Annotated in this window: 44 protein-coding genes (2 of these 44 running past the window's edge); 19 read left to right on the forward strand and 25 right to left on the reverse strand. The window is 38.4% G+C overall.

Annotated elements, in window-relative coordinates:
* From BM143_RS09250 to alaS, 4 genes are all read right to left on the reverse strand, one after another.
* On the reverse strand, positions 1-1,898 hold the 5' portion of the coding sequence (locus BM143_RS09250) for a peptidase associated and DUF5686 domain-containing protein (protein WP_090024217.1). It extends 517 nt beyond the left edge of the window; the window shows 1,898 of its 2,415 coding nt (coding positions 1-1,898); its start codon is at positions 1,896-1,898; the stop codon falls past the left edge of the window.
* Positions 1,899-2,028: 130 nt separating this feature from the next.
* Positions 2,029-3,843, reverse strand: a complete 1,815-nt coding sequence (locus BM143_RS09255) for a cytochrome-c peroxidase (RefSeq protein WP_090024218.1) — start codon at positions 3,841-3,843, stop codon at positions 2,029-2,031.
* A gap of 64 nt (positions 3,844-3,907) precedes the next feature.
* Positions 3,908-5,386 (reverse strand): hypothetical protein, encoded by a 1,479-nt coding sequence (locus BM143_RS09260; RefSeq protein ID WP_090024219.1) that lies wholly within the window; start codon positions 5,384-5,386, stop codon positions 3,908-3,910.
* A 197-nt stretch (positions 5,387-5,583) separates the two neighbouring features.
* Positions 5,584-8,187: an alanine--tRNA ligase gene (gene alaS, locus BM143_RS09265; protein ID WP_090024220.1), complete on the reverse strand. Its 2,604-nt coding sequence runs from the start codon at positions 8,185-8,187 to the stop codon at positions 5,584-5,586.
* 725 nt (positions 8,188-8,912) lie between these two features.
* Between alaS and BM143_RS09270 the strand changes: the two genes are divergently transcribed.
* From BM143_RS09270 to msrB, 4 genes are all read left to right on the forward strand, one after another.
* Positions 8,913-9,467, forward strand: a complete 555-nt coding sequence (locus BM143_RS09270; RefSeq protein WP_034726546.1) for a sigma-70 family RNA polymerase sigma factor — start codon at positions 8,913-8,915, stop codon at positions 9,465-9,467.
* A gap of 13 nt (positions 9,468-9,480) precedes the next feature.
* Entirely contained in the window at positions 9,481-9,753 is a 273-nt protein-coding gene (locus BM143_RS09275; protein WP_090024221.1) for a hypothetical protein, read from the forward strand.
* A gap of 80 nt (positions 9,754-9,833) precedes the next feature.
* Entirely contained in the window at positions 9,834-10,283 is a 450-nt protein-coding gene (locus BM143_RS09280) for a DUF417 family protein (protein ID WP_090024222.1), read from the forward strand.
* Positions 10,284-10,300: 17 nt separating this feature from the next.
* On the forward strand, positions 10,301-11,404 hold the full coding sequence (msrB, locus tag BM143_RS09285) for a peptide-methionine (R)-S-oxide reductase MsrB (RefSeq protein ID WP_090024459.1): 1,104 nt from the start codon (positions 10,301-10,303) through the stop codon (positions 11,402-11,404).
* A gap of 281 nt (positions 11,405-11,685) precedes the next feature.
* Here the strand turns inward: msrB and BM143_RS09290 are convergent, their stop codons facing one another.
* From BM143_RS09290 to BM143_RS09300, 3 genes are all read right to left on the reverse strand, one after another.
* Entirely contained in the window at positions 11,686-12,342 is a 657-nt protein-coding gene (locus BM143_RS09290; protein WP_090024460.1) for a hypothetical protein, read from the reverse strand.
* 174 nt (positions 12,343-12,516) lie between these two features.
* The gene (locus tag BM143_RS09295; protein WP_090024223.1) at positions 12,517-13,362 is read right to left on the reverse strand and encodes an ABC transporter permease; all 846 of its coding nucleotides are present in this window, start codon (positions 13,360-13,362) and stop codon (positions 12,517-12,519) included.
* Positions 13,355-14,266 carry an ABC transporter ATP-binding protein gene (locus tag BM143_RS09300; RefSeq protein WP_090024224.1) on the reverse strand — a complete coding sequence of 304 codons (912 nt, stop codon included), beginning with the start codon at positions 14,264-14,266 and terminating at the stop codon, positions 13,355-13,357. Before BM143_RS09300 ends, BM143_RS09295 begins: the two co-directional genes overlap by 8 nt.
* A 194-nt stretch (positions 14,267-14,460) precedes the next feature.
* Here BM143_RS09300 and BM143_RS09305 point away from each other — a divergent pair, with 194 nt between their 5' ends.
* The 6 genes from BM143_RS09305 (at position 14,461) to BM143_RS09330 (ending at position 21,134) form a co-directional block, all read left to right on the forward strand.
* A complete protein-coding gene (locus BM143_RS09305) occupies positions 14,461-15,453 on the forward strand; it encodes an alpha/beta hydrolase (protein ID WP_167375267.1) in 993 nt (330 codons plus the stop codon).
* Between the two features lie 333 nt (positions 15,454-15,786).
* The gene (locus tag BM143_RS09310; protein WP_090024226.1) at positions 15,787-17,151 is read left to right on the forward strand and encodes an AAA family ATPase; all 1,365 of its coding nucleotides are present in this window, start codon (positions 15,787-15,789) and stop codon (positions 17,149-17,151) included.
* Between the two features lie 270 nt (positions 17,152-17,421).
* The gene (locus BM143_RS09315; RefSeq protein WP_090024227.1) at positions 17,422-18,528 is read left to right on the forward strand and encodes an NAD(P)/FAD-dependent oxidoreductase; all 1,107 of its coding nucleotides are present in this window, start codon (positions 17,422-17,424) and stop codon (positions 18,526-18,528) included.
* A gap of 138 nt (positions 18,529-18,666) precedes the next feature.
* A complete protein-coding gene (locus BM143_RS09320; RefSeq protein ID WP_090024228.1) occupies positions 18,667-18,972 on the forward strand; it encodes a hypothetical protein in 306 nt (101 codons plus the stop codon).
* Positions 18,973-19,238: 266 nt separating this feature from the next.
* The gene (gene prfB, locus BM143_RS09325) at positions 19,239-20,351 is read left to right on the forward strand and encodes a peptide chain release factor 2 (RefSeq protein WP_090024229.1); all 1,113 of its coding nucleotides are present in this window, start codon (positions 19,239-19,241) and stop codon (positions 20,349-20,351) included.
* An 87-nt stretch (positions 20,352-20,438) separates the two neighbouring features.
* Positions 20,439-21,134: a DedA family protein gene (locus BM143_RS09330; protein ID WP_034726522.1), complete on the forward strand. Its 696-nt coding sequence runs from the start codon at positions 20,439-20,441 to the stop codon at positions 21,132-21,134.
* 42 nt (positions 21,135-21,176) lie between these two features.
* On the opposite strand, the gene BM143_RS09335 is transcribed toward BM143_RS09330, so the two are convergent.
* Positions 21,177-22,046, reverse strand: a complete 870-nt coding sequence (locus BM143_RS09335) for an alpha/beta hydrolase (protein WP_090024230.1) — start codon at positions 22,044-22,046, stop codon at positions 21,177-21,179.
* 276 nt (positions 22,047-22,322) lie between these two features.
* On the reverse strand, positions 22,323-23,711 hold the full coding sequence (locus BM143_RS09340) for a serine hydrolase domain-containing protein (protein WP_090024231.1): 1,389 nt from the start codon (positions 23,709-23,711) through the stop codon (positions 22,323-22,325).
* Between the two features lie 162 nt (positions 23,712-23,873).
* On the opposite strand from BM143_RS09340, the gene BM143_RS09345 reads away from it, so the two are divergent.
* Positions 23,874-24,773, forward strand: a complete 900-nt coding sequence (locus BM143_RS09345; RefSeq protein WP_034726515.1) for a DUF808 domain-containing protein — start codon at positions 23,874-23,876, stop codon at positions 24,771-24,773.
* 69 nt (positions 24,774-24,842) lie between these two features.
* Here BM143_RS09345 and BM143_RS09350 read toward each other — a convergent pair whose 3' ends face one another.
* The 6 genes from BM143_RS09350 to proS form a co-directional block, all read right to left on the reverse strand.
* Positions 24,843-25,853 (reverse strand): hypothetical protein, encoded by a 1,011-nt coding sequence (locus BM143_RS09350; protein WP_090024232.1) that lies wholly within the window; start codon positions 25,851-25,853, stop codon positions 24,843-24,845.
* 159 nt (positions 25,854-26,012) lie between these two features.
* The gene (gene dnaJ, locus BM143_RS09355) at positions 26,013-27,134 is read right to left on the reverse strand and encodes a molecular chaperone DnaJ (RefSeq protein ID WP_034726513.1); all 1,122 of its coding nucleotides are present in this window, start codon (positions 27,132-27,134) and stop codon (positions 26,013-26,015) included.
* Between the two features lie 81 nt (positions 27,135-27,215).
* Positions 27,216-27,752 (reverse strand): nucleotide exchange factor GrpE, encoded by a 537-nt coding sequence (locus tag BM143_RS09360; RefSeq protein WP_090024233.1) that lies wholly within the window; start codon positions 27,750-27,752, stop codon positions 27,216-27,218.
* Positions 27,753-28,164: 412 nt separating this feature from the next.
* Positions 28,165-29,496, reverse strand: a complete 1,332-nt coding sequence (locus tag BM143_RS09365) for an Nramp family divalent metal transporter (RefSeq protein ID WP_090024234.1) — start codon at positions 29,494-29,496, stop codon at positions 28,165-28,167.
* Positions 29,497-29,610: 114 nt separating this feature from the next.
* Positions 29,611-30,912, reverse strand: coding sequence for an OmpA family protein (locus BM143_RS09370; protein WP_090024235.1), 1,302 nt, complete (start codon positions 30,910-30,912; stop codon positions 29,611-29,613).
* A gap of 119 nt (positions 30,913-31,031) precedes the next feature.
* Positions 31,032-32,507 carry a proline--tRNA ligase gene (gene proS / locus BM143_RS09375; RefSeq protein ID WP_090024236.1) on the reverse strand — a complete coding sequence of 492 codons (1,476 nt, stop codon included), beginning with the start codon at positions 32,505-32,507 and terminating at the stop codon, positions 31,032-31,034.
* 144 nt (positions 32,508-32,651) lie between these two features.
* Between proS and BM143_RS24130 the strand changes: the two genes are divergently transcribed.
* Positions 32,652-33,776, forward strand: coding sequence for a prolyl-tRNA synthetase (locus BM143_RS24130; RefSeq protein ID WP_090024237.1), 1,125 nt, complete (start codon positions 32,652-32,654; stop codon positions 33,774-33,776).
* Between the two features lie 53 nt (positions 33,777-33,829).
* The gene (locus BM143_RS09385; RefSeq protein WP_228430741.1) at positions 33,830-35,209 is read left to right on the forward strand and encodes an OmpP1/FadL family transporter; all 1,380 of its coding nucleotides are present in this window, start codon (positions 33,830-33,832) and stop codon (positions 35,207-35,209) included.
* 73 nt (positions 35,210-35,282) lie between these two features.
* On the opposite strand, the gene BM143_RS09390 is transcribed toward BM143_RS09385, so the two are convergent.
* The 4 genes from BM143_RS09390 to BM143_RS09405 all read right to left on the reverse strand — a co-directional run bounded on the left by BM143_RS09390 (position 35,283) and on the right by BM143_RS09405 (position 41,456).
* Positions 35,283-36,935 (reverse strand): RagB/SusD family nutrient uptake outer membrane protein, encoded by a 1,653-nt coding sequence (locus tag BM143_RS09390; protein WP_090024239.1) that lies wholly within the window; start codon positions 36,933-36,935, stop codon positions 35,283-35,285.
* Positions 36,936-36,948: 13 nt separating this feature from the next.
* Positions 36,949-39,696: a SusC/RagA family TonB-linked outer membrane protein gene (locus tag BM143_RS09395; RefSeq protein WP_090024240.1), complete on the reverse strand. Its 2,748-nt coding sequence runs from the start codon at positions 39,694-39,696 to the stop codon at positions 36,949-36,951.
* Between the two features lie 324 nt (positions 39,697-40,020).
* Positions 40,021-40,731, reverse strand: a complete 711-nt coding sequence (locus BM143_RS09400; RefSeq protein WP_228430743.1) for a ZIP family metal transporter — start codon at positions 40,729-40,731, stop codon at positions 40,021-40,023.
* A complete protein-coding gene (locus tag BM143_RS09405; RefSeq protein ID WP_090024241.1) occupies positions 40,728-41,456 on the reverse strand; it encodes a class I SAM-dependent DNA methyltransferase in 729 nt (242 codons plus the stop codon). Before BM143_RS09405 ends, BM143_RS09400 begins: the two co-directional genes overlap by 4 nt.
* A gap of 135 nt (positions 41,457-41,591) precedes the next feature.
* Between BM143_RS09405 and BM143_RS09410 the strand changes: the two genes are divergently transcribed.
* Positions 41,592-42,755, forward strand: a complete 1,164-nt coding sequence (locus BM143_RS09410; RefSeq protein ID WP_090024242.1) for a THUMP domain-containing class I SAM-dependent RNA methyltransferase — start codon at positions 41,592-41,594, stop codon at positions 42,753-42,755.
* A 201-nt stretch (positions 42,756-42,956) separates the two neighbouring features.
* Positions 42,957-43,352, forward strand: a complete 396-nt coding sequence (locus tag BM143_RS09415) for a branched-chain amino acid ABC transporter substrate-binding protein (RefSeq protein WP_090024243.1) — start codon at positions 42,957-42,959, stop codon at positions 43,350-43,352.
* Positions 43,353-43,640: 288 nt separating this feature from the next.
* Here BM143_RS09415 and BM143_RS09420 read toward each other — a convergent pair whose 3' ends face one another.
* Entirely contained in the window at positions 43,641-44,564 is a 924-nt protein-coding gene (locus tag BM143_RS09420) for a hypothetical protein (protein ID WP_090024244.1), read from the reverse strand.
* Between the two features lie 434 nt (positions 44,565-44,998).
* On the opposite strand from BM143_RS09420, the gene BM143_RS09425 reads away from it, so the two are divergent.
* The gene (locus BM143_RS09425) at positions 44,999-45,961 is read left to right on the forward strand and encodes an endo-beta-N-acetylglucosaminidase H (protein ID WP_090024245.1); all 963 of its coding nucleotides are present in this window, start codon (positions 44,999-45,001) and stop codon (positions 45,959-45,961) included.
* Positions 45,962-46,099: 138 nt separating this feature from the next.
* On the opposite strand, the gene BM143_RS09430 is transcribed toward BM143_RS09425, so the two are convergent.
* Together BM143_RS09430 and BM143_RS09435 are read right to left on the reverse strand one after the other, a co-directional pair.
* The gene (locus tag BM143_RS09430) at positions 46,100-46,906 is read right to left on the reverse strand and encodes a helix-turn-helix domain-containing protein (RefSeq protein ID WP_090024246.1); all 807 of its coding nucleotides are present in this window, start codon (positions 46,904-46,906) and stop codon (positions 46,100-46,102) included.
* A gap of 39 nt (positions 46,907-46,945) precedes the next feature.
* The gene (locus BM143_RS09435) at positions 46,946-47,959 is read right to left on the reverse strand and encodes an SDR family NAD(P)-dependent oxidoreductase (protein WP_090024247.1); all 1,014 of its coding nucleotides are present in this window, start codon (positions 47,957-47,959) and stop codon (positions 46,946-46,948) included.
* A gap of 189 nt (positions 47,960-48,148) precedes the next feature.
* Here BM143_RS09435 and BM143_RS09440 point away from each other — a divergent pair, with 189 nt between their 5' ends.
* A complete protein-coding gene (locus BM143_RS09440) occupies positions 48,149-49,153 on the forward strand; it encodes a glycosyltransferase family 2 protein (protein WP_090024248.1) in 1,005 nt (334 codons plus the stop codon).
* A gap of 570 nt (positions 49,154-49,723) precedes the next feature.
* On the opposite strand, the gene BM143_RS09445 is transcribed toward BM143_RS09440, so the two are convergent.
* Positions 49,724-50,950, reverse strand: a complete 1,227-nt coding sequence (locus tag BM143_RS09445) for an aminotransferase class I/II-fold pyridoxal phosphate-dependent enzyme (protein WP_034726484.1) — start codon at positions 50,948-50,950, stop codon at positions 49,724-49,726.
* Positions 50,951-51,109: 159 nt separating this feature from the next.
* Here BM143_RS09445 and BM143_RS09450 point away from each other — a divergent pair, with 159 nt between their 5' ends.
* Positions 51,110-51,568, forward strand: coding sequence for an Lrp/AsnC family transcriptional regulator (locus BM143_RS09450; RefSeq protein ID WP_090024249.1), 459 nt, complete (start codon positions 51,110-51,112; stop codon positions 51,566-51,568).
* Positions 51,569-51,687: 119 nt separating this feature from the next.
* Here BM143_RS09450 and BM143_RS09455 read toward each other — a convergent pair whose 3' ends face one another.
* Both BM143_RS09455 and BM143_RS09460 read right to left on the reverse strand, forming a co-directional pair.
* On the reverse strand, positions 51,688-52,713 hold the full coding sequence (locus BM143_RS09455) for a bestrophin family protein (protein WP_090024250.1): 1,026 nt from the start codon (positions 52,711-52,713) through the stop codon (positions 51,688-51,690).
* 129 nt (positions 52,714-52,842) lie between these two features.
* Positions 52,843-54,915, reverse strand: a complete 2,073-nt coding sequence (locus BM143_RS09460; protein WP_090024251.1) for an alpha-ketoacid dehydrogenase subunit alpha/beta — start codon at positions 54,913-54,915, stop codon at positions 52,843-52,845.
* A 531-nt stretch (positions 54,916-55,446) separates the two neighbouring features.
* Between BM143_RS09460 and dnaE the strand changes: the two genes are divergently transcribed.
* On the forward strand, positions 55,447-57,671 hold the beginning of the coding sequence (dnaE, locus tag BM143_RS09465; RefSeq protein ID WP_090024252.1) for a DNA polymerase III subunit alpha. 2,443 nt of this gene lie beyond the right edge of the window; the window shows 2,225 of its 4,668 coding nt (coding positions 1-2,225); it begins with the start codon at positions 55,447-55,449; the stop codon falls past the right edge of the window.

The following is a 57,671-nucleotide window of genomic DNA, read 5'->3' on the forward strand; positions in this document are numbered from 1 at the left end:
AAATCTCCATCCAAAACTTTGTAGCTCTGCTCGTAATTGAAATACAGCTCAGGATATTTCTGATCGATGATCGATTTTCCCTGAGGCGTCATGATATTCGTGGAGTTAGGGGAATATTTTAGAGTAAATAAGGTATTAAAATTATCAAATTCACCGCCTTTTCCTCTGAATTCGTAATCAAACTTAGCTTCCTCAATATTTCTTTTGGCTGCAAAAACTAATGTCAGTCCATTCGTTACATCATTCAGATAAGAAAGCGAGGCTCCTCTGAAATGATAGTATTTATCGTTGTTGATGTTATTTCCGTAATTCATCATCCGCATCTTAAAATTCCACAGCCTTCTGTAAAATTCTCCCGATGCCGTCACATCATTATAATATTCAATTCTGAAAAATGAATTTTTATCCAGCGTCGTCTTCATATCAAGACCAATTCCGTATTTCCATTGATCATCCTTAAAACCGTAGGCAAAATAATAATCCGGTGAAAAATAAGGATTAAATGTTTCGTTCAGTTTAGCTTTTAAACCAAGTCTGAAGCCTTCATACAAGTTGTAATTCACAATTTCATCTACGGCAAAATCTACAATACCCGCCCTGATTTGCCCATTGATAAGACCTGTCAGGATTTTTGCTTTGTTGTCAATATTATACTTTTTGCCTAAGCTGTCAATCGTTTTGTAAGTGTTTTTTTCCCTTTCTGTAAGAGGATCCGTTCTGTACTGATCCAGAAGATGCCCGTCGGCATTTTTCACCGAAAAAGTATAGCCTTTAAAATCATTACGATTCTCCTCAACCGGCGATTTGAAATCAAAATAGGTAGAAGTCAGGAAAGCATACGTTCCGAAACTGGTCCTGTCTTTCTTCTCAGGATGTTCTTCCGTTTTTTCTTTGTTTTCCTCTTCCATGGCCACTCTGCTCATTCTGAGTTTTACCTTTTCCTGGGACAGAAACCATTTATTATTGTAGAAAACCCAGGTACTTGTGATGATACCGTCGTTTTTGTTCTTGCTGAAATTTTCAATCTTTTGAATCCCGTAGGTCTCGGTGTCTACATAGATGGCACCATTATATTTCCTCCTTTTATCCGGTTTTTTATAATTCACCTCACGGAAACGGATGACAAAAGTTTTTCTGCCGCTTACTTCAATGGTATCCGAAAGGAAAAAGCGGTAAAGTCCTCTGTTTTCCTGCTTGATCTGGTTTGGAACTTTGTCTCTGTTGCTCTGCTGGATGGCGATCATTTCGTAGATCGGCTGTTTGAGGCCGGAAATTCTGTTGTCCAGGATATTGACCTTTTCTCCGTATTGTTTAGAATATAAAAACTCCTGAGCTCTTTCCCACAGGAAGAGTTTACTTTTTGAAAAGATCTGTTTGGCAGAGATGTTATTTAATGAATCCTTTTCCCTTTTTTTCTTGAAAAACTGGGTGTCATTGAAGAACTTATTGAACTGTGTAATACTGTCCTGATCAATGTCCATAGACATTTTTTCATAGGATTTGAACGTGTAGGAATCTAAACTTTTCGGTGAATTGTTTTTAAAAAGCTTGTTTACTTTTTTTAGGATTTCAATCGCTCTGGGATCGCTTCGGTCTTCAATAACGACTTCTTCAATATCAGTAGTTTTTGAAGCCTTTTTCAGCAGAGTAACTTCCATATCCGCTTCTACTGCTGCGGTTTCGTTCTCGTATTTTTCTGCCTGGATATCAATGGTACTGCATGAGGCTTTAAACTCCAATGTGCCCTGGATATCTGTAAATCCCAGCACTTTTCCATCACAGGAAATCTTGGCGTTGGAGATGGGTTTTTGATCATTTTCGTCAATGACCCTGATCTTTGATTGGGCGTAACCAAAGAAAGACATTAACAAATACAGTAAGACTAAAAACCTTTTCATGTAAAAACTAGATCAAAAGTAGTAATATTTCTTGTGTTGAGAAAGTTTTTATGATTTGTTAATACATTGATTTCATCTAAGTTTCAGATAGAAAAATCAAGTAAAAGGAGATTGTAAAAATAAAGACATTTTATTGATCATCCAGTGCACCCATAAAGTCGATGATCTTATCTATTTCCTGATCTGTCAGTTGCAGTGGGCTGTCAGAAAGCGTCTGATGATCTACTTTAAAACCGAAACCTTTTCCTCCGCCTTTATTATAAAAATTCATCACCTCTTTCAGTGTTTTATACCCTCCGTTATGCATGTAGGGAGCGGTTTTGCTGATGTTTCTCAGGGTAGGCGTTTTAAATGAATGCTGTAATGCTGCCACAGTTTCATGGAATTTTCCTCTTCCCAGATCCTGATCAAACATCTTATTCTCTCCATTCACAGCTGTTCCCAATACTTCCTGTTCCGTTTTTTTGAAATTCGGGGGAACGGTTCCGTTAAACAAAGGAATGAAGTGGCACAAAGCACACTGCGCTTTTCCTACAAAAAGATTGAATCCCTGTTTCTGATTTTCCGTCATTGAAGAACGGTTTCCACTCATGTATCGGTCAAAATCAGAATTGAATTTTGCTAAAGAACGGATGTAAGTCGCCAGGACATTCTGAAGCTGCCAGGTCTCAGCTTTCGGGGTTTTATAAATCTTTTTGAATGCCGGAAGATATATCGGATCCTGATTAATTTTACCCAAAATAACATTCAGGTCGCCATGCATTTCTTCTTTGTTGGAGATCACATCTGAACTTTGACCTTCAAGATCATCTTTTCGCATATCCCAGAACTGTCCGTGCTGAAACCCTGCATAATTCAGAGAAGGTGTATTTCGCTGCAGTTCTGCATGGTCAAGTGACATAGATTTGGCAAGCCCGTCTGTGAAAGCTTTTTCTGGATTATGACATGTAGCACAGCTTCTGTTGTTGCTGTTGGACAGAATTTTGTCGTTAAAGAGTTTTTTACCCAAAGCTGCCTTTTCATCAGAGAATGCAAATTCTTTCCCAGGAATAAATGCATTGGGATTGAAAGCATTTTTCGAGAAAAAAGTAGCTGCATTTTTACTTAAAGCAGTGGTGACCTCAATGTCCGGAATGTTTTCCTGTTTTTTAAATTCCAGGAGTAAAGAAGAAATTGTATTCAAATGATCCGGAATGAAATTAACATAGTCAAACGTATTTCTGTCCGTATTTTTTTTCAGGGTAACGATTGCTGAATTGATGGCCTCGTTAATACTTTTCAGGGCCTTATCTTTTGACTGATCCGTAGAAATCTGTTGTAAAGTCAGTTGAACAGCTTCTAAGGAATAGGGCATTTCTTTTAAAAATGTTCCTGATATCGGCGTATCAAAACTTGAAATTCCTAAACTTGAAATCCTGAAAATTTCCTGTCTTGCAGCATCGAAAACCTGATCTTTACTGATGGAAATCGCCTGGAAGTTGGTTTTAATGGTATTGCTTTTATTGATCAGCTTCTTCAGAAACCGGATGGACTCTTCCTTGTTTTCAGGAATGTAAGGGTAAAATAGCTCTTCCAGAACTTGAAGACCTTCCGGTTCCAGTTCGGTATGCTCGTCCATTTCAATTTCAGAAAGGGCAGGACCATTGATAAACCTTGCTGAATTCGGCAGGAAGTATTCAACTGCCCATTCCATTTTTTTATAGGTGATTCTTAGTTCCTCAAATTTTTTCTGGATTGTCTTTTCATCGGTATTCTTTGAGACAACAACGATGAGTTCATGGATCTGTTTTTCAAAAGAAGCATTGTTTTTGGCTATTTCACTTTTTACAGCACTCAGATCCTCAGTGATGGGCTGGTGTTTGTCCGTTTTACACTGAAAAAGAACAAAAAGAACAGTTACAATGGATAATACAGCGAGTAACGGATATTTGAAGAATACTTTCATAGGCATGAAAAAGTATCAACGGAAATTTCCGCTGATACTTTGGTTTTTTATGGGATATTTAAAATTATTTCTCTACGTTTCTGATGATTACGATCTGGCCGCCTTCCTTATTGGTATTCACACCTGCACCGTCAGCATTTTTAAACTTATCCTTCTGCCATGTATGAGAGTGGATGTTTACAGTAAAGGTATTAGGAATTCCGATGATGTCTGAAATATCAACCATCGCTCCATATTCCCATGAACCGAATTTCTGAAGCGTTCCGGATTGGTTATACGCGGTCTGCCATGCTGTATCCAGTCTGTTATGTTTCATATTCAGCCAAGGTTTGTACTGCTTTGTAGCGATATTCAGCTGCCAGATATAAGAATCATGAGCGGCGGCTGTGTAATAAGAATCACCATCTTCCTGGATGTAAACGAAGTTTTCCGTTACACAAAGGTTATCAGGATTGATCAGGTTATGTCCCGGATTGGAATCTCCTTCTGCAACCACTTCCAGTTTTCCTGCCAGCATATTGTTTTCGTTAAGAACAAGCTTGTACACTCTTCCCCACATAGTTAATCCCGGTTTCGGAGTGGCACCGTCCGAAGATTCTCCTGTTGCAGTAAAGTAGATTTCTCTTCCTTTTCCGGCACCTTTTCTGTAATCTACGTCCTCAACTCTTGAAAAGCGGATCGCGTTATTGTCAATATTCTTTTGATTGATCTGTGCTCCGGTTGAATTTTTAGCATTGGAAATCTCTACGAATTCCACATCATAAGAACTTCCTTTCACCATATCGGTTTCCGTGTAGTTGTTGTTGGTTCTCTTTAATGCATATAATTTTCCGTTGTCAAGATCTCCCGGGGTTGTTGAAACATACATGATCAGTTGTCCTGCAGACTGATGCGAGGAAGAATAAGACTGATCTTCACCAATCATGATGTACGTTTTTCCACCTGAAATATCTTTAGGAAGCGGAACTGCATTTTCCATAGAAGCTTTACCCAAAGCAGGTTTTACCCTTGTCTGGTCAGATGCCTGAGAAGCAGAAGCCAACGGATTAAGTGCGTGAACCATACTTTCTTCACCTGATTCACCGGCAGTAAGGAATGCACTGAAACCATGCGTTTCAGGAGTGGCAAGGGTAGCAGAACATAATCTGGTCATACCTCCGATCCCGTTCAGGATGTATTCTCCTTTTACAGGTTTGAATGTTTTATCTAAATAAACTCTTGATACAGACTGGGTAATCTCGTGGTTCGTGATCATTAAATAACCATCTGAGCTTGGGTCTTTCATAATTCCCATACCGTCCGGCTGACCTGCAAACACAAAATTAGGGGTTCCGGAAAGAACATCGGAACTGGAAATCAACGTCGTAATATTCAGATTTTCAAAACCCGTCATTCCATAAACGAAGGCCGGTTCCAGTGAAAAGTTTTCAATTTTAATATTCTGATTGACAGGAGTGGTTTCCTGCCCGTCATTGTCATCGTTACAGCTCTGAAAGGCCATAGCAGCGAAGAATAGAGCTCCGATAGTTTTGTTAATTTTCATAATTACTTTTTTGAATTTCGATTGTAGCAAAACTAAAGGTCTATTGTGAATTATATTTTAAGGGGACGCAACAAATAGTTTAAGTTTGGGTAATGGTTTGTTAAGATAAGATCAATAATTAGAATGGTTATAAATAAAAAAAAACTCCTGATATTTTCAGGAGTTTTTAATGTTTTATGATAAAAGGATGATTAATCCTAAATATTCAAAGCTTTTTGGTAAGCATTTTCCAAACCGTCAAGATTTTTACCTCCTGCTGTTGCAAAGCCCGGATTTCCGCCGCCGCCGCCCTGGATCTCTTTTGCCAGGTCTTTTACGATGGTTCCTGCCTGATATTCTGCTGCCAGATCATCAGAAACTCCGACAGTGATCATTGGTTTCCCGTCTGCGTCAGAAAGAATAATCGTTACAGAACCTGGGATTTCTTTTTTCAGCTGGAATACGATGTCTTTTACAGAACCTGCGTCCAGAGAAGTCTTCTTCACCAATAACTGTTTGTTTCCTTTTTGCTCGTAAGCATTTTTCCATTCACCGATTTCTCCTTTCGCTTTTTCCTTTTTAAGGGCTTCCACTTCAGATTTTAAAGAGGCATTTTCGTCAATCAGTTTTTCAATAGATCTTACCACATCTTTAGATTTCAGCAATTGAGAAAGTTCAAGGATCTGGTTTTCTAAGTTTTTGAAATATTCCTCAGATTGATCTCCGGAAATCGCTTCAATTCTTCTGATTCCTGCTGCTGCAGAACCTTCGGAAGTAATTTTGAAATGACCGATTTCAATGGTATTTTTCACGTGAGTTCCCCCGCAAAGTTCCTTAGAGCTTCCGAACTGGATCATTCTCACACTGTCTCCATATTTTTCACCAAATAAAGCCATAGCTCCTTTTTCCAAAGCCTCTTGAATAGGAATACTTCTGAATTCCTGTAAAGCAATGCTCTCTTTGATCTTGTGGTTTACTTTTTCTTCTACCAGCGCCAGTTCTTCCTCCGTCATTTTATTGAAATGAGAGAAGTCAAAACGAAGATAATCAGGACCTACATAAGAACCTTTCTGCTCTACGTGCGTTCCTAAAACCTCTCTTAATGCTTCATGCAAAAGGTGAGTGACAGAGTGATTCGCCTGAGAGTTTTTTCTGTCGGTTGCATCTACCTTAGCGTAGAAAACAGCGCCTGCATCTTTCGGAAGACCGTTGATCAGAGAAATGATCAGTCCGTTTTCTTTTTTCGTTTCCAAAACTTCGAAGCTTTCAACAGCATTTTCCAGAACCCCTTTGTCTCCTACCTGGCCACCGCCTTCAGGATAGAAAGGAGAGCTGCTCAATACCACCTGGTAAAATTCTCCGTCTTTATTTTCTACTTTTCTGTATCTTGTAATATAGGTTTCAGATTCAATCTGATCGTAGCCTACAAAGTTTTCAGGTTTTGTTTCTAAAGTTACCCAGTCGTATACTTTTTGTGCAGAATCAGCCTTGGAACGAAGCTTCTGCTTTTCCATTTCTACTTTAAATCCTGCTTCATCAATGGTAAGACCTTTTTCCTCTGCAATAATTCTGGTTAAATCATCCGGGAAACCGTACGTATCATATAATTCAAAAACTTCTTCGCTAGGTAATACTTTTGAACCGTCTGCAATCGTCTGCTCAATTAATTTCTCAACTCTGATCAGTCCGTTTTCAATGGTTTTCAGGAATGAATCTTCTTCACTTTTGATCACTTCAGTAACTAATTTTCCTTGCTTTTCCAATTCCGGGAAGAAAGGTCCCATCTGATCTTTAAGTACAGCAACCAATTCAAAAAGGAAAGGTTCTTTCATTCCTAAGAATCGGTAAGAATAAGAAATCGCTCTTCTTAAAATTCTTCTGATCACATAACCCGCACCTCCGTTGGAAGGAAGCTGGCCATCAGCAATGGCAAAAGAAACCGCTCTGATGTGATCTACCACAACACGGATCGCAATATCCTTTTCGTCTTCTAAAATTCCTGTATATTTTTTACCTGAAAGTTCTTCCACCTTAGCGATAAGCGGTGTGAAAACATCAGTATCATAATTGGAAGATTTGCCCTGAAGTGCCATACAAAGACGCTCGAAGCCCATTCCTGTATCCACGTGCTGTGCAGGAAGTTTTTCAAGAGATTTGTCAGCCTTTCTGTTGAATTCCATGAAAACCAGGTTCCATACTTCTACAACCTGTGGGTGATCATTGTTGACAAGATCAAGCCCTGATACTTTAGCTTTTTCTTCCGGTGTTCTAAGGTCGATGTGGATTTCTGAACACGGTCCGCAAGGCCCGCTTTCACCCATTTCCCAGAAATTATCCTTTTTGTTTCCGTTGATAATTCTGTCTTCAGAAATGTGAGATTTCCAGAAATCGTAAGCATCCTGATCTCTTTCAAGATTCTCAGAAGCATCTCCTTCGAAAATAGTTACGTATAAATTTTCTTTCGGAACTCCGAATACTTCAGTCAGTAATTCCCAGGCAAAAGCAATAGCATCTTTTTTGAAATAATCACCAAAAGACCAGTTTCCTAACATTTCAAACATGGTATGGTGGTATGTATCTCTTCCCACATCATCCAGATCATTATGCTTTCCGGAAACTCTAAGACATTTCTGTGTATCGGCAATTCTTGGGGCCGTAGGCGTTTTGTAGCCTAAGAAAAAATCTTTGAACTGTGTCATTCCTGAGTTGGAAAACATAAGGGTAGGGTCGTCTTTCAACACGATAGGTGCTGAAGGAACGATAAGGTGGTCTTTACTTTTAAAATAATCTAAAAATTTTTGACGTATCTCTTGTGATGTCATAGTATTGCTTTGCTTTTAAAACTATCAAATTTTTGATAAGATGCAAATTTAATGTTTTTAAGCGATTTGTAAATAATTTTATGCTATGTTTTGAATGGGGCAGGATGGGTAAAGTTTATTTGTTGTTGATAAAAGTACGGCTGCAAATAATTTCAAGGATCATTTTTGTCATTGCGAGGAGCGAAGCGACGAAGCAATCTCAAGAAAAGAAGCTTAACTATTTTGTATAAACCTTATAGGTTTCAAAAACCTATAAGGTTTGTTGGTTTTAGAGCTATCAGTGACCTTAGGAAAAGCAAAATGTTGTTGAATAAACGCAAAGGATTTAACTGTCATGGTGTTTTTAAGGTGCAATAAAATCAAAGATTTTCTGAAAAGGGGAAATGAAGAGATTGCTTCGTTGTTGCACTCCTCGCAATGACAGCAGTCTACAATTTTATCGGAGATAAAATCCTAGCGCCTTATCAGCATAACGGATGTGAGAAAACTTAGCGCCCTTGCGTTTATCCAACATTTTTGAATGTTATTAAAAAACATACCGAATTCATTCTTTTTATAAGTCTCTCGCAATGTCTTAGTAATAAAAATTTTGCGTGTTCTGTTTTAACTTTTTATATTCGTTTTAATATTAAATAAAGACCTGATCGATTTTATAATTTCAAAGCCTTAATATAATAGTCTGCGCAATGGATAAAATTAGTTTTTATGATATTAAAGAATAAAGAATGACGAAAAATGAAGTGCTGAAAAGCTGGGTAGAGCAGTATTCCGGGCCTCTTTTGAAAAGAGCAGCCTATCTGCTTTCAGATAAAGTGGAAGCGGAAGACATTGTGCAGGATGTTTTTTTAGCCGCAATTTCGTCCTATGATTCTTTTGAAGGAAAAAGCCAGCCGCTGACCTGGCTTACAGCTATTTTAAACAGAAAAGCTGCTGATTTTTACCGGAAAAAGTATAAATCGGATCCCGAGATCAAACTGGATCATTTTTTTGATGAAACCGGTTCCTGGAAAAATGACGGTGTTTTGAATGACTGGAATGTTTCAGAGAAGGAACCCGAACTTTTAGACAATAAAGATTTTAATAAAACCCTTGAGGAATGTATTGAAGATTTGCCCTCCAGATGGAAGATTCCGCTGAAAATGTATTATCTTCAGGAGAAAAAAGCACCGGAAGTGAGTCAGGAATTGAAGATATCTGCGACTAATCTTTGGAAGATCCTTCAAAGATGCAGAATGCAGTTGAGGGAATGTCTTGATAGCAACTGGTTTACCCACTTATAACCGTATCATAAAAATGTTGAGAAAATTTATTCATATTCTGTTCCTCCCATGCAGCAAAGCCACAATGCTGATGGAGAAAAGGAATGCACAGGCCATCTCCCGGAAGGAAGACTGGCAACTTTCCATGCACCTGAAGATCTGTAAATGGTGCCGTGCATATGAACAGAAGCTGAAGATTCTGGATGATATTTTAAGAAGAAAACTTTCTCAGAAAGAAAATACTGAAATTAATGATTCTGATATTCAGGGTTTTAAAAGTAAAGTTTTAAAAAACTTAGATCTTTAGAAAAAATACTGTCAGGATTTTGAAATGTCTCCGACTATACTTTTGAAAACAAATAAAGTATCATTCAAAATCTTAAAGACATGAACGGAACATCAAAACTGAACGTCGAATCCGGAACGTACCAATCGGGATATTATATTTCACTTTTCGGGGCTGCATTGATTTTGCTCTGGATTGGCATATTCAAATTTACACCTACCGAGGCAGCTGCCATTAAACCACTGGTGGAAAACCATTTTCTTACTTTCTTCGTATATAAAACAGCAAGCGTCCAAATGGTGTCAAATGCTATCGGAGCGATAGAAATTATCATTGCATTATTACTGATATTTAGTGTGAAATTTGCATCTCTAAGAAGGTATGCCGGAATCGGGCTGATCATGACATTTCTGGTAACGCTGAGCTATCTTTTCACAACACCCGGAATCTGGAAAATAGTGGATGGTGTTCCTGTCACAGATTTTTTCATCCTGAAAGATTTGATGTTCCTGGGATTCGGGCTAATGATCGTACAAAACAATAAAAAGTAATGGATAAAAAGAAAAAAATGAAAAATATATTTATCGTACTCGGAATTATTCTGGGTATCGCAGTTTTTGCTGCTGGATCAGGGCTTTTTAAAAATGCTAAGTCCAAAAAATTAACAAACGGAAAAGAAAAAGAAAATCAGGAAATTATGGATAATAAAAATGTCAGAGAAATCTATTTTGCAGGCGGATGTTTTTGGGGTACAGAACACTTTTTTCAGCAGATCCGAGGAGTGGTGGGAACTGAAGTAGGCTATGCCAACGGGAATACCCAGAATCCAACATATGAAGAGGTGGTGAGCCATACCACAGGTTTTGCGGAAACGGTAAAAGTAAAATATGATCCTGAACAGGTTGATCTTAAACTGCTGATCGATCTTTATTTTAAAACAATCGATCCTACAACTCTGGACAAACAGGGAAATGACAGAGGAAATCAGTACAGAACCGGTATTTATTTCACCAATAAAGCGGATGAAACTTTAGTGAAAAATGAAGTTCTGAAACTGGCTAAAAACTATTCTCAGCCTGTAGTTGTGGAAACAGTAGCCTTGAAAAACTTCTACAAAGCGGAAGATTATCATCAGGATTATCTGGATAAAAATCCGGGAGGTTACTGTCATATCGAGCCGGGACTTTTTGAAATGGCTAAAAATGCCAACCCGCTTCCCAAAGCAAAATATCAGAAACAGGATAAAAAAGTTTTAAAAGAAAAACTGACTGCAGAACAATATAACGTAACGCAGGAAAACGCAACAGAAAGACCTTTCCAAAATGAATACTGGAACGAAACCCGTGAAGGAATCTATGTAGATATCACCACTGGTGAACCTTTGTTTATTTCAACAGATAAATTTGAATCCGGTTGCGGATGGCCAAGTTTTTCAAAACCGATCACCAAAAAACTGATCGATGAGAAAATGGACAAAACCGCCGGAATGGTAAGAGTGGAAGTAAGAAGTAAAACGGGAGATGCTCACCTGGGGCACGTTTTTACAGATGGTCCTACGGATAAAGGAGGTCTTAGATACTGTATCAACAGTGCTTCACTGAAGTTTATTCCAAAAGCTGAAATGGAGAAAAATGGCTACGGAGATTATATATCTCTGTTGGATAAAAAGTAATATGAAGAGAGACCGCTGAAAGGCGGTCTTTTTTTATGGATAGGAAACAAAAGCAGACATTTAAAACCTTGCTGGAAATCTTTGATTTTCTAGCGTCTTAAAATATTCTCATTTTCGATAAAGCTTTGCGTCCTTGCGATTTTCCAATAAAAAATAAACATAATGAATGGATGTTGAAAATCTCAGCAGATTTCACGGATGACGCAGATTTCTGTACATTATTTACGGACCAAATCTATAAGGTTTCATTGTTATAAAATTACTGGAATAAACTCAAGAGTTTAAATTGAAGAAAGTCTGAAAATTGGTTGCATTTGAAATCTCTCTTTAATACTAAGCATCGAGATATTTACCAGGAATAAAAACCCGAACATGATGTAAAAAGCCTCTTTAGGAAGGCTGATTAAAAACTGCTGAATTTTATCAAATAAATTGAGTTTATAAACTTCATTTACATAAATAACATCATGACAAAGAAAACATTCATATTTAAATTCTTCGATATTTGGATCGATGTAATTAACAGTGGCAAAGAAATGTCCTGTTTTTTCCAAATCATATGCATAGGTCTCTTGCTGAGCGATTGCCATATCATTTAATAAAGATGCAAAATCTCCATAGGTGTTATTTTTATCCAAAATAAATTCAATCCCTGTATTTTTTTTATTCCTTTTTTGAAGATTTTTTACTTCTGAAATATAAATATTTGAATTTTCTTTTCCTTTACCGGGTTCGATTTTTATTTTTTTATAATCCCAGTTTCTCAAAGGTTCAAAAGTGGAAGTAAGGTTGCTTTTATCTTTTGATAGTTTTGCAGGCAGTCCAATATCCATAAGAGAAATATTGATTTCCTCAAATTTTTGATTTCCATAATACCAAAACAGCAGCGGAATCACAACAGCACTGATCAATCCCGGGAAATAATATATTTTTTTCATCCCTGTCATTTTGATAAAATTAATAAAAAATAGAATATTCAATGATCCAATCCTATTTTTAACACTCTCTCCAAAACAAAAAAAAGTGATCCAAAGGACCACTTCATTTATAAATCAATTAAAATCATTCAATCTTTAAATTATTTAATTTTTAAATCATTAAATATTAAGCGTTTACCAATCCCTTTTTCTTAGAATCCAGTAAGAACCGAAAATAAAGATCACAGACCAGATAACGCAGGCAACCATACTTTCTGTAGGATAATGAGCGCTGTACTTCACTCCCATAATTTTCACCATATCCAGTCGCATTAATGGATTAGGGATCAGGTTTGACATACTTTCCAGTGGTAAAAGACTGGTGATAAAAAAGTCATTCTCAAGCACTGCTTTTCTCTGTTCTCCCTGCATTCCTGTTAATCTCTGGTAAGCTTCGATACCTGTTAAAACCTTTTCCGCAATCCAATAGGCAAAGAAACCTAAGAATACAAACATCGATTTTCTCAGCAATACGGAAAGGAACATAAGGAAAGAGAAGAATGTAAAGAGCTTGATAAAATAATTTCCGATGTAGTACACCTCCGCATAGATCTTTGAAGAATCAGTTACCTTAGAATACTGATGTCCCAAAAACATGGTGATAATAAACACAATCAGCGTGGAAACCGTTGTGAAAATCGTGATCGTTAGAAGTTTGGAGCCTATAAATTCTTTTCTGCTCAGACCATCAATCGTGTTTTGTTTAAACATCCTGTTGGTGAATTCCTGCGAAATGGAGAATACAATGATCAGTCCAAGGAAAATCTTAAGCAAAGCGACAATCCATGTTGTAAAGTTCCAGATCTCAGGAAAATTATAAATTCCCTGTTCCTTTAAGTTGATAGTTCCTCCGAAAATATTCAGATCCACCAGTCCAATGAAAAGAAGAGCGATCAGAATGGCAAAATACATGATAGAAAAAACCTTGAACGGTCTGTAGTTCAGATTTTTATAATATTCTAGTTTTAATAATTTAAGCATGGGTATTCGTGTTTTTTACAAGTTCAAGGAATTGAGATTCTAGAGACAGTTTTTTCTTCGTTAAATGAGACAGAAAAATTCCCTTTTCAGCAAGCTTTTGATTTAAAGCCGAAGCAGATATGGAAGCATCCTCCCGGATCTGAGCTTTGATGATCTCACCGTCAGCTTTCACAGCACTGAACCACTGGAGTTCTTCCAGAGCGTTTAAAAGCAAAGTGTTATTATCTGCCTTTAATTCAAAGTATCCGTTATTCGCCGTCATTTCATCCACTCGTCCACAATAAATTGAATTTCCTTCTTTCAATACAATCACATGGCTGCATATTTTTTCAATCTCGTCCAGAAGGTGGCTGGCAATGATAATGGTAATGCCTTGTTTAGCGATATTGCTTATGATCTCACGAATCTGAATAATTCCCTCCGGATCCAGACCGTTCGTAGGCTCGTCAAGAATCATTACTTCGGGATTGTTCAGCATGGCAGATGCAATCGCCAGACGCTGTTTCATTCCCAGAGAATACGTTTTGAAAGCATCATTTTTCCTTTCAAAAAGACCTACCGTTTTCAGAACTTCTGCAATTCTGCTGTAAGGAGTTTCTTTAATCTCAGCTACAATCTTAAGATTTGTTTCAGCATCCAGATAGGGATAAAAATTGGGCTGTTCAATGATGGCGCCTATTCTTTTCAATGTATCCGGTTCTGTTCCTTTCTTTCCAAACCAGTACCAGTCACCGCTGGTAGGATTGATGGTAGAAAGAAGCATTCCGAATGTGGTAGATTTTCCGCTTCCATTGGGACCAAGCAGGCCGTAAACGTTGCCTTTTTCTACATCAAAAGAGATATTATTGACAACCGTTCTCTTGAATTTTTTAGTCAAATTCTTTACTGACAAAATTTTTTCCATGTAATTTGTTTTACATAGTAGTAGTCTATGTAATTAACAGAATGTTACAGGATCTGAATTTTTTTTAACAGATATTTTATTTGCTGCCATAAGATTCGATGTAACAAGATTCACAGGATCATTGTTTTATGGATGTAACTATTTTTATGGAACACATACCTATTGTAGAATCATCACATCAAAAAAATATAACTATGAAAATTATGAAATGGACGAAGCGTATTCTTATGGCGCTGTTTTTAATCATTATTGTTCTGCTGATTACAGGATTTGCCTTTGAAAAAATTTCCCGGGCAAGGGCTGAAAAAATTAAACCGGACGGTGAGTTTGCAGAAGTTGAAAATCATAAAATGCATTACCTTAAAGAAGGAACGGGCGGTCCGACGGTCGTTTTTGAAACCGCTTTTGATCCTGCAGGTCATTTGCAATGGTACCATATCCAGAAAGATCTTCCCAAAACCTACACTACTTTTTCCTACGACAGATCCGGAATTTTGTGGAGCGAGCGCGGAACCAATCCTAAAACTGGTGAGAAAATAGCAGAAGAACTTCATACATTACTTGAAAAAGCCGGTGCGCCGAAACCCTATATCCTGGTCGGACATTCTTTTGGTGGAATGCTGACGAGATTTTTCGTTAAAAAATACCCTCAGGATGTGGCAGGCGTGATATTGGTAGACAGTCAGTATCCTGCTGATGAAAAATTTCTTTCCCTGGAAATGCATAAAATGGTGAATCAGGGCCTTCCCGGAGGATTTTTGAAGTTCGCGAATACTTTTGGAGCAGCGAGACTGATGTTTAAAAATATGTTTCCGTTAGGAGAACAGTATAAATACCAAAATTCATTGATGCCTGCATTGCTTTACAAAAGTGCCGATGCTACCCTGGAAGAGCAGGATCATATGAAATCCATTAAAAAAGAAGCGGCGGTTATCAGTTCCTTTGGATCTATTCCTTTGTACGTGATCACGGCAGGAGATAAAACCCGATATGATACTTTTATTAAAGAACCGAAATTAAAAAACGAAATGCTTGGCGCATGGGATAAAATGCAGAAAGATTTACTGAATTTATCTACCGACAGCAAACAGATTGTAGTCCCTACAAGTGGCCATTACATCAATCAGGATCAACCCAAGGTAGTAGAAGAAACAGTGAATGAAATGGTGAAAAAAGTCAAAGATTAAGACATCTCAATGGTCAGTTTTGCTTCGCATGTGAATGGTGAATTTTAGGTTGTGAGAGCCAAGAAACGTCAGTTCGACGAAGTCAATCAAGATACAAGAACCAAGATATTAGATTTTAGATAGCAGATTGTTAACTCAATAACTATGAACTAGCAACCAGCAACTGACAACATTCTCCAAACCCAATTTACACTAAGACGCTCAAACACTCAAACACTCAAACTCTCTCACCCTCAAACGCTCAAACCCACAACGCGGACTATCAATTTTACTACATTTTCAATAGATGTTCAAAATTAAAATATTAAATTTGATAGAATTAATCGTTTGTTTATGAAGTTAATTGAATTAGCGAAGGAGCTTAACGTTTCGGCAGAAGCCATCAAACAGTTTATCCAGGATTTTGATCTGGAGCTGGGCGTCTGCATCAGTACCAACTTTGAAGTGAAGGAAGATTTTGAGAAGTTTGCCCGTGAAAATCTGGATTTTTTAAAGCTTTATGAAAAAGATCTGGACAAAAATAAAACACTGGAACAGATCGCTGAAGTGATCAACCAGCCGAAGGAAAAAGTAGAAGAAGCCATCAAGGAAACCAATCCTAATATTTTTGACAACGGTTTTTTCCGTTCGTCTATCTCAAGTTACGGCATTGATAATAAACTCGGTGGCAACTATCAGTTTGTCTATGATTATTTTGGGCAAAAAACCAGCCTGATGCACCGGGATTTTATCGGGTACAGAGATTTATTCTTTTATATATCGGCGGTTTTGGAACCATTCCTGAATCCTCAGCAGATCAAAGACTGGGGAATCCACAAACCGGCAGGAATTATCCTTTACGGACCTCCGGGAAGTGGAAAAATTTTCTGGGCGACTAAAATTGCTGAAATTATAGGCTATCAATTTAAGGAAGTTAAAAAACATTATCTGGGAACCTCTTTTATTGATGGTAATCAAACGAACTTTACTGATTTTCTGGTTACGATGATGAAAGAAGAAAAAGTGCTGCTTTTCCTCGATGATTTCGACGAAATTATGATGGAACGAAAAGCAGAAACAGATCTGGCTTCCTGTAATCTTGAAACCCAGGAACTCATTCTGCATTATATCGGAAAATTTGAAAAAGAAGAACTGCTGATGGTTGGTTCTGCCAATTCCGTTTCGGAAATCGATGAAGAAATTCTCGCTCCGGGAAGGTTTGATGTGATGATTCCGATATTTCCACCCAATGCGGCAGAACGTTCAGAAATCATTTTATATGCGATGACTAGAGGACTTGAAGAAGATTCACTTCTCTATAAAATTCTTAAAAAGAACAAAGCGGATAAAGTTCCGTTCTGGCATGAGATTTCGGCTAAAATGAAAGCATTCAGCAATACCATGTTGGTTGATTTTACGCAGAGTCTTAAAAAACGTCTTAAAAACCAATACCAGAGAACCAAAAACGAAAACCTGAAGATCGATCAGGTCCTTCTGAATGCAGCTTTAAGAGATGCCGGCGGAAAGCTTACCGAAGAATATCTGGATCAGGTGGCCAGATTCCTTGGAGATGCCATTATCAATAATTTCGACGAATTCCGATTCAGAATACAAGCCCTGAAAAAAGAACTGGAAACCTATAAAGTGGTGGAAGAACCAAGAAGAGAGATTGGATTTCATCATAATGGGGAAGAGGAGAGTGGCGGAGCACAGGGGTGATGCGTCCTGGTTTGGGAGTTTGAGTGTAGGAGGGTTTTAGAGTGGGAGAGTCTTAGTGTAAATTGGGTTCGGAGTATGTTGTCGGTTGCTGGTTCATAGTTGCTGAGTTAACAATCTGCTATCTAAAATCTGACGTCTGACGTCTGACATCTTGGTTCTTGTATCTTGATTCTAAAATTCACCATTCACTTGCGAAGCAAAACTGACCATTGACATATCTTAATCTCAGCCTAGAATTAAAAATTACTCATCACTTATTACTCATTACTCATGAACAGCGTTTGGGAACTTGAAACCTTTTACAGAAAAAGAGATATCGTTATTATCGGGTCAGGATTTTCCGGGCTGTGGACGGCTGTGTCCATTAAGGAAAAATATCCTGAAAAATCGGTTTTAATTATTGAACGAAATACAGTTCCACTGGGAGCTTCAACCCGCAATGCCGGATTTGCCTGTTTTGGAAGCCTTACGGAAGTCATTGCCGATTCTCAGAAGATGGGCTGGGAGAAGACACTGGAGCTTGTTAAGATGAGGTTTGAAGGTCTTCAGAAGATCAGAAGCTATTTTAAAAGCAGTGAAATCGATTTTGAACTGGACGGAGGTTATGAAATTTTGAATAATGATGAACCTTTACAGCAGCTTGATGTCGTTAATGAAAAACTGAAAGCAATAACCGGTCTCGATAAAACCTACGCTCTGAATCAGGAGAAGCTCAAAGAATTCGGTCTCGGAAAATCTGAATTTTTGGTAGAAAACCCATGTGAAGGAAGTCTACATTCCGGAAAACTTTTGCAACAACTTCTGGAGAAATGTTATGAGCTGAAAGTTGAATTTCTTTTCGGAACAGAAGTGAAAAATATTGATGAAAATGCTGAAGAAATCAATCTTCACTTGTCAGAAACGCTTTCTGTAAAGGCTGATAAGATAATTTACTGTACGAATGCTTTCAGTTCAAAATTTCTTGAAAAAGAGGAAATCATTCCTGCACGTGGACAGATCATTTTAACGGAACCCATTGAAGATTTAAAACTCAGAGGAACGTTCCACTATGATGAAGGATTCTACTATTTCAGAAATCTCGGAAATAGGATTCTGCTAGGCGGTGGCCGGAATCAGGATTTTAAAACAGAAGAAACCACCAGTTTTGAAACCACAGAATTTTTACAGAACCATTTGGAACAATTTTTAAAAGAAGTTATTCTGCCGAATCAAGACGTTAAGATCTCTCTCCGCTGGTCAGGCATTATGGCTATGGGTTCCGAAAAATCGCCGATCGTAAAGCAACTTACCAATCGACAATTCTGCGCAGTAAGACTCTCGGGAATGGGAGTGGCATTGGCTCCGAAAATAGGAGAGATGGTGGCTGGGATGGTGTAGATTTTAGACATCAGACATCAGACATCAGACATCAGATTTTAGGTTTTAGTTTGAGGTTAAGCGAAGGTTTAAACTGAGATTTATAAGACTGTTTCATTTAAAGTTTCATAAATAAATTGAATTGATGAGGTGTTAAAAATGTATAAATACACAATTTTTTTATCCGTATCGACAATTCCGTTAGCTGTATTGGGCGTATTTTTTGCGGGTGGAGGGCATGGAAATTATTTTTTGCTTTTACTGCTCTTTCCCTTTAGTCTGCTTGGAACACTCTTTAATGAAGTAATTTCTTTTATTTTTATAATTATAGGCTTGTTGCAACTTCCTATCTACGGCTTCCTGCTGGATAGATTTACAGTAAAAAAAGCATTTCCCGTTATTATAGGAATTCATATTGCCTGCATGATTATTCTTTTTTTATTGAAAAGAGATGAACTTTTCTAGTTAAGTGTTTTCTTACTGGATATAATTTCATTGGTAAAATCTGATAAAGATTTAGAGAACAGATTTCAGACTATAACTTAGATTAAAATGATAATTTGAACTCTATATTCTCAAACCCTACAACTCTCAAACTCTCAAACCCGAATCCCACACCCCAAAATACTAACACCCTCAAACGCTCCCACTCTAAAACCCTCCACACTCAAACTCAAACTCAAACTCACAAACCCGAAAAATTCCGTATTTTTGTGTAAAATTAAAATTTCGTGATCAACAACGACCAGATAAAAGAAGTTCAGTCTAGAATTACAGACTTACATAAATACCTTCAGATCGACAAAAAGAAGATAGAAATATCGAATGATGATGAAAAAACCGCCGCTCCTGAATTTTGGGATGCTCCAAAGGAAGCAGAAGTTTTTCTGAAGCAGCTTCGTTCCAAAAAAAGATGGGTGGAAGATTATGAGGAGATCAGTACCCAGTTTGAAGACCTGCAGGTGCTGGCAGAATTTGCCAAAGAAGATCCCGATTCTGAAAAAGAGCTGGATGAAACATTTCCCAAGCTTGTAGAAAAAATAGAAGACCTTGAATTCAAAAATATGCTTTCCAATGAAGGGGATGAGCTTTCTGCTGTCCTTCAGATCACAGCGGGAGCAGGTGGTACAGAAAGTTGTGACTGGGCTGCAATGTTGATGAGAATGTATACGATGTGGGCGGAAAAGCAGGGCTATAAGATCCGTGAGCTCAACTATCAGGAAGGAGATGTAGCCGGTGTAAAAACAGTTACTCTTGAAATTGATGGTGAATATGCCTTCGGATATCTGAAAGGCGAGAACGGTGTACACAGACTGGTAAGAATCTCACCTTTTGACAGTAATGCAAAACGTCACACAAGTTTCGTTTCCGTATACGTTTATCCTTTGGTGGATGATACGATTGAGATCAACATCAATCCTGCAGATATTTCATTTGAAACCATGAGATCTTCCGGAGCAGGAGGTCAGAATGTGAACAAGGTAGAAACAGCCGTACGTCTTCGTCACGCACCAACAGGAATTATCATTGAAAACTCCGAATCCCGTTCCCAGCTTCAGAACAAGGAAAAAGCCATGCAGCTCCTTCGTTCCAGACTTTATGAAATGGAGCTTGAAGCGCGTATGAAAGCCAGAACAGAGATCGAGGCCAATAAGATGAAAATAGAGTGGGGAAGTCAGATCAGAAACTACGTGATGCATCCATATAAATTAGTAAAAGACGTTCGTTCTGCGCATGAAACTTCAGATGTGGATTCTGTAATGAACGGAAATATCACACCATTCCTGAAAGCCTTCCTAATGGCCGATGGGACCGCTGTTTCAGACGATGATATGGACTTGTAAAATATCATGTCTCTATTTTAGTTAAAATCTTATAATTAATTTTTGTTTAAGACTTTTTACGCTTACTTTTGTTGTCAATCGTTATATATGGAAGATTTCAATAGCTGGAGAGATTTACTGAACCCCGAGTTTTACATTAAAATGGGTGGGTTTTGGCTTATTTTATTTATTGTTTTTGCTGAAACAGGACTTTTTGTAGGATTTTTCCTGCCTGGAGATTCACTACTGTTCGTGTCAGGAATTTATGCCGTTGATATCATCAAAGAGACTTTTGGCTCTACAGGGAGCGATTTATTAGATACTACTATTCTTGCTTCGTGTGTAGCGCTTGCTGCCATTATTGGAAACGAGGTTGGCTACTATTTTGGAGTGAAAACAGGTCCTGCTTTATACAAAAAGCAAGATACCATGCTGTTTAAAAAGAAATATCTTTATCAGGCTCATGACTTTTTTGAAAAACACGGTGCACTGGCTATCATTATGGCGAGATTTTTACCGGTGGTGAGAACCTTTACGCCCATTGTTGCAGGGATTGTAAAAATGGATAAGAGAGAATTCTTGAGAGATAATGTTATCGGAGCTGTTCTATGGTCATTTGTATTGATCTTTGCTGGACATTACTTAGATAAGTTATTCCAGGAACAGTTTGGAATCAATTTAAAAGAAAAACTGGAGCTGATCATTATTATCATCGTGCTGGTAACAACGCTTCCGGTGATCATCAAATTTGTATTCGGTAAAAAAGAAGACCATTCGAAATACGAAAACAAAGATTTAGATTAAGAAAAATCATACAATCATATCAATAACCTGCTTTACGGCGGGTTATTTTTTTATCCATTCCAGAATGTTGGGGTAAATAATGCTGTCCCTTTTTATCCTGCTAAAAAACCTTGGAACGTGGCCTGTTCTTTTCATAAAGATCAGTTTGTGGGGAATATTCTTTTTCGTGAGGGCAGAATCCATAGACAATCCCTGGTGTTGGTTAACCAGGAAATCATTGTTTCCCTGAAACAGCAGCGTAGGAACATTGGAGATATTGGCTATCGGACTGGCTTCCTTAAAGGCCTCAGATATATTTTTTCGGTCAAATTTCTCTCCTACCACCTTCTGAAAAGTAGGAGAAGTATATTTTGAATAGAATGAATTAAGATACTCGGGGCTGTAAAAATCTGTTGGTCCGCTTAAAGAGATAATTTTTTTGATCTGCTCCGGATGCTTGTAACCGTAGAGTAGGGCAAGATGCCCGCCGGCGCTTTCCCCGAGAAGGATATAATTGTTGGGTTGAAGTTCTGCTTTTTCGGCCAGTGAATTAAACTTTTCAATAGCATATCCAATGTCTTCCAGCTGTTGCTTATAGGTGATGTTCTTCTGCTTTGAAACAAGCCTGTAATTCATATTAATGCTTGGAATCTTATGTTCAAAAAGCATTTTCTGAATCTTGATCATATGCTCTTTCTTTCCAAGAGTCCATGCTCCGCCATGAACGATAAGGACTACAGGAGCATCTTCAGCATAATCCAAAGGAAGGAATACGTCCATCTTTTGCCTTTTATGATCGCCGTATTTTAGGTTGTAAATTTTCTGCTGGCCACCAGTGCCTACCCAAACCCTGAATCTTGTATTGCATGACTGCAGCAGGAAGCTGAGGCATCCTATGATGAAAAAATGGTATCTGAGAATGAGCTTTTTCATTACTTAAATTTACGAAAAAATTACGGATTTCGGGGTGCGGGTTTGAGTGTAAGAGAGTTTGATTATATGAGAGTTTGAGTGTCTTAGTGTAAATTGGGTTTGGAGAATGTTCTCAGTTGCTGGTTCATAGTTATTGAGTTAACAATCTGCTGTCTGAGATCTGAAATCTTGGTTCTTGTATCTTGATTGACTTCGTCGAACTTACGTTTCTTGGTTCTCATAAACTAAAATTCACCATTCACTTGCGAAGCAAAACTGACTATTCACCATTTTTGTTTAAAGCTTTTCCGCCGTTTTAGAAGAAAGCCCTTTTTTGATCATAACCACATCTTTTTCACCCTTTTTGAAAGTGAAAGATATTTCGGTATCATCATCCTGCAGGAAAAATACATCCTCTTTTTCAGCCAGCATTCTTACCTTGGGATCATTATCGTTTTGAATAAAAAGCTGCCCGTTTTCGTTCAGAATATGAACAATGTGATCATCTGAAAGGGCATAATTCCCCGGATATTTTTTGAGTAAATCAGTACTTAAAGTGACTTCTTTCTTAGGTTGTGGAAGCGTGTAAGGCTGTCCTAAAATTGACGCTAAAATAGTATTTCCCGCCTTTTCCAATTTTTTACTTGTGATATTGTTGAGCAGTATAATGCAGAGATCCTCATCGGGAAGCATCGCAAAATAGCTTGTGGAACCTTCTATATTTCCACCGTGATTGATCAGTTTTTTCCCATAAAGATCATCAACGAACCAACCATAGGCGTAGCCACTCAGATAAGGTGTGGTCGCTTTTTTAAATGATTCTTTGGAAACAATGGTATAGTCCCGTAAGCCTTTATAATACTTGTAAAGATCTTCAGCAGTACTGTAAATCTGTCCTGCAGGGCCGGTTAATGTAGGATTCCATATTTCTATTTTTTCCTGCTTCGTTTTTGAAATATAGGAATAGGGGACCGTTTTGTAAGGGCTTTTCAAAGCAAGGTAATCAAAACCGGTATGCGTCATCTTCAGAGGATTTAAGATGATTTTTCTTACTGCATCTTCATAAGAAAGTCCCGTTACTTTTTCAATGATTACGCCCAGTAAAATATATCCGGAATTAGTATATGAGAACTGCATGCCGGGTTCAAAATCCAGCGGCTCATCTTTGAAAAAAGAAAGTTCCTTGCTTTTGGTAATAGTCTCTCCGGTGTGAAGCAGGCGGAAGTACTCTTTATTTCGCAGCGCTTCGTAAATTCCTGAGGAATGAGTAAGGAGATGCTCAATGGTTATGTCTTTGCCTCTCGGATAATCAGGAATGAACTTTGAAATGGGGTCTTTGAATGAAAGTTTCCCTTCTTCGCTGAGCTTTACAATCGTTAAAGCAGTGAAAGATTTGGTCAAAGAAGCGATCTGGTAGACACTTTTATCCTGATTGGGTATCTTTTTTTCTGCATTTTGCCAGCCGTAAGACCTTTCGAAAATGGTTTTATTCTGATAATGAACCAAAGCTGTTCCGTTGAACTTATTGATAGCTGCATATGCTTTTATAATGCGGTCTATTTCCTTCTTCCGTTCTTGATTGATATCGCTTACATTAGACTTAGCCTGAGCTTTTAGAGAAGATGAGAATGTACTAAACATAAGAATCATACATCCTAAAACGAAAATATAAGATTGATGGCGCATGGGATCTGGTTTTAAAAACGGTTAAAAATAAGCAGACTTTTGCTTACATCAACGGTCCGTCCTCAGAAAATATTTAAAATTAATATCCAGAAACAAATAAAAATAGATTTTAATAATTATTTTTGCTCCACTTAACATATATTAAAAAAATATTAAAATAATATGGCATCTGGTTTTTTTGCAATTTTAGATGATATCGCGGCGCTGATGGATGATGTAGCTGTTACAAGTAAAATAGCCACGCAGAGAACAGCAGGTATTCTGGGCGATGACCTGGCTGTGAATGCAGAGAAAGCTACTGGTTTTCTTTCTTCACGGGAAATTCCGGTTTTGTGGGCCATTACAAAAGGCTCCTTTATCAATAAGCTGATTATTCTTCCTGTGGTATTCCTTCTTAACTGGCTCTATGCTCCGGCGATTAACTATGTGCTGATCCTGGGTGGTTTATATCTGGCGTTTGAAGGCGTTGAAAAGATCATAGAATTTCTTTTTCACCGGGATAAAAAAGGCCACGAAGTGGTAGAAGAAATTGTAGAAGACGAGAAGAGTGATGAAGAAATAGAAAAAGCAAAGGTAAAATCGGCCATCACCACAGATTTTATTTTATCTGTTGAGATTGTCATCATTGCTTTGGGAACCGTTTTGGAAGAAAGTCATCCTTTCATCACCCAGATTCTGGTAACGAGTCTGGTTGCCTTTATCGCTACGGTGGGTGTATACGGAATTGTTGCTTTGATCGTAAGAATGGATGATGCAGGATTTAAATTAATCAAAAAGAGTAATGATAAAGGTTTCTTTGGAAAGCTTGGACACTTTTTGGTGAATGCTTTACCTGTTGTTATTAAAGCTTTAGGAGTTATAGGTACCATCGCTTTGATTATGGTAGCCGGCGGTATTTTTGCACACAGAATAGAATTTCTTCACCATGTTTTACCTTCATGGTCTTCCAATGAGTTGCTTACTATTCTTAAAGAAATTATTCTGGGACTTATAGGAGGTCTGTTTGCGGTTGCACTTTTTACGATAGGAAAAGGGGCTGTTTCTTTGGTCAAGAAGAAATAAAAAATAAAAGAATTAAATTTAAATATTCAAAAAAGCCTGCACTCAGATATGAATGCAGGCTTTTTTATATTATTTTTTCAGATTTGACCGGATTAATTCCATGATGGTTACCGACTTTGTTCCAAACATATCTTTTACCCAGAATGCTGATTCCTGTTGCCGCTCCAGGATTAAAAATAGTACCAGACCTTCTTCCTGTGACCACCATCTTCCATTTCTCCTGACTCCCTTTATGGCAGTTTCCAGATCTGTGCTACCTCCTTCAGGGTGAATAAGCCATAAATACATTGAATATTGTCCGAGACCTTCCATAGTAAGAAACAGATCATCCATTGCCGCCAAGGTCTTGTATTTCCCTTTTAAATATTTTTTTTGCCTTTTATCCATCAGATTAAGGCCTTTTAATAGCTCTTCCTGATCAAGTTCTTTATTGGAAATACTATTATAGAAGGTACTTACTTCAGTATTAAACAGGTCAACATATGCTTTATTCTGGCTGAAAATATTCTGAAGCATATCATCATTGGTATTAACCCCAAAATTATGCTCCTTTTCATATTGGGTAATTTTTATTCCAAAATTCAGCATTTGCTGCGAATGGGAAAATTCATGAAGAAATACCCCGGTAATTAAATTGTCCAATCCGAGTTCCTTGCTTTCTACGCCTGCTTTTTTCCAGAAGCTGGGAAGGGGCATCACGAAAAAAGAATGATGTGCAGTATCGGGAATCTCCGAAGCATAAGAGGTAATGCCTACCGGAATAGAATTTTTGTTGGGTAGAGTAATTGTGCCATGGTGAAGGGCCTTTTTCCAATTGAGTTTTAAATTTAAAAGGCTGGGTCCGTTAATAGTTTCCCCTTTATTTATAGTAACTGTAGAAGTTGAATACACATAATTTTCGTCAAAGAATACAAATTCTACAGGCGTTATGGTGTCAATTTTATAAATGTTCTGATAAACCAATATCCATGCGGAAAACCAATGGGTCACTGTCTTTTGAAACTCTTCATTCGGACTGTTCTGTCCAAATGCTTTGACCTGGAAAATAAGAAGTACCAGAAAAAAGTATATTTTCTTCATAGGTGTTGGATTGTGTAATAAGCCAATATACAAAATATTACGATAAAGAAAGAGTCCGTAATTCCGGTTCTTGATGAAGATAAAATCAAGCCCCTTACAACAAAAAAGCCGGAAGAAAAATCTTCCGACCATAACTGCCATGAGGCTTTATAATATATCTTAGTTGAATAAATCTTTCACTTTATCAAAGAAAGTTTTTTCCTTTCCGGAAGGTTCTGCAACCATTTCTCCGCTGGACATCTGCTTTTCAAAGAAATCTTTCTGATCTTTTGTCAGTTTTTGCGGGGTCCATACATTGATGTGGATGAACATATCACCTTTTCCATAGCTGTCGATGCTTGGAAGGCCTTTTCCAGCCAGTCTGAGAATCTTTCCGGACTGTGTCCCCGGATCAATGGTAATTTTTACTTTACCACCTACCGTAGGCACTTCTTTCTTGGTTCCTAAAGCCGCTTCTGCAAATGAAATATATAATTCCTGGTGAAGATTGTCACCTTCTCTCTTGATTGTCTTATCTACTTCCTCTTCAATGATCACTAATAAATCACCCGGAATTCCTCCGAATGGCGCATCATTTCCTTTTCCTCTTACATTCAGCTGGATACCGTCTCTTGCACCCGCCGGAATATTAATTGAGATTTCCTCTTCATCTTTGATCAGTCCCTGTGCATTGGCACCTGCTGGAATTTTATCGGCTACTTTACCAATTCCCTGACAAGTTCCACAGGTAGTCTGCGTCTGCATTTGTCCGAACATCGTGTTCATAACCTTTAGCTGAACACCGGAACCATTACAGGTAGGACAGATTTTTGAAGTGGCACCTTCTGCCATCTTCATTTTTTTTACTTTGATGGTTTTCTGCGTTCCATTCACCATTTCCTCAAGGTTCAGCTTGATTCTGATTCTTAAATTAGAACCTTTCACCTGCTGACGTCCTCCTCCGCCGCCGCCAAAACCACCGAAGCCTCCGCCTCCGAAAATATCTCCAAACTGGCTGAAAATATCTTCCATGTTCATTCCGCCGCCGAAGCCACCGCCTCCGAAGCCACCGTTTCCACCCATTCCTGCATGACCGAACTGGTCGTATCTTGCACGTTTCTGGTCGTCGCTCAGTACTTCATACGCTTCTGCAGCTTCCTTAAATTTTTCCTCAGCCTCTTTGTCACCTGGATTTTTGTCCGGGTGAAATTTGATGGCCATTTTTCGGTATGATTTCTTTATCTCTTCGGCCGATGCAGATTTACTGATCTCAAGAACTTCGTAATAATCTCTTTTTGACATAATGCTTATAATTGATTATTGATGACTGATTAATGGTGCAATAATACATCATTTATCAGTCATCATTGATCATTGATATTTTTAGTTTCCTGTTACTACTTTTGCAAAACGGATCACTTTATCACTTAAAGTATATCCTGTTTCAATAACGTCTACGATTTTGCCTTTTAGATCTTCCGATGGTGCAGGAATCTGAGTAATCGCCTCGTGGAAGTCTACATTGAATGTATCACCTGCTCTTACTTCCATCGCTTTTAAGCCTTTTTCAGTAAGTCTGTTCTTAAATTTCTGATAGATCAGTTCTACACCCTGAAGGTCAGATGAATTTCCGTTTTTAGCAATTTCCTTTAAAGCTCTTTCGAAATCATCCAGAATACCCAGCATAGAAATCATCATATCCTGATTGGCATACTGGAAGAATTCCATCTTCTCTTTTGCCGTTCTTTTTTTATAATTTTCGAATTCAGCGTACAATCTGATGTAACGGTCTTTTTCTCCTGCCAAAAGTTCCTCTGCAGAAGGTGTTGCTGTCACATTTTCCTCAGCTGTCACTTCGTTCTGAACATTGTTTTCTTCCTGATTATTGATGCTTTCTTCGTTAATATCCTGATTTTCCATAATTCAATATTTATTTAAATAATTGTTTGACAAAGAACCTGCCAAATAGAAAATATGGACATTAAGGCAGAAAACGGAAACAGAAATTGGCTGTGAATGGTCAATTTTGCTGGGAAAACAGCAGGGGGATTGTGAAAAGTCAATTTTGCTTTGCAAGTCAATGGTGAATTGTTGTGGTTAAAAAATTCACGATTGACGACTCATCATTCACTTTATCGTTGTGAAAAGTCAATTTTGGTTTGCAAGTGAATAGTGAATTGCTGTGGTTAAAAAATTAACGATTGACAATTGACCATTCACATTCTCGTTGTGAAAAGTCAATTTTGCTTCGCAAGTGAATAGTGAATTGTTGGTACGGAAAAATTCACAATTGACAATTCACAATTCACTTTACTGTTCACGATTCACATTTTTATCCGGCAAATGTCTGATACAGCAGATACAGGTTTAATACAATAATCACTATAGAAATAACCCAGACACTGATTTTTAAAATAGGTTTATTCACGAATTCTCCCATTTTGGCTTTGTCATTGGTGAACATAACCAGAGGAACTACTGCAAAACTAAGCTGCATGGACAAAATCACCTGGCTTAAAACCAATAAATCTGTCGTTCCCTGCTCACCGTAAATGATAGCGACAATTAAAGCCGGAATGACAGCAATCAGTCTTGTGATTAATCTTCTTAACCATGGTTTTAAACGAATATTTAAGAATCCTTCCATAACGATTTGCCCCGCAAGTGTTCCCGTAAGCGTTGAGTTTTGTCCCGATGCCAGCAAAGCAATCGCAAAAGCAATACTTGCCATGGAAGCTCCCAGAATAGGAGTCAGCATTTTGTAGGCATCATGAATATCCGCAACATGCTTATTTCCGGTGGTATGGAAGGTGGCAGCGGCAAGAATAAGAATGGCTGCATTGATGAAGAAAGCCAGCATCAGGGAAACAGTACTGTCCAAAGTGGCGAACTTGATCGCTTCTTTTTTCCCTTCTCTGTCACGTGGATAATCTCTTGTCTGGACAATACTGCTGTGCAGATACAAGTTGTGAGGCATTACGGTAGCTCCTAAAATTCCGATAGCAATATAGAGCATTGCCGGGTTTTGAATGATCTCTTTCTGAGGAACCAGTCCTCCAAGAATTTCATTAAAAGCAGGCTGCGAAATCACAATTTCATAGATAAAACAGGCCAGAATAATAAAGATAAGTCCGCCTACAATGCTTTCTATCCATCGGAAACCTTTAGCCTGAAGCAAGAGAATAATCAAAACATCGACTGTTGTGATGACAATTCCCCAGGTCAGCGGAATGTGGAATAAGAGATTTAAGGCAATGGCAGAACCTATCACCTCCGCGAGATCACAGGCGGCGATGGCAATTTCACAGAATACCCAAAGGATAAAATTGGTGGTAGGACTGAAGTGGTCACGGCAGGCCTGTGCCAGATCCCTTTCAGCAACAACGCCCAACTTTACAGACAGGTGCTGCAAAACCATTGCGAAAATGTTGGAGATAAGAATCACAGAAAGCAGGGTGTACCCGAATTGAGCTCCTCCCGCAATGTCGGTAGCCCAGTTTCCCGGGTCCATATATCCTACGGCAATCATTAGTCCCGGACCAGCAAATGCAAGATATTTTCTCCAGAAAGAACCTTTTCTAGGGACTTTTATGGAGGAGTACACCTCTGGTAATGAGTGGGAAGTTTTATCTTTACGCCAGGCGTTATTTAAATTGAAATTCATAAATGTTAGAAATGACTAACAAATTTACTTAAATAAATGTAAATACGAAAGTCGGTGACAAAAAAAATCCCGAAAACTAATTTTCGGGATCCTATTTTTAAAGATTCTAAAGATCTATTTTGCAAATCTTACAGCCATTTTTCTGTCTGCAGCTCTTTCTGCATCAGAAGCTTTAGCGTCTACTTTAGCAAATTTGCTTCCGTAACCTTCAGCTTCTAAAACCTGAGCTCCAACGCCAGCTTTAGCTAGAGCACCTTTGATGTATTCGGCTCTTGCTTTAGATAATTTTACATTGCTTGCCTCATTTCCTGTTTTATCAGTATATCCTCCGATTTTAATTTTTGCATCCGGAAACGCTTTTAAAATGGCAACCAGATTGTCAAGCTGTCCCTGAGAACCAGCTTCAAGATCTGTAGAGCTTCCCATTTTGAAGTTTACATGGTCAAAATCATACCACTTATCTTTTAATGCGGCATCATCAGCTGCATTTTTATAGTCACCGGATTTCAGGAAAGTAATCATCTGATCTTCCATACCTCCTTTATAACCTTTCAGCATAACCCCGTTAAGATCGATGTTTTCATCTGTCTTCACTGCAGGTGCTGTAGTTGTAGCAGAGGTATCTGCAGGAGTTGTGGTAGCTGCTGTATCCGTTTTTGCAGCTGTAGAATCAGTAGTAGTAGTGGTCGTTGTCGTCTGTTTCTTTTCACATTGTTTCCAAAGGAAATAACCCGCGGCAATTAAAAGTAAAAGCGGAAGCAACCATTTCCAGATTGAACCTCCGCCTTCATTATTATTTCTGTCAGGATTAGTTCCTGCAGCTGTAGTACTTCTTGTAACTTCTATTTTAGGCTCTTCCGGTCTTGGAGTTGCTTCAGCGTGGGAAGTTGTAGAGCCTCCGCCAAACCAGCTTCCTAAATTCAGAGATGCCAGAGAAAGTCCTGCGGGAAGAAGTGAAGAAACAATTCCTTTCTGCTCACCCAACAGGTTCGAAATACCTGATTTGTCTAAATTATTATCAGCAGCATATTTTCCGATAGAACCTACCGTAGCTCCTGTTACTAAATTAAGCAGTGAACTGGAAGAATTATTGCTGATTCCTGCATAGGTAGCAATAGCATTCACTATTCCACTGATTTTGTCTCCAAAAATAGAGGTCAGCAATGTAGAAATAACAGGGCTGCTGGATGCACCACCTATTAAATTTCCTAAAATTCCGCTCGACGAGGCATTGGTAATTGCGTCCAAAACTCCCGGGTTATCGGAATTATTTGCTAATCCTCCTACAACTGCAGGAAGTATACCTCCAATTGCTTTTGAAATACCGGATTCACTTTCTCCAAATTGTGAAGCTGCTTGTGAAACCAAAGCGGGACCTAATTGTCCTTTAATTAAATCAATGACATTTAAAGACATAATAAATTATTTTTTTAGATTAATGTTGAATAAATTTAAACAAAAATCTGTCCAAAAGTCACTTTTTTTTGAATATTTATTTAATTTCCCGCCAGGTTTTTGAAAATCAGCAAGGTTTTTTAGTAAGCTTTTGCGAATAATACACGTCTATTAGACGGCTTTCCGCTCACCATAGAAATACCTTCTTCTACATCATCATCCATAGGAATACATCTGATGGTAGCCTTCGTTTCATCCTTGATCTGCTCTTCTTCTTCAGCTGTTCCATCCCAATGTGCGTAGATGAACCCACCTTTTTCTTCAAGAACCTTCTTGAATTCTTCATAGGTATCCACTCTTGTGATGTTATCTTTTCTGAAGTTGAATGCTTTTTCGTAAAGGTCTTTCTGAATAGTCTGCAATAATTCTTCGATATAAACATCCACTCCTTCGATAGAGCGAACTTCTTTTGTTAAATTATCTCTTCTTGCGATTTCAACAGATTTATTTTCAAGATCTCTTGGTCCCATTGCGATTCTTACAGGAACTCCTTTCAGTTCATATTCTGCAAATTTCCATCCCGGTTTGTTATGGGTATCGTCATCAAATTTTACAGAGATGCCTTTTGCTTTCAATTTAGCCACGATATCCAGTGCCACTTCGCTGATCTGAGCCAATTGCTCATCTCCCTTAAAGATAGGAACAATCACCACTTGGATTGGAGCCAGAGTAGGAGGAAGTACCAGTCCGAGATCATCAGAATGTGTCATAATTAATGCTCCCATCAAACGTGTGGAAGTTCCCCATGAGGTTGCCCATGCATGTTCAATCTTACCTTCTTTATTGGTGAATTTTACATCGAATGCTTTCGCGAAATTCTGACCCAAGAAGTGAGAGGTTCCTGCCTGAAGTGCTTTTCCGTCCTGCATCAATGCTTCGATACAATAGGTTTCGTCAGCTCCTGCAAATCGTTCAGAAGGCGTTTTTAATCCTTTCACAACCGGCATTGCCATGAACTTTTCTGCAAAATCGGCATACACATCATTCATTTTTTCAGCTTCTTCCACTGCTTCATCTTTGGTAGCATGAGCTGTGTGGCCTTCCTGCCATAAGAATTCTGCCGTTCTTAAGAACAGACGGGTTCTCATTTCCCAACGAACAACGTTTGCCCACTGGTTGATTAATATTGGAAGGTCTCTGTAAGACTGAATCCAGTTTTTGTATGTATTCCAGATAATTGCTTCAGAAGTAGGACGCACGATAAGCTCTTCTTCCAGTTTAGCATCCGGATCTACAATCAGTTTGTGTGGATTGTCCGGATCTGTTTTTAATCTATAATGGGTAACTACTGCACATTCTTTAGCAAAACCTTCTGCATTTTTTTCTTCTGCCTCAAACAGGCTCTTGGGCACAAAAAGCGGGAAATAAGCATTAACGTGACCTGTTTCTTTGAATCTTTTGTCCATTTCATCACGCATTTTTTCCCAGATTGCATAGCCGTATGGTTTGATCACCATGCATCCTCGCACTCCAGAGTTTTCAGCTAAGTCAGCTTTTACCACCAACTCATTATACCATTTGCTGTAATCTTCGCTTCTTGAGGTTAATTTTGCCATTATTTTTTAAAATTTTTTTAACTTTTGTACATTATTGTTATCTAAAAATAAAAATCTATTTTTGATAGATTTATTTACCAGTGTTTTGGTACATTTTTGGTACAGATTGCAAATATAATTTAAATTAAAAATCTTTACGTTATCATGAAAAGAAATATACATAAAAATTTGCTCGGTCTGTTAAAGTCCAAAGGGATTTTAGCGATATCGGGTGGATTGCTGCTTGTGTCCTGTGGCGCTCAGATGGGCGGATATACAGAGACCGATGGGGTATACTACGACCCCAATAAAGATACGCTGCCTGAAGGGGTGATCATCAACAACGGCGGAAACAGAGTGGGGGAAAACTATGATTATTACCAGGACTCTAATGTGATCCAGAATGCACAGACCAATTCCAGAGAACAGGACAACAGATATGATACTTGGAGTGATAACAACTGGAATACCAATGCTACAGACTCAGACTGGGGTGCGTTTGCCGGATCTCAGACCAATTATTATGATAATTCCTGGGGTTCACCTTGGGGATGGTATGGTGGTTATAGCCCTAATTGGGGCATGAACCGTGGCTGGGGCTGGGGTGGCTCATTCGGATTTGGATGGGGCGGATCCTTCGGCTGGGGCTGGGGAGGCTCTATGGGCTGGGGCAGTCCTTACTGGGGATACGGATATTCTCCTTATTGGGGCGGATATTATGACCCGTTCTGGGGTGGCGGTTACGGTAACCCATATTGGGGCTGGAACGGCGGCTACTGGGGTAATGGCTACAGACCGATCTACAGAAGAAGTGGCGGTGGCGGATTCAGTAACCCTGGGTTGACCAATAATATTTATAGAAACAATACTTATAACGGAGGTTTCAGAAACAGCAACAGTAATGGGATGAATAATTCATCCAATGGCGGCTTCAGAAGCGGAAGTACAAACGGAGGTTTTAGAAACAGTTCAAATGGAGGCTTTAGAAACAGCAACTCTACTAATAACGGAGGATTCAGACAAGGAAACATGAATGGCGGTTACCGAGGAGGACAACAGTCCGGAGGATTCCGTAATTCAAATTCTCAGCCAAGACCTAATTATAATACACAACCAAGCTATAACAATAACAACAACGGAGGATTCAGATCCAATGATGGTGGTGGTTTCAGATCTAGTGGAGGTTCTTCCGGTGGAGGTTTTAGAGGTGGAGGTTCTTCAGGTGGTGGAGGCGGTGGCTTCAGATCATCTGGCGGCGGCGGAGGCGGCGGCTTCAGAGGTGGAAGATAATTTCAAACTTAATAACTATTAAATAAATAATGTTAAAAAAATCTTTAGTATTAATGAGTGTAGCTGCTGCATTTTATGCGCAGGCTCAGGATGTTTCTATATTAAGAAATACTGTAGATGTTTATTCCAGTACTCCGATGGTGGGTTCGTCAAAATTCAATGCAATGGCTGGAGCTAACGGAGCATTAGGTGGTGACGCCAATTCCATGCTTACGAACCCTGCAGGTTTGGGAGTTGCCATTTCGGGAGAAGTTTCCGGAACATTGTCCATCGCAGGAAATAAAAATAAAAGTACGTGGGCCGGATCTACGATTGATTACAGCAAAACGAATACAGATCTTGGAAACGTAGGCGCTGTGATTACTTTCCCGCTGATGAGTGAAACGGGATGGAAGTTTATCAATATCGGGATCAATTATTCCAATCAGTCATTGGATAATTATGTAGAATCTCCGGGAAGTGATAACGTGATCAAAGATTTTACCGATAAGAGTTCTTCATTGGCAGGCCATGCTTACAATAGATACGGAAACCTTTCCAAAACCAGTTTTGGGGTGGGTGCCAATCATAATCATAATATATATGTTGGGGCTGCATTGAACTTTTTCAATGCGTCTATCGACCAATATGATACAGCAGCCTTCAAATCTGTGGCTGACGGATCTATGGAATATTTCAACAGACAAAATACGCCTATGTTTGAAAGGTCTTCAGGTTTTTCTGCCTCTGTAGGGGTAATTGGAAAGCTGAGTCCTAATTTCAGAATCGGAGGTGCTATAGAAACACCTACATTCTGGCGTATAGACAGAGATTATAATTTCTATAACGATCCTAACTATGGAGATGGAACAGGAAGTGAATCCAGAGATCTTACCACACCGCTTAAAGCGACCGTAAGTGCTGCATTCGTTGCCAGCAAAAACTTCTCACTAAATGTAGATTATACATTAGGATTGACAAGACCTAAATACACAGTAGTTACAGGTATTGAATCCGAACTGAACAGTTTCTTTAAAGAGAATTACAAGAACGTTTCAGAAGTAAGGATCGGAGCAGAATACAGAGTGAAGCAGTTCAGACTGAGAGGTGGTTATTCTTATGTGTCCAATCCTTTTGATGCTTTGACGGTGAGCCAGGTAAATCCTGACGCTTCTACCTCTGACAATTCGTACAGCAATATGATGCTTAACAGCAGAAATCTTGCTTCGTTCGGTATAGGATATGATTTCAAAGCATTTTATATAGACGCATCTTACCAGTATGTAACGTCTAAATACAGCAATCCTTACCTGAGAGGTATTGAAACAGGAAATCCTGATACAGATACCGCTTACTATTCTCCTAGCAGAATCATGTCATCTGATTACTTTGCCGTTTCAGATGTGAAAAATAACAGAAACAACTTCTTTATTACATTAGGCTGGAAGTTCTAATTCCAGATCGTGTAGTGAGTGATTAAATTGAAGGCTCCGGATCGTAAGATCCGGAGTTTTTTATTCAATATTGTTAATCAGGATTTTGTGTGAGGTTAGGCTGGATCTGGATCTGCTGCTCGGGAATATATTCTACAATGCGGTTGTGAGTATATGGGATACTGTAGAAAATATTGCTGCCATTGAGGTGAGAGCCAGGATACTGCCGGTTCATGTCTAATTTGTTTCTGTAGACATCATATTTTCTATGTGCCTCAAAGGCAAGTTCAAGTCTTCTTTCCTGAAGAGCGATTGCTAAAGAAGTTTGTCCTGTTGGTACAGCAGTGTATATTGGGATTCCTGCCCTTGTGCGGATGGTATTGATGTCGGCCAATGCATCGAATGTATTTCCTTTCTTTGCGTAAGCCTCCGCTCTATTGAGAATTATTTCAGCCAGTCTGATAACCACAGGAGACCATAAATGAGGAACTCCTTCCTGGAGTGAGCATTTTAAAATATAAAACTTGGGATAGCCATTTCTTTTATCCATGTCTTTGTCTAATTCAACATATATTTTAACATTATTAGAATTGATAAAATAATAGCTTGTTTTATTGGGTAGGATCTCAGTCTGTATCTCGTAATTTACATTATTCATGGTAAAATATGTTTTTCCGCCTTGCTGAAAAGTTTTCTGGAAAATATAGCTATAAGAGGCTCCGCCTGAAGAATTGGTTCCCTGTTGAACCCAGTATGCAACCGGAGTTGCCGGATCAGTATATTTAGGAGAAATAAATTTTAATCTTGCATCGTGAGGATTCTGATTGATCAGATCCAGATAGGAAGAAGATGCGTACATTTCACCCCAGCCTACATTCTGAATATTGGCATACATAGAACCTATTGTATACCATCCATGGTTATAATCACCATCCTTATTATATTTAAAAGCAAAAATAGTTTCCGGATTGTTTTCCGGATTTTTGGTGGCATAAGACGGTAGTTCTGCTTTTGATAACAAGGAATATTTTCCGGAATTGATTACTTTATTTGCATACTCAATGGTCTTGTCATTGTTTTCCATATAAAGATAGACTCGGGAAAGTAAAGCCTGAGCAGCTTGTTTTGAAGCATAGATATTGTTTTTGTCCAATGTCATTAATTGTTCTGCTTTCAAAAGATCACTCACAATCTGATCATAAACCTGTCCTACGGTTGCTCTTGCGGGTAAATCATTTATATTATCTGAAGTTTTCAAAGGAACGCCAGGATTTCCTGTTCCTTGATTATAAGGTCTTCCGAAGACATTGACGATAGAAAAGTACACATAAGCCCGAAGAAAATAGTTTTCCCCGATCAGTTGATCTGTTGCAGCATCTTTCCCTTCAGAAATTTTAGAAATAATCCTGTTACAGCCTATGATTGCCTTGTATCCAGTATTCCATATGATATTTGAGCGGGCATTGTTTTTAATGCTTCTGTAATTGTAGTAGTAAAAAAAAGGGTCGGTCGTTGTGCCACTGATATCAATATTGTCAGCGCCATATTCGCCGATTCTATAAAGATTATTGAAAAATCCGCCTCCATCTGCATCGCCTTTTAGTAAAGCATAGTTTCCAAAAGTTATAGTTTGTAATCCAGCAGGATCCTCCAACACGTTTTCTGACTCTTTGGAATCATAGGGGGAACGGTCTATATTGCATGCTGTAAGCAGTAACAATAGAAATAGGAATGTTATTTTTTTCATACGGCTTTAAATTTTAAAAAGAGAAATTGAATCCTACTGAGAATCGTCTTGGATTGGGATAAATGGCTCCGGCTGTTCCGGAATAAGATGGGGCGACGGAAGAATCGGCTGCTCCTACCTCAGGATCAGTCCCTGAGAATTTGGTGATGGTAAATAAATTTTCGCCCATAATGAAGATTCCTGCAGACCTGATTTTTAGTTTTTCTGTTAAAGATTCCGGGAAATTATATCCCAGCCTTATGGATCTCAGCTTAATATAGCTTGCGTCTTCCAAATATCGGGATGAAGGTTTATTGGTTAAATTATTGTTATTAAAAATAGCTGCAGGATGCGTGGCTATATCTCCTGGTTTTTCCCATCTGGTCCAGTTGTCTTGTAATACCATCTGATTGTAGTAAGGGTATGCGCCGTCCGAATCAAATAATTCTCTGTAGCTATTATAGATTTGTCCGCCCTGTGAGAAATAAAAATTGGCATTGAAATAGAAATTTTTAATACTCAGATTGGTATTTACGGCTCCATAATAATCCGGAGTAGAAGAGCCTACAACCTGTACCGTTGCCTGATTGTAGTTTGAGGTTGTCCTGGTAGTTCCGTCTGCGTTGATCACTTCCCACTGACCCAGACCATTGGAGGGATCAACTCCCAGCCATTTTCTCATATAGAAAGAGTTGACATCATACCCGGGTATCGCAACATGATTGTTAGCCAATACCTGTGTGCTATTATTCTTCGTTGAAAGAATTTTGTTTTTATAGGTGCTGATATTGAAGCCCAAATCCCAGCTTATATTTCTGGATTTAATGACCATATAATTTAGACTGAACTCCCAGCCTTTATTCTGTACATCTCCTATGTTTACATACTGCCTGTCCACACCGGTTAACGAAGGGAGAGGGATTCTGATTAGTAAATTTTTAGTTTTGTTGCTGAAATAATCGATATTTAGTCCTAATCTGTTATTGAATAATTTTAGATCAGTCCCTATGTTGTTCTGATAAATAGACTCCCATGTCAGGTTAGAATTTCCTAGCTGGCTCCAAGTTGCGCCAATCTGCCCGTTATAGACCTGAGTCAGCTCATACATATCCTGCCATCCGTAATTAGGACCAGGTGTATTTCCTACCAGACCACGGCTGCCTCTTAGTTTCCATTCATTAACAGGTTTTACGACGAAGAATTTTTCTTTATGAATATTCCATCCTGCGCTATAAGAATAAAACAATCCGTTGCGCTGGTTTGCCCCAAATGCAGATGAAGATTCACTTCTGAAAGATCCCTGGACAAAATATTTTTTGTCAAAAATGTATTCAGTGTTAAAAAGAAAAGCATTATATGCCCTGTCGGATTTCAATCCTCCTGGCTTGCTTCCTGTTGTGGCTCCTGTATTAAAGATGGTAGTCCCCGGGACTATACCATATACGCCGGCGCTGGACGATTTAAAATACCGATCGCTATACTCGTATGCTGCAAGTGCATTAACATTGTGATTTCCAAAATCCTTGTCAAATCTAAACATCTGATTAAAAAACTTGCTGATATTTTTTACATAAGACTCTATTAATTCCCCTTTATTACTAAACCCGGAAATAGATCTGGGATCGTTATAATACATATCATCATAGTTTCTGTAAGTGATGCTGTTGGTGGTAATGAATTTAAAATAATCTGAAAACTTTATTTCTGCATCAAGATTTCCAAGAAGGTCCATCTGGTTGCTTTTTCCATAATTCCATTGAAGGTCATACAGATAATTGCTGAAGTCCCTTCCGTACCATGTTCCGGTGTAAAATTCATCCAATCGTACCAGATTTCCATTGGCATCTCTCGGGTTGTCCCACGGCATATTGAGATACATTTGGTATAGTGATTCCTGCTTGTCTTTTCCTGTAGTATAGGATAAACTTACTTTAGGCTTGAGAATAAGCCATGGCTTTATCGTTTGCTCGTGATTAATTCTAAAAGATAATCTGTTGAAATCATATCCCTTCACACTTCCGCTTTCATTATAATAATTTCCTGAAATAAAAGTTTTCGAATGCGGTGAGCCTCCGCTGAAATCAATTGTGTAGTTTTGGGCAATACCGGTTTGTGTACCATTTTTAAGCCAGTTGTAATCATTGTTTCTAAGGTTTTCAGGAATTGATGGAGCTCCTTTCATAGAGGTGAAATAATCATACAGCTGTGTGGCGTTCATAAGCTTGAAACGTCCATTGGTGAAATTATTAAAAGAAGTATTCGTTGAAACGTTAAGTGTACTTTTTCCTGAACTTCCCGCTTTTGTGAAGACCTGTACAATGCCATTAGCGCCTCTTGATCCATATAAGGCTGTAGAAGTAGCGTCTTTTAGGATGTTGATGCTTTCAATTTGGCTAGGATCCAGATTGGGAGTTCCGTTCATTACAACACCATCTACCACCCAAAGTGCTTCACTGGGACCGTTTATGGTAGAGTTTCCTCTGATTTTTACCGTAGGAGATGAGCCGGGAGCACCACCGCCAAGCATTACCTGAACACCTGAAGCTTTACCTTGCAGTAAGTTGGCTACAGTAGGAGTATTGGAATCCTTTAATTTTTTTTCTGATATCACAGAAACCGCAGCAGTAAGACTGGAGCGTTTTTGTGTTTTGTATCCTATCATCACAACATCTTCAATTTCTTTGATCTGTAAAGAATCCTTTTCTTTGGTGTTCTGGGCGGATAGCACTCCTGATATGAGGAAGAATAAGACTGCTTTTGAAAGGGTTTGGTTTTTTTTCATATATGCGTGATTACTTGAATAACGAATATATAAAAAAACTAAAAACAGAATGGTATTATTTTGTTAAAAATAGTTAAATCATTGAATTTAATATTTTTTTAAGTGAAATAAATTAAATAAAAATCAACAAAAAATTTATATTTTTAAATGTTTCTTAGAATTATCTATTTGATTTTCTTTTAATTAGTGCATTTGATTAATATCCTTGAATTGAAATAAGTAAGATATCTAATTCTTGCCATCTATCAAAAGGAAGGAAAGGTTTGAGAATAGATTTTCAATATCTGTGATTGTATTGGTCACAGATACTTTATAATGATATGATCATGGATGGCTGTGGAAAAGATGCATGATCAGGGCTAAAGAAACCCCCAGAATCACAAGTCCTATCTTTATCCAGTCGATATTGTGATTTTTATTGCTCTCAAAAATAATCACAGAGGAGATATGCAGGAAAATTCCACCTACGATAGCCAGAAAATAAGGCTGAAGATCAGGGTTGAAATAATTTCCAAGCAGCATTCCCATCGGAGAAGCAAGGGCAAAAAGGGCAACGATCAGAATAGAAGGATACGGTGAACTTTTGGACTCATTTTTTCGGTTAAACAGAAAAGCTCCGAGAATAAATGAGATCGGAAGATTGTGAAACACAATTCCCAGCAGATAAGGTGACAGCTGTTGTTTTTCATTAGCCAGGGGAATTCCCTCAATAAAAGCATGAATAAACAGGCCAACCATCAGTGCCATCGGAAGGATATTGTTTTCACTGTGATGGTGAAAATGCCCATGCTCGAAACCTTTCGTTAAAGCTTCAAGAATCATCTGAAGCAAAACCCCGGCGATCACGAAAATTCCCAGACTGCTTCCGATTTTGGAAGTGTAAACCTGTGGAAAAACCTCATTCAGACAGATGGTGATCAGAAATCCGGCACTCAGAACCAGCAGATTTTTAGCCAGCTTTTCTTTTTTTCCGAAATGCTTGCCGAGAAAAACTCCCGTAATGACGCTTAAGATCAGTAAAACGACGGTTATCATGCTTTTTTCTTAAATAAATTGATACAGCGTGTAGAAACTTCACGGTCAAATTCATTCAGCTGATAATCGCCCCAGATCTTAACTCTTTCAAAACCGCAGTCTGTTGCATATGAATTAATGGCTTCCAAAGTATGAAGTTTTACTTTTTCAAAGAAGTGAAAAGATTTTCCGTCCGCTTCAAAACGGATGTCCTTGATGATATGTCTTCCCTCGATCTTTTTCAGGATCTTAAAATCAATATCACCACGGGTTATGGTAGTCTCAGGGACTATTTTTGTTCTCACGTACTCTTCATTCAGATAATCCAGAACAAAATATCCTCCCGGCTTTAAAACATTATAAACTGACTGGAACACTTTTTTGTCATCACTTTCATTGTCAAAGTACCCGAAACTGGTAAACAAATTGAAGACTGCATCCATCGGATCCGCATCAATAGGGTTTCGCATATCATGAACATTGAACAAAAGCGTCTGGGTTTCAAACTGTTTATCGAATTCGATGCTCTGTCTGGAAAGATCTAATCCCAGTACGTCATATCCTAATTTATTCAAAAAAACAGAGTGTCTACCTTTTCCGCAGGCCAGATCAATAATCTTGGATGAAGGCGGTAACTGAAGGTCTTCAGTGAGTTTTGTAATGAAATTTTCGGCTTCCGTATAGTCTCTGTTACTATAAAGAAGATGATAATAAGGTGTATCAAACCAAGATTCAAACCATTCCATAATGCAAAAATAACTAAATTTGTGCGGTTAAAAGCAAAGTATTTAAATATTGAAAGATCGAAAGATTCAATTAAGAGCAAAATTGAACCTCTAATCTTTTAATTATTAAATCATTAAATCTTTTAATTATAATTTATGGACACAGAAAATCTAAAGATTCAGATAAAGACATTCTTCGGACTGGAGCAGGTCCTTGCTGAAGAGATCAAAAAATTAGGCGGGAAAAACGTAGAAATTAAAAACCGGGCGGTCAATTGTGAAGGTGACCTCGGATTTCTTTATAAAATTAACTACTCTGCAAGAACAGCATTAAAAATATTAATTCCTGTTTTTGAATTTAAAGCATTTAATCAACACCAGTTTTACAGTAAACTCTCTGCTATTGCATGGGAAGATTATATGCGTATAGACCAGTCTTTCGCGATTGATTCTACCGTGAACTCTGAAACCTTCAAACATTCACAGTTTGTAACGTTGAAAATGAAGGATGCGATCGTGGATTATTTCCAGGAAAAATTCAACAGACGCCCTGATGTAGAGACAAGAAGCCCTGATATCAAGTTTCACCTGCATATTGACAGAGAATTGGTAACGATTTCTCTGGACTCTTCAGGAGATCCTCTGTTTAAAAGAGGGTACAGAAAAGAGCAGGGTGAGGCACCTATTAATGAAGTTTTGGCAAGCGGAATGCTTCAGCTGGCAGGTTGGGACGGAAAAGGAAACTTTTTGGATCCAATGTGTGGTTCAGGAACTCTTCTTGTGGAAGCAGCAATGATTGCAATGGATCTTCCAGCACAGATCTTTAGAAGAAGATTTGCTTTCCAGAACTGGGCTAACTATGATGCTGATCTTTTTGCAAAAATCAAAGAAGTCAGAGTAAACAGAGTAAGAGAATTTACCGGGAAGATTGTGGGGTATGATATTGATGGAAGAATGCTGAATGCAGCCAGAACAAATATCGAAGCAGCCGAGATGGAAGATGTTATCCAGGTGAAAACACAGGATTTCTTTGAATCCAAAAAAGAACTGTTCCCATTACTGATGGTGTTCAACCCACCTTATGACGAGAGAATCTCTATTAATGATGATGATTTCTACAAAAAGATCGGAGATACCTTCAAAACAAGTTATCCGAATACATTAGCCTGGCTGATCTCCTCTGATCTGGAGGCTGTGAAGAAAATCGGCCTTCGTCCTTCAAGAAAAATCAAACTTTTCAACGGAAAGCTGGAAACCAGATTCCTGCAATATGAAATGTATGAGGGAACGAAAAAACTCCATAAACTGGAAAAAGAATAATCAAATTTTACATAGAACCTTCCTTAGCCGGAAGGTTTTTTTAATTTAAACACTATTAGAATGTCGAAGGTATTTAAGGACTTACAGAAAAGCTGAAACCCAGTAGTAACTTCCATCCTCCTTCTTCCAGCTTCCTTTCTTAAAGTAATCAGGTATTTTTCCAAAAGATTTTTTATTTTTGCTTAAACTCAAATTTTAAATATGGCGTGGGATCTTCTTGAAACTTTAGGAAATGTACTGGATGTTGCCAGTAGTTCTTCATCTTCTGCAAGACTGAATTATAATAGTAAGACTTCTAAAAAGAAAAAATCAAAGTATTTCACCGAAAAAGTAAGTGCAGGTTTAATAGCCGTGGCTGGCGTTTTACTTTTTTTTGTGTTTAAGGATCCGTTACCGGCAGAAAATTACACTCAGACTTTAATAGTGGCTTCACTTATAGGAACTGCCATTTCGGGTGTCCTGTTTTTTCTTTTGAATCTAATGGAGCTTTATTATTTTAAAAGCTTTTTTAAATTGTTACTTTTCAGTGGCTCGGTGATCTTGTTCTTTATTGCTCTCGTACTTTGTGTTTATTTCAAATCGGGAGTGTTTATTTAAAGACAGAATTAATAAGGATCGTTTTGCGTGAAATATTTTCCCGTAGATTCCGGAGATTGCACAGATTTTCTATGTGAAAATTTATATAATTTACCCTTATAGAAATCGCTTCATCAAAATCAACAAAGTTGATTTCCTCTTTGCCTCCTCAAATCTGAAGCAATAATAATTTCTTTGCGTTAAATATTTTCTCGCAGATTCTGCAGATCACTCAGATTTGTATTTGTATTAAATAAAAAAGCTCCCTGCTAAGGAGCTTAATTTTAATCTGTACTGTTATTCTAATAATTATAATGTCGTTTTTGTAAACATCTGTATAGACATATATCCACGTCCCCAGTTGAAGTTGGGATCTACCGTAGACCACATATTGAATCTGATTGTTGCTGTATCAGCAGTTGGCTCCACATAACCATTCAGGGCATAAGTGACATTCACTGGTGAAGCAGTATTGTTGACGACTGTATCTCCTACTGTAGCATTCACAGAAGCCATTCTTGAACTGGCACCCGAAGAAACCGCCGGAACAGTATATTTTCTGGAACCTGCCGGAAGTTCAGCTCCGTTCTTCAAAAACCGGACTCCATAATAGCCTCCGAAATTGGTCGCTATCGCGGTGGTTCCCATCGGAACGCTGTAAGTGGTCACCAGTTTGGCCTGCGTAAATGCCGGAATGGTAATCGTTACACTCAGACCTAAATTAACATTATTCACTGCCGTTGTGGCCGTTACGACCTGATCTACAGGTGCTGTAGCCGTCACATCAAAAACGTTATCAAGCTTCCATGCTGTTTTGTCGCGCTGTTGATACGTAATCCATTGCGGAAGGGCAGGAGTTCCGTAATTGGTATAAAACCCTTCTTCCATATTGGTCGTGACATTCGTGTTATAAACGATAAGTCCCTTCGCAGGAGATGGAATAGTAGTTCCGTCATTAGGAGCTGACAACGTGACCCGCGGAATAAGCATTCCTTTATTGGTTGCATTGATTTGGAATTTGGCCGATGCGTCTACTGTTGTGGTTCCCAAAGCTGCCGACCCTGTAGAAGTGATAATGAAGTCGTTGTCGGCCTGGGCGGCAGTAGGTGAAGCTGCGTTATCTTTATTCCCATCTACATGGAAGGCTCCGCTTGGATTGTTCGTTCCTACTCCAACCTGTGCACTCGAGAAAATGCCCAGAAGTAATGAGATGGCTGCTAAATTTGCTTTCATAGATTGTGATTTTGAGTTAGAATAATCTTTAAATTCAACGTTTGGTGATTGAATTTTAATCAAAAATACTGAAATCTATTCAATGATAAGTGTTTACTCATGTGTTTTATTTAAAATTATTTTTCTGTAAAAACAACTGATACAGCCGGAGAAATTGTCTTTCATTATATGAGTTTAAAAGTATAATGGAAAGCCCACTGAATTTTACGTGATCAATGTTTTATGTATTTGCTAAAAATTAACACATCGTTACATAAAGCTTTATATTTAAAATTTATATGATTTTTATTTATTCATAGAATTTTCTTAATCTATTTCAAATATTTAATGTTTGTTGTTTTTGGTGATAAAATAATAACATATTTTGACGATTTATTATTGAACGCCTCATCCGGTCTTGTCTACATTCGTATAAACAATAAAATATTAACAATATGAAGAAGATAAGCTTGATGTTTTTACTGATGCTATGTATCAGTACTTTCATGATTATTTCGTGTAACTCAGACCGTTCGGATGAGTCGGTAATTTCAAATGAATCTGCTGTATCAGCAAAAGGAAATACAGCGTCTAAGGTGGCTGCTTTCGGGAAAAAACCATTGTCAGTGATGTATGTTGAAGTCAATAACAATGATATCAGGGAAGTTGGCAAATATAAACTGGCAGATGGCAAACAGCTTTTTGACGTTGCTATTATTTTTGCCGCCAATATCAATTACAATACTTCCACCCAGAAAGCGTATCTGCATTTTAATGACCAGGTCACCAATGTACTTAGTAATAAAAGCACGTACATAAAACCTTTGCAGGATAAAGGAATTAAAGTGATGCTATCGATTCTTGGAAACCACCAGGGTGCAGGGTTTGCTAATTTTCCAAATCAGGCTGCGGCGAAGGCTTTTGCCCAGGAATTAGCTGATGCTGTGAATACTTATGGTTTGGATGGTATCGATTTCGATGATGAATATGCCAATTATGGAGCTAACGGAACTCCGCAGCCTAATCAGTCTTCATTTGTTTATTTAGTGACTGCTCTCAGAGAATTGCTTCCGGATAAAATTATTTCGTTTTATAATATTGGTCCTTCTGCGGATAATCTTTCTTACAATGGGGTTACCGTAGGATCTAAGGTAGATTTCGCGTGGAATCCATATTACAGCACCTATTCCGCTCCTGATATTCCGGGTCTTGACAGCGCTCATAAGGGCGCAGCAGCAGTGAATGTGAATCCCGCAACTTCTACTTTTACAGATACTTCTACTGTTACAGATTATGCACAGAGAACAAAAGATGATGGATATGGTGTTTTCCTGTATTATGATTTGGGATCTGCCAATATCGCATCCTATTTCTCGAATGCTACGAATGTACTGTACGGGCAGAATACCGTATATTAGGATTATCAGCTGAGACAGGTAATGCTTAAAGGTAGATATTAATTCAGAATATATTATTTACAGCTTAATGTAAAGGACAAATATTTCAATAATATTTGTCCTTTTTATTTTTTAACGATAACCGTTTGTTTCGTTGAATCAGTTTAAAGCAGAAGGTACGAGCCCATACTGTTTTTTGAAGGCATAAGAGAAATGCGAAAGATCCTCAAAACCGACTTCCATAAATACATCCGAAGGTCTTTTATGCTTTTCCTTTAAATGATAATAGGCCAGTTCCAGCCGTTTTTGAGTAAGCCATCGTTGAGGCGTAGTCTGGAAAACTTTCCTGAAATCCCTGTTAAAAGTCGAAAGACTTCTTCCCGTAAGATACCCGAATCTTTCCAGAGGCATATTGAACATATAATTTTTTTCCATAAAACCAATCAGATCTACTTTTCCGGGTTCTTCGAAATCGGCCAGAATAAAGTCTACGTCGGGATCAATTTCTCTGAGGATGCTAATGGCTTCTGTGATTTTCAGTGAAGCAATATGTTCCGGGAAAGTTCCTTCTACTTCAAAATAAGGGATGAGAGACGCAAGACAGCTTTTTAATAAAGGGTGACTTTGAAAACTGTAAATCTTAGCATCATAGCCTGTTGTTTTGTGCTTTAATTCAACGGCAGCATAAAAATGTTTCAGCTTTTCTGTGGTAAGATGCATGACTACAGCTTTATGAGGAAGTCCGTCCTTAGGATAATTGATGATGGTCGCGAGATGGTTTCTGGGAATCAGAAAAATATCTCCCGCTTTGAACAGATAGGTTTTGTCAGCCTGAATGATTTTGGTTTCGCCTGATATAAACCAGACCAGCATATGGTATTCAAAAACCGTTTCCGTTTTGAAGAGCTTATCGTCGTAGGTTGAAAGCTTGATGTCCGGAGTGATGTACTGTATCTGGAAATCCATCGTTTTTAGTTTATAAGTACAAATGTATTTAAAAAGGGATTAGTCTGCATCGAAAGTAAAGCCCAACATTTCTTCACTCAATGTCCATAATTTCTCTGCGTTTTCTTGGTCAATGGAATAAGGCTGCACTCCACGAATCGTTGCTGGTTCATCATATCGATGTTCTATCTGTCCTAGATCGATTTCAGCGATATCACAATTTTCACAATACACTCCGCCGATATTCTGAAGATCAGGACTTGTTGCGCACCAAACGGTTGTAGCGGCACCTTGCGGAATTGTTTTTAATTTGGCTTCCACTTCAGGCTTTATTTTTCCATCCTTGTCGTGCGTTCCCATCTGGATATAAAGGTCAATCGGTTCTTCTCGACCCAAATCGGTTCCATACACAGAACCCGGATGCAGTGAATACGCTCTGATATTGAATTTCTTTCCCCTTTCATCCAATGCAACGGAAAATAAATTACACGCCGTCTTCGACTGCCCATAACCCAAAAGCGTCTGGTATTCTCTGTGCGCGAAATTCGGATCTTCAAAATCAAATGGAGCCATCTGATGCCCGTAAGAAGAAACACTGATAACACGGGCGTTTCCTGCTTTCTTCAATGCCGGCCAAAGTCTTGCAGTCAAATGGAATTGTCCAAGGTAATTTGTGGCCAGCTGAGATTCAATACCTCTGTCATCTCTTCGAAGTGGAACCCACATAATACCTGCATTATTGATCAGAAGGTCAAGATTTCTCCCAGAAGCCAGGAATTTTTCGCTGAATGCATCGATAGAATCCGGATCCATCAGATCCATTTTTTCCAGTTCTATAGGGTCAATACCGGTAAGGTTTTTACCCGCTTTTTCAATATCTCTTGCCGGAATAATCACTGTTGCTCCAGCGGAAACCAATACTTTTGTCGTTTCAAGACCAATTCCTGCGTAGCCTCCTGTAATGATGACTGTTTTTCCGGTAAGGTCGATTCCTTTGATGATTTCCTGTGCGGTTGATGCTGCATTAAACCCTGACTGAACAGGTTGTTGTAATGGATTGATATTCTGTATCATTTTTTATTGTTTAAAGTTCTACAACAAAGGTATGCGGTAGTCATGATGATAATTTTGTTTAAAATGTCAATTTACTGTGTTGAGAATTCCAAAGCTATTTTCCACACTTTAAAAGTTAATTTCTTTGAATAAGCTGTTAAACTGTTTGTAGATTCCTCAGCGAATAAGTAATTTTGAAAAATTTTCAATTTGAGACCTACTATTTCCATTGTCGTTGCTATTTTTAACCGAAAAGACGAACTTTTTGAACTGCTTAATTCTCTGACATTTCAGACAGATAAAGAGTTTGAAGTGATCATTGTAGACGACGGTTCTCTTATTGACCTTAAGCCAACCATTCAGAATTTTGAGGAAATACTGAACATCAAATATTTCAGAAAAGACAATTCCGGTCCCGGACTCAGCAGAAACTATGGGGCGAAGAGAGCTCAGAATGACTGGCTTCTTTTTGTAGACAGCGACGTGATCGTAGAAAAAGACTATATCGAAAATATTAAAAAAGATATTGAGACTATTCCATGTGATGCGTTCGGAGGAGCGGATAAAGCGCACAAAGGTTTCAATCTGATGCAGAAAGCCATTTCCTATTCCATGACCTCAGTGTTTACAACGGGAGGAATCAGAGGAAGTAAAAAAGCAGTTTCCAGATTTCAACCGAGAAGTTTCAATATGGGCGTGAATAAAGCAGTTTTTGAAAAAGTAGGCGGTTTTTCAGAGATGAGAATCGGGGAAGATCCGGATCTGTCCATGACCCTTTGGGAAAAAGGTTTTACGACCGCATTTTTCGATGATATCGCTGTGTTTCACAAGAGAAGGGTAGATCTGGGTAAATTTTCAAAACAGGTGTATCAGTTTGGATGTGCCAGACCGATTCTTAATCAGAGGCATCCCAATTATGTAAAAATCTCTTTTGCATTTCCTACCCTGTTTATGTTAGGGTATATTTTCGGTTTTATAGAGTATTTTGTTTTAGGCAGAGGGATTATCCTGGCATTTTACGGATTGTATACTTTCCTGGTGTTATTCCATGCGATGATAGTGACGAAAAATATAAGTATTGCCGGAATGGCCGTGATTTCTACCTACATTCAAATGTTTTCCTATGGCTACGGTTTCCTGAAATCATGGGTGCTTCTGAATATTTTCAGAATGAAACCCGAAGACGCTTTCCCGAAACATTTCCATATCAAATAGATCATATTTTTTCACGCAAAGGTCTATTTTAACACTGAATACTTGAAGGCTGTAAAGAAGGAATCAATTATCCATTGATTCGATTAAGCAGACACTTTATACCGATCGCTTAATCAGTGACGGAGTCACACTCTTTGCCTTCCTCAAAACTGAACGCTCTCTAAAATAAAGCTTTGCGTGAAAAAGTATGATATCGAGCGGCCCAGGAATCTGTAGCGTAAAAAATAGATATTGTGAACGTTAAAAAAATCTTCTGTTCGAAACGCGAAACTATTGTTGAATCGAACAACCTATATTGAATTCGCGCAAGTTTAGAATTTTGAGAGAACAAAATTTTTTTAGTGGAAGATTCCAGCCTTGAAATATCATTCGTCGACTTTATGGAGACAATTTTTCGTTCTTTTGTTTGACTACGTCGAATCTGCGATTTCAAGACAAAAGGACATTGAAAAAATAAAAAATTTTGCTTAATCCCTGGATTTGTATCATATCCAAAAAATATAAATTTAAACAGGTTTTAATTAAAAAATAAAAGCTGCCAGAAATTCCGACAGCTTTTATAACAATAAATTAGGATATAAATATAGTTTCATGGTTGAGAACGCCTGTTTTTAGCATGCATTCCCGCATTTTTTCATAAGTTCTGGCAATATCATGATCCAGTCCGATGGAGAATCTGATCAATCCGTCTGAGATGCCCATTGCTTCACGCTCTTCTTCCGGAATCTCCGATGAAGTAGAACTTCCCGAGCAGGAAAATAAAGTTTTATAAAACCCTAAACTTACCGCCAGATAACCCAGATTTTCTGCCTGCATCATTTCCATCAGCTCATTGGCTTTGTCGGTAGTTCCGGCATCTAATGTAAGAAGTCCTCCGAATCCGTATTCCTCGTACATCATAGATTTCATCAGCTCATGATCCTTATGGGATTTCAGTCCCGGATAAGATACTTTCAGTCCGTCTTTTTCGAACCTTTCCGCAAGATACATTGCGTTGTGGCTGTGCTGTTTCATTCTGATATGAAGCGTTCTCAGGTTTTTAAGTATACTTGCAGATCTGAAGCTGTCCATCGTAGGTCCCAGTAGCATACAAGCTCCGTTATTAACGTTTTTCGTATCATTAATGAATTCCTGAGTTCCACAATATACACCGCCTACCGTATCACTGCTTCCGTTGATAAACTTGGTTAAACTGTGAATGACGATATCAGCACCTAACAATGTCGGTGAAACAGAAAGAGGGGAGAAGGTATTATCTACAATCAGTTTCAGATTGTGTTTTTTACAGATTTCTGAAAGTTTTCTAAGGTCTGCCACTTCAAGAAGCGGGTTGCTTACACTTTCGCAGTAGATCACTTTCGTATTGGGAGTTATAGCGTTTTCTATAGACTCAAAATTGCTGATGTCTACAAAAGTGGTATCAATATGAAATGGAGGAAGGAAATTTTTAAGAAAAGCATACGTTCCACCGTAAATGGTTCTGCTGGAAATAATATGGTCACCGCTTTTACATACCTGCATTAAAACAGAAGTAATTGCTCCCATTCCGGATGCGGTAACGTTGGCAGCTTCTGTATTCTCCATTTTAGCCAATGCCTGAGCAAGGTACAGATTCATCGGGGATGAATGTCTGGAATATAGATAACACCCTTCAGCATTGCCTTCAAAAGTATCAAACATGGTTTTTGCAGAAAGGAAGGTATAGGTAGAGCTGTCAGAAATCGATGGATTTACCCCTCCGAATTCGCCAAAATATTGCAGATCCTGGATCTCATTGGCTGCATTAAAATTTTCCATAAGCTTTAGATTTTATTTGTCCGGGTTAAATATGCTCAGTTTTCATAATTATTACAAGAGATATTTAAATATGTAGAATATAAATCTGAAATTTTTGCTTTTATTAGAAAATATGTTTATTATATTTGATTTTGTTAAACTTTATCCAAAAAATTATCTATGAACTTTGATGAAACCGATAAAAAACTGCTCCTGTTCCTTCAGCAAGACTGCAAACAGACCACCAAAGAACTGTCTTACAAGCTTGGTTTGTCTGTAACGGCTGTTTATGAACGGATAAAAAAGCTTGAAAATCTTGGCGTGATCTCGAAGTATGTCGCATTACTGGACAGGCATAAAATAGACCGTGATTTTATTGTCTTATGTCATATAAAACTGACGCAACACAAAAAAGAATTTGTGCTGCAGTTTGAAAGGGAAGTCATGAACCTGCAGGAAGTGACGGAATGCTTCCATGTAAGCGGTGATTATGATTATATCCTTAAAATAGGAGTAAAAGACATGGAGGATTACCGGAATTTTATGCTCAGCAAATTAACGGCGCTTCAGCATATAGCCAGTACCCACAGCTCTTTTATGATCTCTGAAGTGAAAAATACCACGGCGATCGTTCTGTAATTTAAACTGAGTTTTGGTTGATGGTTGGGGTCGTAATTAAGCTATTAAATGATCGTCTGAAATCTGAAATCTGACGTCTGAAATCTCAAACAAATGTCTTATCCCGAACTCAGGTAAATCTATACGAGAACTCCATTCTTTGAAGCGATAGGTTCTGGAAGATCGTCATGTTCTCCAATCATTTGAAGGACATCGATCTCAATGGTCCGGCATATGGAAAGCATCGGAATGTCAAACATCATCCCTTCAAACGGGTTTTCTGAGTAGTCACCAACGAGTTCCATCACAATGTAGATCCATCCGATAATAACACAGAAAGGAATGCTGATCAATATTCCCCAGTTTCCTAATTTGGCGAATTCGTTCACCAATCCCAAAGGAAGAAGCATAATGAAGATTACATTAAAAATAAATGCCGTGCTTGCAAACTGTCTGGGTGAAGGGAATTTCTTAATTCTTTCCGCCTGCCCCTGGTAGTCATAAAACAAATTGAGAGCCTCCTGAAGCTGCATCTGGTTGAAGTCTGTGATATCACCGAAGTTTTTTAATTCGTTCACATCCTTAGCCTGTTTTGAAATCAGATATGTAGCGAAGTTTTTATATTCCGGTTGAAGATCCAGTTCCTTTTCCGAAAGGTATTTATGGAGGAAAATAGGCGTCCTTCCATAATCAGGGAATCCGGCTTTAATCAGTCGGTGTCTTCTGATATTAATATCCCCAAAATGTCTTTTCTGAGACATATGCTCCCATTCCGTAGGCACTAATAATTGTTCACGGAAAGTATACAGCCATGCAATATGGCGGTATGCAATTTTCTTTTTGATGCTTTCGGTCTCACTGTTGCCTTCACCTGTGGTATTAAAAGCATACAGCATCGAAACGAAAGAACGGCTGGAATTCACGATTCCGCCCCATATTTTCCGGGCTTCCCACAGTCTGTCGTAAGCCTGATTGTTTTTAAAACCTACATAAAAAGCTTCTGCAGTACCAATCAGGGCTACCGGGACCCAGGGAATGATCATCCATTTCCATTTAAAAAAGTAAAAAAGGGCTGCCACTAAAGTACACCAGGCCGTAAGCCAGATTATATGTCCGCCTGCGAGATTGAGAACCTGTTTGTAATTAAAATATTTGGTGGTGATCATATTGTTTCATCAAATTGGGTGTGCATAAGCAAAAGAAATACCAAAAATAGGGAGGTCTTTTGCTTTAATAAATGTAATAAAAAAAACCTCTAAAAAAATTAGAGGTTTCGTATAATTAATATGGGATGATTAATATTTCAGCATTTCTTCAATCTTTTTGCTGAGTTTTTCAGCATTAGGAAGCATTTCTTTTTCCAGGATCAAGTTGATAGGAACGGCCGGAACATCCAGAGAACCCATAGTCTCTACAGGTGCGTCCAGATATTTGAAACAGTTTTTCGAGATACGGTGGGCAAATGCTTCAGCGAATGAATTATTAAGCTGCTCTTCGGTAAGGACGATACATTTTCCGTGAGCTTTCACTCTTTCGAATACAAGCTCTTCATCCAGAGGAATGATGGTTCTCAAATCGATTACTTCCACTTTTCCGCTGAAATTCTTCACAGCTTCTTTCGCCCAGTAAACGCCCATTCCATAAGTGACAACCAATAAAGTTCTGCCTTTTTCCGTTTCATTCTGATCAGCTTCAATGATTACTTTACCTTTTCCAAAAGGAAGGATGTAATCTTCTGCCGGCTCAATAGTTTTAGCATCTTCAGTTCCCGGAACTTTGCTCCAGTATAAACCTTTATGCTCTAACATGATTACTGGATTCGGATCGTAATAAGCTGCTTTTAATAGACCTTTGAAATCGGCTGCGTTGCTCGGGTAAGCAATCTTGATTCCTTTAATGTTAGCTAAGATGCTTTCAACACTTCCACTGTGGTAAGGTCCGCCGCCGCCGTATGCACCGATGGGTACACGAATGATATTGCTTACAGGGAATTTCCCCTGGCTTAAATAACTTGATTTTGAAATTTCAGTGATCAGCTGGTTGATTCCCGGATAGATGTAATCCGCGAACTGAACTTCTACGATAGGTTTCAGTCCTACGGCGCTCATTCCGGCAGTTGATCCGATGATATAAGCTTCCTGGATAGCCGTATTGAAGACTCTTTTGCTTCCGAATTTTTTTCCTAAAGTCACAGTCTCTCTGAAAACACCTCCGATTCTCTCGCCTACATCCTGTCCGTAAAGAAGAGCTTCAGGATGCTTCCACATCAGCTCCTGAACCGCATGAATGGCAGCATCTACCATAACGATTTTTTCACCGCCTGCAGGCTCACGTGTTCCCGTTTCCTCCGTAATTGGAGTAGGAGCGAAAACGTGTTGCATAACCGTTTCCGGTTTTGGATCTTCTGCATTTTTAGCTCTTTCAAAAGCTTCTTCAGCTTCCAAACGTGCTTTTTTAGTGATCTGCTTTAATAGATCTTCGTCAGTTCCTGATTCCAGGAGTTGTTTTCTAAGAATCTCGCCCGGATCTTTAGCTCTATGTTTTGTTAAATCTTCTTCGTCTCTATAGAATTCTCTTCTTACTCCTGAAGTATGGTGACCAATAAGTACGGTTTTAGCACAAACAACCAAAGGCTTTCTTTCGTTTCTTACAAAATCTACTGCCTTTTTCATCGCTTCAAAGCTTTCTACAAAATCAGTTCCGTCTACACGCATTCTGCTAAGACCTGTAAATCCAGCTACGAAATCGTAAGCATCACATGTTCTTGCTTCTTCTTTGGTTACGGAAATTCCCCACTCATTATCCTGTACCAGGAATATGATAGGAAGCTGGTGAAGGGCAGCAAACTGTAAAGCTTCACTTACTTCACCTTCCGTTACGGAATTGTCTCCAAGACTACAAATCACAACCGGATTGTTTTCAAAAGTCTGTAAATTGAAATCCTGAATATACTTTATCCCTTGTGCAACGCCTGTAGTAGGAATGGTCTGCATTCCTGTAGCAGAACTCTGGTGGATGATCTTCGGTTTGTTTTCATCTCTGCTTGAAGGGTGAGAATAATACGATCTTCCTCCTGAAAAAGGATCTTCAGCTTTTGCCAGCAATTGAAGCATCAGTTCATACGGCTCAAAACCGATTCCCAAAAGAATACTTTCGTCTCTGTAATAAGGAGAAATCCAGTCTTCTTTTTTTAGCTGATAAGCGGTTGCCAGCTGAATAGCTTCATGGCCTCTTGATGTACTATGAACATATTTACAGATATTTCTGTTTTCTTCATAGATATCTGCCATTGCTTTAGCCAGCATCATGTGATTGTACGCTTTTAGCAAAATATCCTGAGAAACTTTTTCGTGAAGTGTATTTTCCATAGGAAGCAAATATACACAAAAAAACAAAATACGAACAAGTGTTAGTGTTTTCTTGAGATTGTTGTGAGTAAGGGCTTGTCCCCTAATTAGTTTTTTAAACAGAGACCTTCAAAACGGTGCTGTTTTGAAGGATTTAAGCCCTAAAAAACCGCTTCCAAAAAAATTGAAAACGGCCGGGGAATTAATGAAAAGTTGATTTGTTATATTGATATGCTTTTGTATTATTATGGCGTAAGACTTGTTACTGGGTTATATTTTCAAACCAAATATAAAAGATGTTATTTCAAACTACAATGAAATATTGTTAAAATTTTAATTAAAAGTATATTTTGTTGGTAATGATTTATTTTAATTAAGTTTTATCTTGTACTATTGGTGATTTATGTTTGTTTTTAAAGTGAAATTCATTTTTCATTTATAAAGCGAATTTTGTGAAAAGTTATTCGCCATTCTGTTGTCTTTTACTGTTGAATTTTTGAAAAAATGAAGTAACTTTACATTCTCTTTTTTTTATAAAAGTTAGAAACGTATATGTATTTAATTTTTGACACAGAAACAACCGGTTTACCTAAGAATTTCAATGCTCCGCTTTCAGACTCTGATAACTGGCCAAGAATGGTTCAGATCGCGTGGCAGATCCATGATGATGAGGGTAAGTTAATTGAAAATCAGGATTATATTATAAAACCTGAAGGGTACGATATTCCCTTCAACGCCGCAAGGATTCACGGGATTACGACCAAGATCGCGAATGAAGAAGGACGTGATCTGCAGGAGATTTTGGAAGAGTTTTCCAAAGTGTTGGACAGGGTAAGAATTGTTTCCGGACACAATGTAGAGTTCGATTACAATATCGTAGGAGCAGAATTCTTCAGAAAAGATATAAAAGACAATCTTCAGGCTAAACCTAAAGCTGATACCATGATTCTGGGAACGGATTATTGTAAGCTGGGTGGCGGAAGAGGCGGACGATATAAATCTCCGAAACTGGAGGAGTTGTATGAAAAACTTTACGGTCATAAATTTGACGAAGCCCACAACGCAGCGGCCGACGTAAATGCAACAGCCAGAGTTTTCTTCGAAATGATGAGGATAGGTGTGATTTCTTCTGAAGTACTGAAAATCTCTGAAGATCAGCTTGAGTATTTCAAAAGACTTTATCCGGATCCGATAAAGCCTTTTCCTATTGTTATCAGACGGCAGGTTGCTGATTTTAACAGCAAGAAAAAACATACAGACTCCCGAAATATTGACGAAGTTGATATCGGGAAATATTTCAATTTCAACAGTCACAGTGTTTTCTCAACATTGATGGCGACTTCCAGCATTAATGACCTGATTAAAAAGGCGTCTGATGAAAACTTTCCTGCAGTAGGAATGGTAGATATCGGAAACATGATGGGGGCTTTTAAATTTGTATCAGCGGTAGAATCTACAAACTCCGACCGTTCAAAAAAGCATAAAGAATTCCTCGCTAAAAAACAGGAAGCTGAAGAAAACGGAACAGAATTTACAGAAGAAGAGCCGGTTTCAGAGCCGCTTATTCCGATTGTAGGTTGTGAGTTTTACATCTCAGACCGTTACGAACAGAAGCAGTTTACCAAAGATGATCCGGACAGAAGAACGCAGATGGTTCTTTTGGCGAAGGATTTTAACGGATATAAAAACCTGGCGAAACTGTCGAGTATTGGATTTTTAAAAGGATTCTATTTCGGCGTACCGAGGATCAGCAGAGAATTGATTGCTGAATACAAAGAAGGATTGATTGCTGTAACCTCCGGAATTTTGGGAGATATTCCCGATGCAATCCTTAATACAGGGGAGCAGAAAGGGGAAGAGCTCTTTAAATGGTGGAAGGAAACTTTCGGGGATGATTTCTATGTGCAGCTTCAGAATCATAAACTACCTGAAGAAGAGCATTTAAATGAAGTTTTGCTTTATCTGGCCGATAAATATGATACAAAAATTCTTGCCCAGAACGAAACGTTTTATACCCAAAAAGATGATGCCAATATCCAGGATATCGTAAGCTGCATCAAGGATGGTGAAAAGCTGACAACTCCGGTAGGAAAAGGCTTCGGAAAACGAAGAGGACTTACCACGGGAGAATATTATATCAAGAACAGTGATGAAATAAAAGAAGCATTTCTGGCGTATCCGGATGCTTTTGATGCATATGAAGAATTTCTTGCTAAATTCAGTCCATATACATTAAAAAGAGACGTTCTCCTTCCTAAATTTGACATTCCGGAAGAGTTCATCCATGCTGAAGATGCTGTGGATGGCGGGAAAAGAGGAGAGATGGCTTATCTGACGCATTTGACGTATGAAGGAGCAAGAAAAAGATATGTTGATACCGGAATTACAGATGAAATCAAAGAACGTCTGGACTTTGAACTTGACGTAATTGCCAATACCGGTTACCCCGGATATTTCCTTATTGTACAGGATTTCTGTAATGAAGCCCGAAACATGGGAGTTTGGGTAGGACCGGGAAGGGGTTCTGCGGCAGGTTCTGCGGTAGCGTACTGTATCGGGATTACCAACGTTGACCCTATTAAGTATGATCTCCTTTTTGAGAGATTCCTGAACCCGGAAAGGGTTTCGATGCCCGATATTGATATTGACTTTGATGATGAAGGTCGTGACAGGGTGATTAAATGGGTGATCGAAAAATACGGACAGAGTCAGGTGGCGCAGATCATTACCTACTCCGTTTTAGGAGGTAAATCTGCCATTAAAGATGCGGGAAGGGT

It is taken from the genome of Chryseobacterium oleae, assembly GCF_900115055.1.
Classification (GTDB): domain Bacteria; phylum Bacteroidota; class Bacteroidia; order Flavobacteriales; family Weeksellaceae; genus Chryseobacterium; species Chryseobacterium oleae.

What these genes read in the sequence shown, in the direction of transcription:
- BM143_RS09255 (WP_090024218.1), bottom strand. Translation starts at nt 3,843, where the DNA reads ATGAAAGTATTCTTCAAATATCCGTTACTCGCTGTATTATCCATTGTA.
- BM143_RS09260 (WP_090024219.1), bottom strand. Translation starts at nt 5,386, where the DNA reads ATGAAAATTAACAAAACTATCGGAGCTCTATTCTTCGCTGCTATGGCC.
- alaS (WP_090024220.1), bottom strand. Translation starts at nt 8,187, where the DNA reads ATGACATCACAAGAGATACGTCAAAAATTTTTAGATTATTTTAAAAGT.
- BM143_RS09270 (WP_034726546.1), top strand. Translation starts at nt 8,913, where the DNA reads ATGACGAAAAATGAAGTGCTGAAAAGCTGGGTAGAGCAGTATTCCGGG.
- BM143_RS09275 (WP_090024221.1), top strand. Translation starts at nt 9,481, where the DNA reads ATGTTGAGAAAATTTATTCATATTCTGTTCCTCCCATGCAGCAAAGCC.
- BM143_RS09280 (WP_090024222.1), top strand. Translation starts at nt 9,834, where the DNA reads ATGAACGGAACATCAAAACTGAACGTCGAATCCGGAACGTACCAATCG.
- msrB (WP_090024459.1), top strand. Translation starts at nt 10,301, where the DNA reads ATGAAAAATATATTTATCGTACTCGGAATTATTCTGGGTATCGCAGTT.
- BM143_RS09290 (WP_090024460.1), bottom strand. Translation starts at nt 12,342, where the DNA reads ATGAAAAAAATATATTATTTCCCGGGATTGATCAGTGCTGTTGTGATT.
- BM143_RS09295 (WP_090024223.1), bottom strand. Translation starts at nt 13,362, where the DNA reads ATGCTTAAATTATTAAAACTAGAATATTATAAAAATCTGAACTACAGA.
- BM143_RS09300 (WP_090024224.1), bottom strand. Translation starts at nt 14,266, where the DNA reads ATGGAAAAAATTTTGTCAGTAAAGAATTTGACTAAAAAATTCAAGAGA.
- BM143_RS09305 (WP_167375267.1), top strand. Translation starts at nt 14,461, where the DNA reads ATGAAAATTATGAAATGGACGAAGCGTATTCTTATGGCGCTGTTTTTA.
- BM143_RS09310 (WP_090024226.1), top strand. Translation starts at nt 15,787, where the DNA reads ATGAAGTTAATTGAATTAGCGAAGGAGCTTAACGTTTCGGCAGAAGCC.
- BM143_RS09315 (WP_090024227.1), top strand. Translation starts at nt 17,422, where the DNA reads ATGAACAGCGTTTGGGAACTTGAAACCTTTTACAGAAAAAGAGATATC.
- BM143_RS09320 (WP_090024228.1), top strand. Translation starts at nt 18,667, where the DNA reads ATGTATAAATACACAATTTTTTTATCCGTATCGACAATTCCGTTAGCT.
- BM143_RS09330 (WP_034726522.1), top strand. Translation starts at nt 20,439, where the DNA reads ATGGAAGATTTCAATAGCTGGAGAGATTTACTGAACCCCGAGTTTTAC.
- BM143_RS09335 (WP_090024230.1), bottom strand. Translation starts at nt 22,046, where the DNA reads ATGAAAAAGCTCATTCTCAGATACCATTTTTTCATCATAGGATGCCTC.
- BM143_RS09340 (WP_090024231.1), bottom strand. Translation starts at nt 23,711, where the DNA reads ATGCGCCATCAATCTTATATTTTCGTTTTAGGATGTATGATTCTTATG.
- BM143_RS09345 (WP_034726515.1), top strand. Translation starts at nt 23,874, where the DNA reads ATGGCATCTGGTTTTTTTGCAATTTTAGATGATATCGCGGCGCTGATG.
- BM143_RS09350 (WP_090024232.1), bottom strand. Translation starts at nt 25,853, where the DNA reads ATGAAGAAAATATACTTTTTTCTGGTACTTCTTATTTTCCAGGTCAAA.
- dnaJ (WP_034726513.1), bottom strand. Translation starts at nt 27,134, where the DNA reads ATGTCAAAAAGAGATTATTACGAAGTTCTTGAGATCAGTAAATCTGCA.
- BM143_RS09360 (WP_090024233.1), bottom strand. Translation starts at nt 27,752, where the DNA reads ATGGAAAATCAGGATATTAACGAAGAAAGCATCAATAATCAGGAAGAA.
- BM143_RS09365 (WP_090024234.1), bottom strand. Translation starts at nt 29,496, where the DNA reads ATGAATTTCAATTTAAATAACGCCTGGCGTAAAGATAAAACTTCCCAC.
- BM143_RS09370 (WP_090024235.1), bottom strand. Translation starts at nt 30,912, where the DNA reads ATGTCTTTAAATGTCATTGATTTAATTAAAGGACAATTAGGTCCCGCT.
- proS (WP_090024236.1), bottom strand. Translation starts at nt 32,507, where the DNA reads ATGGCAAAATTAACCTCAAGAAGCGAAGATTACAGCAAATGGTATAAT.
- BM143_RS24130 (WP_090024237.1), top strand. Translation starts at nt 32,652, where the DNA reads ATGAAAAGAAATATACATAAAAATTTGCTCGGTCTGTTAAAGTCCAAA.
- BM143_RS09385 (WP_228430741.1), top strand. Translation starts at nt 33,830, where the DNA reads ATGAGTGTAGCTGCTGCATTTTATGCGCAGGCTCAGGATGTTTCTATA.
- BM143_RS09390 (WP_090024239.1), bottom strand. Translation starts at nt 36,935, where the DNA reads ATGAAAAAAATAACATTCCTATTTCTATTGTTACTGCTTACAGCATGC.
- BM143_RS09395 (WP_090024240.1), bottom strand. Translation starts at nt 39,696, where the DNA reads ATGAAAAAAAACCAAACCCTTTCAAAAGCAGTCTTATTCTTCCTCATA.
- BM143_RS09400 (WP_228430743.1), bottom strand. Translation starts at nt 40,731, where the DNA reads ATGATAACCGTCGTTTTACTGATCTTAAGCGTCATTACGGGAGTTTTT.
- BM143_RS09405 (WP_090024241.1), bottom strand. Translation starts at nt 41,456, where the DNA reads ATGGAATGGTTTGAATCTTGGTTTGATACACCTTATTATCATCTTCTT.
- BM143_RS09410 (WP_090024242.1), top strand. Translation starts at nt 41,592, where the DNA reads ATGGACACAGAAAATCTAAAGATTCAGATAAAGACATTCTTCGGACTG.
- BM143_RS09415 (WP_090024243.1), top strand. Translation starts at nt 42,957, where the DNA reads ATGGCGTGGGATCTTCTTGAAACTTTAGGAAATGTACTGGATGTTGCC.
- BM143_RS09420 (WP_090024244.1), bottom strand. Translation starts at nt 44,564, where the DNA reads ATGAAAGCAAATTTAGCAGCCATCTCATTACTTCTGGGCATTTTCTCG.
- BM143_RS09425 (WP_090024245.1), top strand. Translation starts at nt 44,999, where the DNA reads ATGAAGAAGATAAGCTTGATGTTTTTACTGATGCTATGTATCAGTACT.
- BM143_RS09430 (WP_090024246.1), bottom strand. Translation starts at nt 46,906, where the DNA reads ATGGATTTCCAGATACAGTACATCACTCCGGACATCAAGCTTTCAACC.
- BM143_RS09435 (WP_090024247.1), bottom strand. Translation starts at nt 47,959, where the DNA reads ATGATACAGAATATCAATCCATTACAACAACCTGTTCAGTCAGGGTTT.
- BM143_RS09445 (WP_034726484.1), bottom strand. Translation starts at nt 50,950, where the DNA reads ATGGAAAATTTTAATGCAGCCAATGAGATCCAGGATCTGCAATATTTT.
- BM143_RS09450 (WP_090024249.1), top strand. Translation starts at nt 51,110, where the DNA reads ATGAACTTTGATGAAACCGATAAAAAACTGCTCCTGTTCCTTCAGCAA.
- BM143_RS09455 (WP_090024250.1), bottom strand. Translation starts at nt 52,713, where the DNA reads ATGATCACCACCAAATATTTTAATTACAAACAGGTTCTCAATCTCGCA.
- BM143_RS09460 (WP_090024251.1), bottom strand. Translation starts at nt 54,915, where the DNA reads ATGGAAAATACACTTCACGAAAAAGTTTCTCAGGATATTTTGCTAAAA.